This is a genomic window from Ralstonia sp. SET104 (genome assembly GCF_003851545.1).
Classification (GTDB): Bacteria; Pseudomonadota; Gammaproteobacteria; order Burkholderiales; family Burkholderiaceae; genus Ralstonia.
This window is the reverse complement of record NZ_BHVX01000003.1, coordinates 1-55757: the sequence shown is the minus strand read 5'-3', so window position 1 is coordinate 55757 and position 55757 is coordinate 1. Positions and strand designations below refer to the sequence as shown.

General features: G+C 62.5%; 57 protein-coding genes, 1 tRNA gene and 1 pseudogene. 46 read left to right on the top strand and 13 right to left on the bottom strand.

What is annotated here, in order from left to right; translation table 11 throughout:
- Nucleotides 1-209 precede the first annotated feature (209 nt).
- The 41 genes from pnp to ureG all read left to right on the top strand — a co-directional run bounded on the left by pnp (nt 210) and on the right by ureG (nt 38398).
- The gene (gene pnp, locus PSUB009319_RS04895) at nt 210-2378 is read left to right on the top strand and encodes a polyribonucleotide nucleotidyltransferase (RefSeq protein ID WP_124381129.1); all 2169 of its coding nucleotides are present in this window, start codon (nt 210-212) and stop codon (nt 2376-2378) included.
- A gap of 101 nt (nt 2379-2479) precedes the next feature.
- The gene (locus PSUB009319_RS04890; RefSeq protein ID WP_124381128.1) at nt 2480-3433 is read left to right on the top strand and encodes an HAD family hydrolase; all 954 of its coding nucleotides are present in this window, start codon (nt 2480-2482) and stop codon (nt 3431-3433) included.
- 21 nt (nt 3434-3454) lie between these two features.
- On the top strand, nt 3455-4459 hold the full coding sequence (locus PSUB009319_RS04885; RefSeq protein WP_124381127.1) for an NAD(P)H-quinone oxidoreductase: 1005 nt from the start codon (nt 3455-3457) through the stop codon (nt 4457-4459).
- 80 nt (nt 4460-4539) lie between these two features.
- Nucleotides 4540-5286 carry a triose-phosphate isomerase gene (tpiA, locus tag PSUB009319_RS04880; protein ID WP_124381126.1) on the top strand — a complete coding sequence of 249 codons (747 nt, stop codon included), beginning with the start codon at nt 4540-4542 and terminating at the stop codon, nt 5284-5286.
- A 62-nt stretch (nt 5287-5348) separates the two neighbouring features.
- Nucleotides 5349-5711 (top strand): preprotein translocase subunit SecG, encoded by a 363-nt coding sequence (gene secG, locus PSUB009319_RS04875; RefSeq protein WP_124381125.1) that lies wholly within the window; start codon nt 5349-5351, stop codon nt 5709-5711.
- Nucleotides 5712-5890: 179 nt separating this feature from the next.
- Nucleotides 5891-5975, top strand: a tRNA-Leu gene (locus tag PSUB009319_RS04870).
- Between the two features lie 163 nt (nt 5976-6138).
- A complete protein-coding gene (locus PSUB009319_RS04865) occupies nt 6139-6498 on the top strand; it encodes an NADH-quinone oxidoreductase subunit A (RefSeq protein ID WP_004630810.1) in 360 nt (119 codons plus the stop codon).
- Nucleotides 6499-6504: 6 nt separating this feature from the next.
- Complete coding sequence (locus tag PSUB009319_RS04860) at nt 6505-6987, top strand: NADH-quinone oxidoreductase subunit B family protein (protein ID WP_004630808.1); 483 nt, start codon at nt 6505-6507, stop codon at nt 6985-6987.
- A gap of 1 nt (nt 6988) precedes the next feature.
- Nucleotides 6989-7591 carry an NADH-quinone oxidoreductase subunit C gene (locus PSUB009319_RS04855; RefSeq protein ID WP_124381124.1) on the top strand — a complete coding sequence of 201 codons (603 nt, stop codon included), beginning with the start codon at nt 6989-6991 and terminating at the stop codon, nt 7589-7591.
- A 13-nt stretch (nt 7592-7604) separates the two neighbouring features.
- Nucleotides 7605-8858, top strand: coding sequence for an NADH-quinone oxidoreductase subunit D (locus PSUB009319_RS04850; protein WP_124381123.1), 1254 nt, complete (start codon nt 7605-7607; stop codon nt 8856-8858).
- 130 nt (nt 8859-8988) lie between these two features.
- Nucleotides 8989-9489 carry an NADH-quinone oxidoreductase subunit NuoE gene (nuoE, locus tag PSUB009319_RS04845; protein WP_124381122.1) on the top strand — a complete coding sequence of 167 codons (501 nt, stop codon included), beginning with the start codon at nt 8989-8991 and terminating at the stop codon, nt 9487-9489.
- Nucleotides 9490-10785, top strand: coding sequence for an NADH-quinone oxidoreductase subunit NuoF (gene nuoF, locus PSUB009319_RS04840; RefSeq protein WP_004630799.1), 1296 nt, complete (start codon nt 9490-9492; stop codon nt 10783-10785).
- 12 nt (nt 10786-10797) lie between these two features.
- The gene (nuoG, locus tag PSUB009319_RS04835; protein WP_124381121.1) at nt 10798-13149 is read left to right on the top strand and encodes an NADH-quinone oxidoreductase subunit NuoG; all 2352 of its coding nucleotides are present in this window, start codon (nt 10798-10800) and stop codon (nt 13147-13149) included.
- A gap of 8 nt (nt 13150-13157) precedes the next feature.
- Entirely contained in the window at nt 13158-14222 is a 1065-nt protein-coding gene (nuoH, locus tag PSUB009319_RS04830; RefSeq protein ID WP_124381120.1) for an NADH-quinone oxidoreductase subunit NuoH, read from the top strand.
- Nucleotides 14223-14242: 20 nt separating this feature from the next.
- On the top strand, nt 14243-14734 hold the full coding sequence (gene nuoI / locus PSUB009319_RS04825) for an NADH-quinone oxidoreductase subunit NuoI (RefSeq protein WP_003261939.1): 492 nt from the start codon (nt 14243-14245) through the stop codon (nt 14732-14734).
- An 84-nt stretch (nt 14735-14818) separates the two neighbouring features.
- Nucleotides 14819-14941 carry a hypothetical protein gene (locus PSUB009319_RS23455; RefSeq protein ID WP_374704184.1) on the top strand — a complete coding sequence of 41 codons (123 nt, stop codon included), beginning with the start codon at nt 14819-14821 and terminating at the stop codon, nt 14939-14941.
- A complete protein-coding gene (locus tag PSUB009319_RS04820) occupies nt 14887-15513 on the top strand; it encodes an NADH-quinone oxidoreductase subunit J (protein ID WP_374704183.1) in 627 nt (208 codons plus the stop codon). The genes PSUB009319_RS23455 and PSUB009319_RS04820 overlap by 55 nt, the downstream gene beginning before the upstream one ends.
- Before the next feature lie 17 nt (nt 15514-15530).
- Nucleotides 15531-15842 carry an NADH-quinone oxidoreductase subunit NuoK gene (gene nuoK / locus PSUB009319_RS04815; protein WP_063391415.1) on the top strand — a complete coding sequence of 104 codons (312 nt, stop codon included), beginning with the start codon at nt 15531-15533 and terminating at the stop codon, nt 15840-15842.
- A gap of 29 nt (nt 15843-15871) precedes the next feature.
- Entirely contained in the window at nt 15872-17932 is a 2061-nt protein-coding gene (gene nuoL, locus PSUB009319_RS04810; protein WP_124381118.1) for an NADH-quinone oxidoreductase subunit L, read from the top strand.
- Between the two features lie 12 nt (nt 17933-17944).
- On the top strand, nt 17945-19411 hold the full coding sequence (locus PSUB009319_RS04805) for an NADH-quinone oxidoreductase subunit M (RefSeq protein ID WP_124381117.1): 1467 nt from the start codon (nt 17945-17947) through the stop codon (nt 19409-19411).
- A gap of 16 nt (nt 19412-19427) precedes the next feature.
- Nucleotides 19428-20903, top strand: coding sequence for an NADH-quinone oxidoreductase subunit NuoN (gene nuoN, locus PSUB009319_RS04800; protein WP_124381116.1), 1476 nt, complete (start codon nt 19428-19430; stop codon nt 20901-20903).
- A gap of 13 nt (nt 20904-20916) precedes the next feature.
- Complete coding sequence (locus tag PSUB009319_RS04795) at nt 20917-21231, top strand: DUF2818 family protein (protein ID WP_124381115.1); 315 nt, start codon at nt 20917-20919, stop codon at nt 21229-21231.
- Nucleotides 21232-21275: 44 nt separating this feature from the next.
- Complete coding sequence (locus PSUB009319_RS04790) at nt 21276-21887, top strand: NUDIX domain-containing protein (RefSeq protein WP_124381114.1); 612 nt, start codon at nt 21276-21278, stop codon at nt 21885-21887.
- Nucleotides 21888-22023: 136 nt separating this feature from the next.
- Complete coding sequence (locus PSUB009319_RS04785; protein WP_124381113.1) at nt 22024-22488, top strand: DUF1178 family protein; 465 nt, start codon at nt 22024-22026, stop codon at nt 22486-22488.
- Between the two features lie 209 nt (nt 22489-22697).
- A complete protein-coding gene (locus PSUB009319_RS04780; RefSeq protein WP_124381112.1) occupies nt 22698-23894 on the top strand; it encodes an acyl-CoA dehydrogenase family protein in 1197 nt (398 codons plus the stop codon).
- Nucleotides 23895-23918: 24 nt separating this feature from the next.
- Entirely contained in the window at nt 23919-25049 is a 1131-nt protein-coding gene (locus PSUB009319_RS04775) for an acyl-CoA dehydrogenase family protein (RefSeq protein ID WP_124381111.1), read from the top strand.
- 56 nt (nt 25050-25105) lie between these two features.
- A complete protein-coding gene (locus PSUB009319_RS04770; protein WP_124381110.1) occupies nt 25106-25576 on the top strand; it encodes a MaoC family dehydratase in 471 nt (156 codons plus the stop codon).
- Nucleotides 25577-25612: 36 nt separating this feature from the next.
- Nucleotides 25613-26092, top strand: coding sequence for a MaoC family dehydratase (locus tag PSUB009319_RS04765; protein WP_124381109.1), 480 nt, complete (start codon nt 25613-25615; stop codon nt 26090-26092).
- A 254-nt stretch (nt 26093-26346) separates the two neighbouring features.
- Nucleotides 26347-27615, top strand: coding sequence for an urea ABC transporter substrate-binding protein (gene urtA, locus PSUB009319_RS04760; protein ID WP_124381108.1), 1269 nt, complete (start codon nt 26347-26349; stop codon nt 27613-27615).
- A gap of 104 nt (nt 27616-27719) precedes the next feature.
- A complete protein-coding gene (gene urtB, locus PSUB009319_RS04755; protein ID WP_124381107.1) occupies nt 27720-29339 on the top strand; it encodes an urea ABC transporter permease subunit UrtB in 1620 nt (539 codons plus the stop codon).
- A 3-nt stretch (nt 29340-29342) separates the two neighbouring features.
- Entirely contained in the window at nt 29343-30527 is a 1185-nt protein-coding gene (gene urtC / locus PSUB009319_RS04750; RefSeq protein ID WP_124381106.1) for an urea ABC transporter permease subunit UrtC, read from the top strand.
- On the top strand, nt 30524-31387 hold the full coding sequence (urtD, locus tag PSUB009319_RS04745) for an urea ABC transporter ATP-binding protein UrtD (RefSeq protein WP_124381105.1): 864 nt from the start codon (nt 30524-30526) through the stop codon (nt 31385-31387). Before urtC ends, urtD begins: the two co-directional genes overlap by 4 nt.
- 11 nt (nt 31388-31398) lie before the next feature.
- Nucleotides 31399-32091 carry an urea ABC transporter ATP-binding subunit UrtE gene (gene urtE / locus PSUB009319_RS04740; protein ID WP_124381104.1) on the top strand — a complete coding sequence of 231 codons (693 nt, stop codon included), beginning with the start codon at nt 31399-31401 and terminating at the stop codon, nt 32089-32091.
- Nucleotides 32092-32237: 146 nt separating this feature from the next.
- Nucleotides 32238-33125 (top strand): urease accessory protein UreD, encoded by an 888-nt coding sequence (locus tag PSUB009319_RS04735; RefSeq protein WP_124381103.1) that lies wholly within the window; start codon nt 32238-32240, stop codon nt 33123-33125.
- Between the two features lie 43 nt (nt 33126-33168).
- Nucleotides 33169-33471, top strand: a complete 303-nt coding sequence (locus tag PSUB009319_RS04730) for an urease subunit gamma (protein ID WP_124381102.1) — start codon at nt 33169-33171, stop codon at nt 33469-33471.
- Between the two features lie 34 nt (nt 33472-33505).
- Complete coding sequence (locus PSUB009319_RS04725) at nt 33506-34123, top strand: HupE/UreJ family protein (protein ID WP_124381101.1); 618 nt, start codon at nt 33506-33508, stop codon at nt 34121-34123.
- Between the two features lie 10 nt (nt 34124-34133).
- Entirely contained in the window at nt 34134-34451 is a 318-nt protein-coding gene (locus PSUB009319_RS04720; protein WP_124381100.1) for an urease subunit beta, read from the top strand.
- Nucleotides 34452-34473: 22 nt separating this feature from the next.
- Nucleotides 34474-36192: an urease subunit alpha gene (gene ureC / locus PSUB009319_RS04715; protein WP_124381099.1), complete on the top strand. Its 1719-nt coding sequence runs from the start codon at nt 34474-34476 to the stop codon at nt 36190-36192.
- Between the two features lie 280 nt (nt 36193-36472).
- The gene (gene ureE / locus PSUB009319_RS04710) at nt 36473-37087 is read left to right on the top strand and encodes an urease accessory protein UreE (protein ID WP_124381098.1); all 615 of its coding nucleotides are present in this window, start codon (nt 36473-36475) and stop codon (nt 37085-37087) included.
- Nucleotides 37080-37769, top strand: coding sequence for an urease accessory protein UreF (locus PSUB009319_RS04705; RefSeq protein WP_124381382.1), 690 nt, complete (start codon nt 37080-37082; stop codon nt 37767-37769). Before ureE ends, PSUB009319_RS04705 begins: the two co-directional genes overlap by 8 nt.
- Before the next feature lie 11 nt (nt 37770-37780).
- A complete protein-coding gene (gene ureG, locus PSUB009319_RS04700; protein WP_124381097.1) occupies nt 37781-38398 on the top strand; it encodes an urease accessory protein UreG in 618 nt (205 codons plus the stop codon).
- A gap of 125 nt (nt 38399-38523) precedes the next feature.
- Here ureG and PSUB009319_RS04695 read toward each other — a convergent pair whose 3' ends face one another.
- The 3 genes from PSUB009319_RS04695 to PSUB009319_RS04685 all read right to left on the bottom strand — a co-directional run bounded on the left by PSUB009319_RS04695 (nt 38524) and on the right by PSUB009319_RS04685 (nt 41163).
- On the bottom strand, nt 38524-39216 hold the full coding sequence (locus tag PSUB009319_RS04695; RefSeq protein WP_124381096.1) for a glutathione S-transferase N-terminal domain-containing protein: 693 nt from the start codon (nt 39214-39216) through the stop codon (nt 38524-38526).
- A gap of 175 nt (nt 39217-39391) precedes the next feature.
- A complete protein-coding gene (locus tag PSUB009319_RS04690) occupies nt 39392-40651 on the bottom strand; it encodes an acyl-CoA dehydrogenase family protein (protein ID WP_124381095.1) in 1260 nt (419 codons plus the stop codon).
- A 56-nt stretch (nt 40652-40707) separates the two neighbouring features.
- Nucleotides 40708-41163 carry a PaaI family thioesterase gene (locus tag PSUB009319_RS04685; protein ID WP_124381094.1) on the bottom strand — a complete coding sequence of 152 codons (456 nt, stop codon included), beginning with the start codon at nt 41161-41163 and terminating at the stop codon, nt 40708-40710.
- A gap of 93 nt (nt 41164-41256) precedes the next feature.
- Between PSUB009319_RS04685 and PSUB009319_RS04680 the strand changes: the two genes are divergently transcribed.
- Both PSUB009319_RS04680 and PSUB009319_RS23135 read left to right on the top strand, forming a co-directional pair.
- Nucleotides 41257-42204, top strand: coding sequence for a LysR family transcriptional regulator (locus PSUB009319_RS04680; RefSeq protein ID WP_124381093.1), 948 nt, complete (start codon nt 41257-41259; stop codon nt 42202-42204).
- A gap of 45 nt (nt 42205-42249) precedes the next feature.
- A pseudogene (locus tag PSUB009319_RS23135) lies at nt 42250-42423 on the top strand (glyoxalase); the annotation flags it as partial.
- 30 nt (nt 42424-42453) lie between these two features.
- On the opposite strand, the gene PSUB009319_RS04670 reads toward PSUB009319_RS23135, so the two are convergent.
- From PSUB009319_RS04670 to PSUB009319_RS04655, 4 genes are read right to left on the bottom strand one after another with little or no spacing between them, the layout of a single operon-like run.
- The gene (locus tag PSUB009319_RS04670) at nt 42454-43542 is read right to left on the bottom strand and encodes a phosphotransferase (protein ID WP_124381092.1); all 1089 of its coding nucleotides are present in this window, start codon (nt 43540-43542) and stop codon (nt 42454-42456) included.
- 37 nt (nt 43543-43579) lie between these two features.
- Complete coding sequence (locus tag PSUB009319_RS04665; RefSeq protein WP_124381091.1) at nt 43580-44314, bottom strand: histidine phosphatase family protein; 735 nt, start codon at nt 44312-44314, stop codon at nt 43580-43582.
- 12 nt (nt 44315-44326) lie between these two features.
- Nucleotides 44327-45106 (bottom strand): oxepin-CoA hydrolase, alternative type, encoded by a 780-nt coding sequence (locus tag PSUB009319_RS04660; protein ID WP_124381090.1) that lies wholly within the window; start codon nt 45104-45106, stop codon nt 44327-44329.
- A 26-nt stretch (nt 45107-45132) separates the two neighbouring features.
- A complete protein-coding gene (locus tag PSUB009319_RS04655; RefSeq protein ID WP_124381089.1) occupies nt 45133-46641 on the bottom strand; it encodes a 3-hydroxyacyl-CoA dehydrogenase in 1509 nt (502 codons plus the stop codon).
- 109 nt (nt 46642-46750) lie between these two features.
- On the opposite strand from PSUB009319_RS04655, the gene PSUB009319_RS04650 reads away from it, so the two are divergent.
- On the top strand, nt 46751-47404 hold the full coding sequence (locus tag PSUB009319_RS04650) for a glutathione S-transferase (RefSeq protein WP_124381088.1): 654 nt from the start codon (nt 46751-46753) through the stop codon (nt 47402-47404).
- A gap of 14 nt (nt 47405-47418) precedes the next feature.
- On the opposite strand, the gene PSUB009319_RS04645 is transcribed toward PSUB009319_RS04650, so the two are convergent.
- On the bottom strand, nt 47419-48603 hold the full coding sequence (locus PSUB009319_RS04645) for a pyridoxal phosphate-dependent aminotransferase (protein ID WP_124381087.1): 1185 nt from the start codon (nt 48601-48603) through the stop codon (nt 47419-47421).
- Nucleotides 48604-48615: 12 nt separating this feature from the next.
- Nucleotides 48616-49149 carry a putative toxin-antitoxin system toxin component, PIN family gene (locus tag PSUB009319_RS04640; protein WP_124381086.1) on the bottom strand — a complete coding sequence of 178 codons (534 nt, stop codon included), beginning with the start codon at nt 49147-49149 and terminating at the stop codon, nt 48616-48618.
- A gap of 37 nt (nt 49150-49186) precedes the next feature.
- On the opposite strand from PSUB009319_RS04640, the gene yaaA reads away from it, so the two are divergent.
- The gene (gene yaaA, locus PSUB009319_RS04635; RefSeq protein ID WP_124381085.1) at nt 49187-49960 is read left to right on the top strand and encodes a peroxide stress protein YaaA; all 774 of its coding nucleotides are present in this window, start codon (nt 49187-49189) and stop codon (nt 49958-49960) included.
- Nucleotides 49961-49998: 38 nt separating this feature from the next.
- The gene (locus PSUB009319_RS04630; RefSeq protein ID WP_124381084.1) at nt 49999-51144 is read left to right on the top strand and encodes a M14-type cytosolic carboxypeptidase; all 1146 of its coding nucleotides are present in this window, start codon (nt 49999-50001) and stop codon (nt 51142-51144) included.
- A 40-nt stretch (nt 51145-51184) separates the two neighbouring features.
- Here PSUB009319_RS04630 and PSUB009319_RS04625 read toward each other — a convergent pair whose 3' ends face one another.
- The 4 genes from PSUB009319_RS04625 to PSUB009319_RS04610 form a co-directional block, all read right to left on the bottom strand.
- Nucleotides 51185-52009, bottom strand: a complete 825-nt coding sequence (locus tag PSUB009319_RS04625; protein ID WP_124381083.1) for a BspC domain-containing protein — start codon at nt 52007-52009, stop codon at nt 51185-51187.
- Between the two features lie 158 nt (nt 52010-52167).
- Nucleotides 52168-53763, bottom strand: a complete 1596-nt coding sequence (locus PSUB009319_RS04620; protein ID WP_124381082.1) for an ABC transporter substrate-binding protein — start codon at nt 53761-53763, stop codon at nt 52168-52170.
- A gap of 176 nt (nt 53764-53939) precedes the next feature.
- Nucleotides 53940-55151 (bottom strand): DUF2863 family protein, encoded by a 1212-nt coding sequence (locus tag PSUB009319_RS04615; RefSeq protein ID WP_124381081.1) that lies wholly within the window; start codon nt 55149-55151, stop codon nt 53940-53942.
- Nucleotides 55152-55248: 97 nt separating this feature from the next.
- A complete protein-coding gene (locus PSUB009319_RS04610) occupies nt 55249-55530 on the bottom strand; it encodes a hypothetical protein (RefSeq protein ID WP_124381080.1) in 282 nt (93 codons plus the stop codon).
- Between the last annotated feature and the right edge of the window lie 227 nt (nt 55531-55757).

The following is a 55757-nucleotide window of genomic DNA, read 5'->3' as shown; positions in this document are numbered from 1 at the left end:
AACTTTAATCAATGCATCGGCTGCCAGGGACCGGGGGCGGCAGGAGGCAGAGCCTTGTGTCATTCCAGCGCGGTGTTGAGCATCAGCGCCGCGCTGGAATGGCATAAAACACACCTCTGCAACCGCACCGTCTTCCGGAACGTGTTTGTCGTGGCGCAATGACACCGAGTTTGAATCCTCGGCGCCACGAATACCGAACAGGAGAAAACATGTTCAACAAGATCGTCAAAGAATTCCAATGGGGCGGCCATAAGGTCCGCATGGAGACGGGTGAGATCGCCCGTCAGGCGAGCGGCGCTGTGCTGCTCGACATGGACGACACCGTCGTGCTCGCCACCGTGGTGGGCGCCAAGAACCCGAAGCCGGGCCAGGACTTCTTCCCGCTGACGGTTGATTACCTCGAGAAGACCTACGCCGCTGGCAAGATCCCGGGTGGCTTCTTCAAGCGTGAAGGCCGTCCGTCGGAAAACGAAACGCTGACCTCGCGCCTGATCGATCGTCCGCTGCGTCCGCTGTTCCCGGAAGGCTTCTACAACGAAGTTCAGGTCGTCATCCACGTGCTGTCGATCAACCCGGAAGTGCCGGCTGACATTCCGGCGCTGGTGGCTGCTTCGGCTGCGCTGGCTGTGTCGGGCCTGCCGTTCAACGGCCCGGTGGGCGCTGCCCGCGTCGGTTACAAGGATGGCCAGTACCTGCTGAACCCGAACCGCGCACAACTCGCGCATTCGGATCTGGATCTGGTTGTTGCCGGTACCGAGCGTGCCGTGCTGATGGTGGAATCCGAAGCGCAGCAGCTGTCGGAAGAAATCATGCTGGGCGCCGTGGTGTACGGCCATGAGCAGATGCAGATCGCCATCAACGCGATCCACGATCTGGTGCGCGAAGGCGGCAAGCCTGAGTGGGATTGGCAAGCTGCGCCGAAGAACGAAGTGCTGGTCGCCAAGGTGTCGGAACTGGGCCTGGCCGATCTGCAAGCCGCTTACCAATTGCGCCAGAAGTCGGCTCGCAGCCAGAAGCTGAAGGAAGTCTACAAGTCGGTGGCTGAGAAGCTGGCTGCGGCTGGCGTGGAAGCCGATGGCGTGGAAGTCGACAACATCCTGTTCGAACTCGAATCGAAGATCGTGCGCGGCCAGATCCTGAACGGCGAACCGCGTATCGACGGCCGCGACACCCGCACGGTGCGCCCGATCGAGATCCGTTCGTCGGTGCTGCCGCGCGCTCACGGCTCGGCGCTGTTCACGCGCGGTGAAACGCAAGCGCTGGTGGTGGCCACCTTGGGCACCAAGAGCGACGAGCAGATCATCGACGCGCTGCAAGGCGAGTACCGTGACCGCTTCATGCTCCACTACAACATGCCGCCGTTCGCCACGGGCGAAACCGGCCGCGTGGGCAGCCCGAAGCGCCGCGAAGTCGGCCACGGCCGTCTGGCCAAGCGCGCACTGATTCCGGTGCTGCCGAAAGACGACGAATTCGCATACACGATCCGTCTGGTGTCGGAGATCACCGAGTCGAACGGTTCGTCGTCGATGGCTTCGGTGTGCGGCGGCTCGCTGTCGCTGATGGACGCTGGCGTGCCCATCAAGGCGCACGTTGCGGGTGTGGCCATGGGCCTGATCCTGGAAGACAACAGGTTCGCCGTCCTGACCGACATCCTGGGTGATGAAGACCACCTGGGCGACATGGATTTCAAGGTTGCCGGTACCGATGCTGGTATCACCGCTCTGCAGATGGACATCAAGGTGCAGGGCATCACCAAGGAAATCATGCAGGTCGCACTGGCGCAAGCCAAGGAAGGCCGTTTGCACATCCTGGGCAAGATGCAGGCTGCCATGGGCGGCGCGCGCACCGAGCTGTCGGAGCACGCTCCGCGCATGATCACGGTCAAGATCAATCCGGAGAAGATCCGCGACGTGATCGGCAAGGGCGGCTCGACCATCCAGGCGTTGACCAAGGAAACCGGCTGCACGATCGACATCCAGGAAGACGGCACGATCACCATCGCGTCGACTTCGTCGGAAGGCATGGCGGAAGCCAAGCGTCGTATCGAAGGCATCACAGCCGAAGCTGAAGTGGGCAAGATCTACAACGGCACCGTGCTCAAGCTGCTGGACTTCGGCGCGATCGTGAACATTCTGCCGGGCAAGGACGGTCTGCTGCACATCTCGGAAATCGCCAACGAGCGCGTGAACCAGGTCTCCGACTATGTGAAGGAAGGTCAGGCTGTGCGCGTGAAATTGCTGAGCACCGACGAGAAGGGTCGCATGCGTCTGTCGATCAAGGCCGCCAAGGCTGAAGAAGGCGACGTGCCCGCGGCCGCACCGCAAGCGCCGGGCGCTGGCGATGCCGCTTCGCAGCAGCAGCAACAACAGCAGCAGTAAGCGAAAGTTTTTTCGCCACGAAAACGGCTGGACAATGTCCAGCCGTTTTTTTGTTTACACTGCGTCGCGAGTTCTTCTCGTTGCGCTTTCGCACCCCCATCATGAGTCGCCTGTTCGAGCAAAACCGCATCGCCGTCGTCTGGGATTTCGACAAGACGTTGATCCCGCGCTACATGCAAGTGCCACTGTTCGATCGCTTCAATATTGCCGAGCAGGGTTTCTGGGATGAGGTTGCAGCAGGCTCTCGTGAAATCGAATCGCGCGGCCAGAAGGTCAACCATGAGACCTTCTACCTCAATGTGCTGCTGCGCCAGGTGCGCGACGGCCGCATGGCTGGCCTCAACAACGCCACGCTGCGCGAACTCGGTGCCGAACTCGAATTCTTCCCGGGCGTGACTGATTTCTTCGAGCGCAGCAAGGCGTGGGTGCGCGACAACGGCGCTTACCAAGCCTTCGACATCAAGCTTGAACACTACATCGTCAGCACCGGCCTGACAGAGATGATCAAGGGTTCGCCCATCGCGCCGTACATCGACGGCGTGTGGGGTTGCGAATTCCTGGAGGCGCCCGACGCGAACGCGAATGGCCGCCAAGTTATTTCGGAAGTCATCTACGCCATCGATAACACTACCAAGACGCGTGCGCTGTTCGAGATCAACAAGGGCGTCAACAAGCACCCGGAAGCCGTCAGCGTGAACTCCTCGATTGCCGAGGATGAGCGTCGCGTGCCGTTCGCCAACATGATTTACGTGGCGGATGGGCCGAGCGATATTCCGGCATTCTCGGTAGCGCGCAAGGGCGGTGGCCGCACGTATGCGGTCTACAACCCCGAGAGCCCGCGCTCGTTCGAGCAGGCCGACAACCTGCGAGCCGATGACCGCGTCGACATGCTTGGCCCGGCCGACTACCGTGCCGGCTCGCCGACCGAGATGTGGCTCAAGTTGCATATCAGCAAGATCGCCGACGGCATCGTCCACGGCAAACAAGAAATCATGCGCGAAACCACGCGTGGCATTCCGCAGCACTTTGTTGAACCGAAGCGCTCTGCGTCTTAAACCCACACCTGTCCAATTCCCATGAAAGCGATTGAAATTACGCAGTACGGCGGCCCCGAAGTCCTGAAGCTCGGCGAGCGCCCGATGCCGGAGCCCAAGGCCGGCGAGGTGCTGATCCGTGTGCGCGCCGCCGGCGTGAACCGGCCCGATGTATTCCAGCGCACAGGTAACTATCCGGTGCCGCCGGGCGCGTCCGACATTCCGGGGTTGGAAGTGGCTGGCGAGATCGTCAGCGGTGATCTGATGCACGCTGATAATCGCTACGGCCTGAAGGCCGGTGACCGCGTTTGCGCGCTGGTGCAGGGCGGTGGCTATGCGGAGTTCTGTACGGCGCCGCTGGGCCAGGTATTGCCGGTTCCTGCGGGTTTGTCCGATGTCGAAGCCGCCGCATTGCCCGAGAACTATTTCACCGTATGGTCGAACGTGTTCGATCGCGGCTTGCTGGGGCGGGGCGCGAACGGCGCCGATGAAACGCTGCTCGTGCAGGGCGGCTCCAGCGGCATCGGCACGACGGCGATTCAGATCGCGTCTGCGTTAGGTCATCGCGTGTTCGCCACCGCAGGTAGCGCTGACAAGTGCAGCGCCTGTGTCGAACTGGGTGCCACGCGCGCCATCAACTACAAGACCGAGGATTTCGTTGAAATCGTCAAAGCGGAAACAGGGCGGGGCGCCGACGTGGTCCTCGACATGGTCGGCGGCAGCTATGTTGCACGCGAAATCGCCTGCACGGCCGACGACGGTCGTATCGTGCTGATCGCGCTGCTGGGCGGTGCCAAGGCTGAGGTGCCGCTGGGCGACATCCTGCGCCGGCGCATTACGTTGACCGGCTCAACGTTGCGCCCGCGTCCTGTTGTATTCAAGGCGGCCATCGCAGCAAATTTGTATGAAACCGTCTGGCCTTTGCTCGCGTCTGGGCGTATCAAGCCCGTCGTCCATGAGGTCATGCCGGCAGCGCAGGCGGCGCAGGCGCATGCCCTGATGGAATCCAGTGCCCATATCGGCAAGATCATGTTGGTTTGGGATTGACCCCAAGACGTCAAAATTGACCCTGTTTTTGTCGCCACGGTAGAATGCCGGGTTTATTTGACAGTCGACCGGGCAAAAACGTGAACGCAAGACCGAAGCTGGTGGTGGGCAACTGGAAACTGCATGGCAGTCTGAGCGCCAATGCCGCGCTGCTTGAGCAGATCAAGGCAGCGGGCAAAACCAACGCCACGCTGGCGGTGTGTGTGCCGTTCCCGTATCTGGCGCAATGCCAGTCGTTGCTGGCTGGTTCAGCAGTGGGCTGGGGTGCGCAGGATGTGTCGGCCGAAACGCGCGGCGCCTTCACCGGTGAAGTGGCAGCGTCGATGCTGTCGGAATTCGGCTGTGGTTACGCGATCGTCGGTCACTCCGAGCGCCGCACCTACCACGGCGAAACCGACGCGCAAGTGGCGACCAAGGCGCTGCGTGCTCTGGAGCACGGCATCACTCCGATTGTCTGTGTGGGCGAAACGCTCAACCAGCGCGAAGCCGGTGAGACGGAGCAGGTGGTCGGTCGTCAGCTGGATGCAGTGTTGGAGGCGCTGTCGGTCGAGCAGCTTGGTCGCATCGTCGTGGCCTACGAGCCCGTCTGGGCGATCGGCACTGGCAAGACCGCAACCAGCGAGCAAGCGCAGGCGGTGCACGCCTTCCTGCGCGCGCGCGTTGCAACCCGCGATGCCGGCGTGGCGCAGCGTCTGGCGATTTTGTACGGCGGCAGCGTCAAGCCGGACAATGCGGGCGAGTTGTTTGCGATGGCGGACATCGATGGCGGCCTGATTGGCGGCGCATCGCTGAAGGCAGAAGATTTCCTGGCGATCGGTCGCGCATAAACGACCGGTCGGGCCGCCGTGTGGAGCATGTGCGGCTGCAACATATTATTGAGAGAAACGAAATGGCAATTCTGAAGACTCTGTTGCTGGTGGCGCAAATCCTGAGTGCGCTCGGCGTAATCGGTCTGGTGCTGCTGCAGCACGGCAAGGGCGCGGATGTGGGGGCGGCATTTGGCTCCGGCGCGTCCGGCAGCTTGTTTGGTGCTACGGGCTCGGCCAACTTCCTGTCGCGTACGACGGCTGTGCTGGCCACGGTGTTCTTTGTTGCCACGCTGGCGCTGACGTTGATCGGCACCAACAAGGGTAGCGTGTCGGCAGGCGTGATGGGCTCCGTGGCGCCGGTGACTTCGACGGCATCGGCCCCGGCAGCTTCGGCTCCTGCGGCTGCTCCGGGCGCAGCTTCCGCGCCGGCTGTGCCGAAGTAATTTGCGGTAACGCTCGCAGCGTACCGTGGAGGTTTTTCGGCGCGCTGCGAGGCATAAGATTTTTGTTTGTGCATTGAACAAAAGCTTCGCTTTGCGGTAGAATGCAAGGCTTGAAACAATACGGAAAACGGCAAGGGCGTTAAGTCTCAACCGGCTTCCTGATAAAGTTTCTTCCCCCAGCCGACGTGGTGAAATTGGTAGACACGCTATCTTGAGGGGGTAGTGGCGAAAGCTGTGCGAGTTCGAGTCTCGCCGTCGGCACCAATTAAACTCGGGGTCTGTTCAACGGGATGTTCCGCGCAGGCCCCTCCGCAAGACGACGCGCAGTTGAAGCGTCGTAAGGCTGCGGACCCGGCGCCTTCGATGGGGCGACAAGGCGCCGCCTGCGGGCAGTGCTGTTGCAACCATTCAAAAAGGCGGGCGTCCCTTGAACCTCGAAGCCTATTTCCCCGTACTGTTGTTCATCGTCGTCGGTGTTGGCCTTGGCCTTGCTCTGATGACCATCGGCCGAGTCCTCGGTCCGAACAATCCCGATCCTGACAAGCTCTCGCCGTACGAGTGCGGCTTCGAAGCATTCGAAGACGCGCGCATGAAGTTCGACGTGCGCTATTACCTCATCGCCATCCTGTTCATCCTGTTCGATCTGGAGACCGCGTTCCTCTTCCCGTGGGGCGTGGCGCTGCGTGAGATCGGCTGGCCGGGATTCTTCGCGATGGGGGTGTTTCTTCTCGAGTTTCTCGTGGGCTTCGTCTACATCTGGAAAAAAGGCGCGCTCGATTGGGAGTGATGTGAAATGGCGATCGAAGGCGTACTCAACGAAGGCTTTGTCACGACAACCGCTGACAAGCTGATCAACTGGACCCGTACCGGGTCGCTGTGGCCGATGACGTTCGGCTTGGCCTGCTGTGCTGTGGAAATGATGCACGCTGGTGCATCGCGTTATGACCTGGACCGTTTCGGCGTGGTGTTCCGCCCGTCGCCGCGTCAGTCTGACGTGATGATCGTGGCCGGCACGCTGTGCAACAAGATGGCGCCCGCGCTGCGCAAGGTGTACGACCAGATGGCCGAGCCGCGCTGGGTCATCTCGATGGGGTCGTGCGCTAACGGCGGCGGGTACTACCACTACTCGTATTCCGTCGTGCGCGGCTGCGATCGTATTGTGCCCGTTGACGTGTACGTGCCGGGTTGCCCGCCGACCGCTGAAGCGCTGATCTACGGCATCATCCAGCTGCAGGCCAAGATCCGTCGCACCAACACAATCGCGCGCAAGGCCTGACATGACTGACAAGCTTGCCACCCTGAAAGCCGCGCTGGAAAAGGCGCTGGGCAACCGCATTCAAAGTCTGGCCGAATCGGTTGGCGAACTCACCCTCGTGGTGAAGGCCGCCGATTACCACGACGTCATGCGCACGCTGCGCGACGACGCATCGCTCAAATTTGAGCAACTGATGGATCTGTGCGGCGTCGACTATGCCGACTACGGTGACGGTGCCTGGAATGGCCCGCGTTTTGCCGCTGTGTCGCACCTGCTGTCGATCACGTACAACTGGCGCGTGCGCGTGCGTGTATTCGCACCGGACGATGATCTGCCGGTGGTGTCGTCTATTACGACGATCTGGAATTCGGCTGACTGGTTTGAGCGTGAAGCGTTCGACCTGTACGGCCTGGTGTTCGAAGGCCACCCGGATCTGCGCCGCATCCTGACCGACTATGGCTTCATTGGCCACCCGTTCCGCAAAGACTTCCCCGTGTCGGGCTACGTTGAAATGCGCTATGACCCGGTGCAGCGTCGCGTGGTTTACCAGCCGGTGACCATCGAGCCGCGCGAGATTACGCCGCGTGTGATCCGCGAGGATCAATACGGTGGCCTGAAGCACTGAAGGGCGCCCGATCATGGCAGATATCAAGAACTACACCCTGAACTTCGGCCCGCAACACCCGGCCGCCCACGGCGTGCTGCGCCTGGTGCTTGAGCTGGACGGCGAAGTCATTCAACGTGCTGACCCGCACATCGGTCTGTTGCACCGCGCGACCGAGAAGCTCGCCGAGCAGAAAACCTGGATTCAAAGCGTGCCGTACATGGACCGCCTCGACTACGTGTCGATGATGGTCAACGAACATGCCTACGTGATGGCCATCGAGCGCCTGCTGGGCCTCGAAGTGCCGCTGCGCGCGCAGTACATCCGCGTCATGTTCGACGAGATCACGCGGATCATGAACCATCTGATGTGGATCGGCTCGCACGCGCTGGACGTGGGCGCCATGGCGGTGTTCCTGTACGCGTTCCGGGAGCGTGAAGACCTGTTCGACATGTATGAAGCAGTGTCGGGTGCGCGCATGCATGCGGCTTACTACCGTCCGGGTGGCGTCTACCGCGACCTGCCTGACACGATGCCGCAATACAAGGCATCCAAGGTGCGCAACGAGAAGGCCCTGGCTGCCCTGAATGAAACGCGTTCGGGTTCGCTGCTCGACTTCATTGAAGACTTCACCAACCGTTTCCCCAAGTACGTTGACGAATACGAAACGCTCTTGACCGACAACCGGATCTGGAAGCAGCGTCTGGTGGGCATCGGCGTGGTGAGCCCGGAGCGCGCGCTCAATAAGGGTTTCTCGGGCGCTATGCTGCGTGGCTCGGGCATCGCCTGGGACGTGCGCAAGAAGCAACCGTATGAAGTTTACGACCGCGTTGACTTCGACATCCCGGTTGGTGTGAACGGTGATTGCTACGACCGTTATCTGGTGCGTGTGGAAGAGATGCGCCAGAGCAATCGCATCATCCGCCAATGTATCGACTGGCTGCGCAAGAACCAGGGTCCGGTGATCACCGACAACCACAAGGTGGCACCGCCGTCGCGCGTGGACATGAAGACCAACATGGAAGAGCTGATTCACCACTTCAAGCTCTTCACGGAAGGCATGCACGTGCCCGAAGGTGAGGCGTATGCGGCAGTCGAGCACCCGAAGGGGGAGTTTGGCATCTACGCAATCTCGGACGGCGCCAACAAGCCGTATCGCCTGAAGATCCGCGCGCCGGGCTTTGTGCATTTGGCTGCGCTCGATGAAATGGCCCGGGGCCACATGATCGCCGATGCTGTGACGATCATCGGTACGCAAGACATCGTGTTCGGCGAAATTGATCGTTAACGCGCAATCGCTGAATCACGCAGGAAATAACGGTTTGACGCGCAGGCAAGCGCGGCTGTGAAACGAGGACGCACGCCGGGGTCAGGTAGTTGGTAATACGGCCCCGCGTCCCGCACCAATCGCAACGAACATGCTATCAGCAGAAGCTCTCAAGGAAATCGACCGGGCGGTCGCTAAATATCCCGCCGACCAGAAGCAGTCCGCCGTGATGGCGGCGCTGGCGGTCGCGCAGAGCGAGAAAGGCTGGGTCTCGCCCGAAGTCATGCAGTTCGTGGCCGAGTACCTCGAAATGCCGCCGGTGTGGGTCGAGGAAGTGGCGACGTTCTACAACATGTACGACACCAAGCCGGTGGGCCGCTTCAAGCTGTCGGTGTGCACGAACTTGCCGTGCGCGCTGTCGGGCGGCGAGCGTGCGGCCGACTACCTGAAGAAGAAGCTGGGCATTGGTTTCAACGAGACCACTGCCGATGGCAACTTCACGCTGAAGGAAGGCGAGTGCATGGGCGCGTGCGGTGATGCGCCGGTCATGATCGTCAACAATACCCATATGTGCAGCTTCATGAGCAACGAGAAGCTCGACGCGCTGATTGCCGATCTCCAGGCGAAGGCGACCAACGGAGCAGGCAAGTAAATGACCTCTCTGCACGATCGACACATCCAGCCGTTGATTCTTGCCGGCCTGAACGGCGACAACTGGCACCTCGAAGACTACGTCAAGCGCGGTGGCTATCAACAGCTCAAGCGCATCCTTACCGAGAAGATCACGCCTGAGCAGGTCATTGCCGACGTGAAGGCCTCCGGCCTGCGTGGCCGGGGCGGTGCGGGCTTTCCTACCGGTCTGAAGTGGAGCTTCATGCCGCGCCAGTTCCCGGGCCAGAAGTACCTGGTCTGCAACACCGACGAAGGCGAGCCGGGTACGTTCAAGGATCGCGACATCATCCGCTATAACCCGCACGCGCTGATCGAAGGCATGGCCATCGGCGGCTACGCGATGGGCATCACCGTGGGCTACAACTACATCCACGGCGAGATCTGGAACGAATACAAGATTTTTGAGCAAGCGCTTGAAGAGGCGCGTGCTGCGGGCTTCCTGGGTGACAACATCCTCGGCTCCGGCTTCAACTTCCAGTTGCATGCACACCATGGCTATGGCGCGTACATCTGCGGGGAGGAAACGGCGCTGCTCGAGTCGCTGGAAGGCAAGAAGGGCCAGCCACGCTTCAAACCGCCTTTCCCGGCAAGCTTTGGCTTGTACGGCAAGCCGACCACGATCAATAACACCGAAACCTTCGCCGCAGTGCCGTTCCTGCTGGCCATCGGTCCGGATAACTACCTGAAGATGGGCAAGCCGAACAACGGCGGCTCGAAAATCTTCTCGGTGTCGGGCGACGTGGAGCGTCCGGGCAACTACGAAATTCCGCTGGGCACGCCGTTCTCCAAGCTGCTTGAGTTGGCCGGCGGCATGCGTGGTGGCAAAAAGCTCAAGGCGGTCATCCCGGGTGGTTCGTCGGCGCCGGTTGTGCCGGCTGACCTGATGATGGCCTCCGACATGGACTACGACTCGATCGCCAAGGCCGGCTCGATGCTGGGGTCGGGAGCCGTGATCGTGATGGACGAGACGCGCTGCATGGTGAAGTCGCTGCTGCGCCTGTCGTACTTCTATTTTGAAGAGTCGTGCGGCCAGTGCACGCCGTGCCGCGAAGGCACAGGCTGGCTGTACCGCGTGGTCGATCGAATCGAGCACGGCAAGGGCCGCCAGGAAGACCTGGATCTGCTCAACAACGTGGCCGAGAACATCATGGGTCGGACCATCTGCGCGCTCGGCGATGCCGCCGCGATGCCCGTCCGCGGCATGCTCAAGCACTACTGGGATGAGTTCGCGTATCACGTCGAACACAAGCAGTGCATGGTGCCCACCTACATTTAAGCGTGGCAGAACATGGTTGAAATCGAAATCGATGGCAAGAAGGTCGAGGTTGCCGAAGGCAGCCTGGTGATGGAGGCAGCTCGCCAGACGGGCACCTACATTCCTCATTTCTGCTATCACCGCAAACTGTCGGTCGCGGCCAACTGCCGGATGTGCCTGGTCGAGGTCGAGAAGGCGCCCAAGGCGCTGCCGGCCTGCGCCACGCCGGTCACTGCAGGCATGAAAGTCTTCACCAACTCCGAGAAGGCGGTGAAAGCGCAGAAGTCCGTGATGGAATTCCTGCTGATCAACCACCCGCTGGATTGCCCGATCTGCGATCAGGGCGGCGAGTGCCAACTGCAGGATCTGGCCGTGGGTTACGGCAAGTCCGAGTCGCGCTACCAGGAAGAGAAGCGCGTGGTGTTCCACAAGAATGTGGGCCCCCTGATCTCCATGGAAGAAATGACGCGCTGCATCCACTGCACGCGTTGTGTCCGCTTTGGCCAGGAAGTGGCCGGCGTGATGGAACTCGGCATGCTCAATCGCGGTGAGCATTCTGAAATCACGACATTCGTTGGTCAGACCGTTGACTCGGAGCTGTCGGGCAACATGATCGACCTGTGCCCGGTTGGCGCGCTGACGAGCAAGCCGTTCCGTTACTCGGCCCGTACGTGGGAACTGGCACGCCGCAAGTCTGTGTCGCCGCACGACGGCCTGGGCGCCAACGTGATTGTCCAGACCAAGAACCAGCGTGTGATGCGCGTTCTGCCGCTGGACAACGAAGCCATCAACGAATGTTGGCTGTCCGATAAGGACCGCTTCGCCTATGAGGGCGTGAACAGCGACGACCGTCTAACCCAACCGTTGCTCAAGCAAGGCGGTGAATGGAAGCCCGTCGATTGGACCACGGCACTTGAGTACGTTGCCAATGGCCTGAACGAAATCAAGCGTGACCACGGCGCCGAGCAGATCGGTGCGCTGGCCAGCCCGCATAGCACGCTGGAAGAATTGTTCTTGCTGCAAAAGCTGATGCGCGGTATTGGCAGCGACAATATCGACTTCCGCCTGCGTCAGTCCGATTTCTCGATCAAGCCGACGGGCGCTCCGTGGCTGGGTCTGCCGATTGCCGATGTGTCGCTGCTGCAGCGTACGCTGGTGGTGGGCACCTTCCTGCGCAAGGATCATCCGCTGCTGGCTGCGCGCCTGCGCCAAGCGGGCAAGAAGGGTGCGCAACTGAACGTGATTGGCGCCGGTGGTGAAGACCTGCTGATGCCGGCCACGCAACTGCTGGGTGCGCCGTCGCAATGGCTGTCGCTGCTGTCGCAAGTTGCAGTGGCTGTGGCCGCCGCCAACAACGTCGCCCGCCCAGGCGGCACTGATCGCGTTGAAGCCGGTGATATTGCCAAGCGCATTGCCGAAAGCCTGGCTTCGGGCGAACGCAAGGCTGTGTTCTTGGGCAATGCAGCGGTGGCGCATCCGCAATTCTCGCAACTCCATGCGCTGGCCCAGTGGGTCGCGCAGCAGACCGGCGCCACGCTGGGCTTCCTGACCGAAGCGGCTAATACCGTCGGTGGCTATATTGCCGGCGCACTGCCGCAGGCCAATGGTCTGGATGCTGCCGCGATGCTGGCGCAGCCGCGCCGTGCCTACGTGTTGCTGGGTGCTGAACCGGAATTCGATACCGCCAACCCGGCGCAAGCCCGCGCCGCGCTGGATCAAGCCGACACCGTGGTTGTGCTGGCACCATTTGCCTCGCGCGCTGCGCTGGAATACGCCGACGTGCTGTTGCCGACCGCACCGTTCACCGAAACCTCGGGCACCTTCGTCAACTGCGAAGGCCTGCCGCAGAGTTTCAATGGCGTTGTGCGCAGCCTGGGTGATTCGCGTCCGGCCTGGAAGGTCCTGCGCGTGCTGGGCAACCTGCTGAACGTGTTGGGCTTCGAGTACGACAACTCGGAAGTGGTGCGCGACGAAGTGCTGGCCAAGCCGGTCACTGGTCGCCTGTCGAATACGACGACGGCTCAGCCAGCAGCCCCGGCAGCCGCCGCTGCAGGCATCGAACGTCTGGCCGACGTGCCCATCTACCACGCTGACCCGATCGTGCGCCGTGCGGGCTCGCTGCAACTGACGGCGGCAGCACGCGCTGCCATGCACGCCGGTCTGCCAGCCGATCTGTATGCGCAATTGGGCCTCGCCAATGGCGATGCCGTGCGCGTGACGCAAGGGCAGAACAGTGTGGTGCTGCCAGCCGTGCTGGACAAATCGCTGGCTTCCGGCGTGATTCGCGTGCCGGCTGCTACCGAGGTATCGGCTCAACTGGGCGCGATGTTCGGTGTGGTGAGTGTTGAAAAGGTTGAATCGTCCGCGCTGGCGGCTACGGTGTAAGGGTCAACATGATCGAGTCGATTACTTCTTTCGGCACGGCGACTTTCGGCGGCTGGTGGCCGCTGATCTGGACGCTGGTGCGTGCGGTCTGCATCATCCTGCCGCTGCTGCTGTGCGTGGCTTACCTGATCCTGTGGGAGCGCAAGCTGATCGGCTGGATGCACGTGCGCCTGGGGCCGAACCGCGTGGGCCCGATGGGTCTGCTGCAGCCGATTGCCGATGTGCTCAAGCTCCTGCTCAAGGAGGTCATGGTGCCGAGTGCGGTCAGCCGTGGCATGTACATCATTGCGCCGCTGATGGTGCTGATGCCGGCCGTGGCCATTTGGGCGGTGGTACCGTTCCAGGCCGAGGCCGTGGTGTCGAACATCAACGCCGGTCTGCTGTATGTGATGGCGATCAGCTCGGTGGGCGTGTATGGCGTGATCCTGGCCGGTTGGGCCTCGAATTCCAAGTACGCGTTCCTGGGGGCGATGCGCGCCTCGGCACAGATGATTTCGTACGAAATCGCCATGGGCTTCGCGCTGGTAACGGTGCTGATGGTGACGGGCAGCCTGAACCTGTCGGATATCGTCAACTCGCAAAATCGTGGGTTCTTCGCGGGTCATGGCATCAACATCCTGTCGTGGAACTGGCTGCCGCTGCTGCCGATGTTCGGCGTCTACTTCATCTCGGGCGTGGCTGAAACGAACCGCCACCCGTTCGATGTGGTGGAAGGCGAGTCGGAAATCGTGGCCGGCCACATGATCGAATACTCGGGCATGGCGTTCGCGCTGTTCTTCCTGGCTGAGTACATCAACATGATCGTCATCTCGGCGCTGACGGCCACGCTGTTCCTGGGCGGCTGGGCTTCGCCGATCGACGCGCCGGTGCTCAACTGGATTCCGGGCTTCTTCTGGCTGCTGATCAAGGTTTTCCTGCTGCTGTCGGTCTTTATCTGGCTGCGGGCATCGTTCCCGCGTTATCGCTATGACCAGATCATGCGTCTGGGCTGGAAGATCTTCATTCCGCTCACTGTGGGCTGGCTTGTCGTCGTCGCCATCTGGTTGGTGTCGCCGTGGAACATCTGGAAGTAACGGGACAATAGGAAGGCACCATGTTGCTTGCCATCAAGGAATTCTTTAACAGCCTGCTCCTGAAGGAACTCTTCAAGGGGCTGGCCCTGACCGGGCGCTACCTGTTTGCGCGCAAGATCACCGTTCTCTTCCCGGAAGAGAAGACGCCGCTGTCGCCGCGCTTCCGCGGTCTGCACGCACTGCGTCGCTATCCGAATGGCGAAGAGCGTTGCATCGCTTGCAAGCTGTGCGAAGCCGTATGCCCAGCCCTGGCCATCACGATTGAGTCGGATCAGCGTGACGACGGTACCCGCCGCACCACGCGCTACGACATCGACCTGACCAAGTGCATTTTCTGCGGCTTCTGTGAAGAAGCGTGCCCGGTGGACGCCATCGTCGAGACGCACATCCTGGAATACCACGGTGAAAAGCGCGGCGACCTGTACTTCACCAAGGACATGCTGCTGGCCGTAGGTGACCGCTTCGAGCCGGAAATTGCGGCCAACAAGGCGGCCGACGCAAAGTACCGCTGATTCAAGACGCCCACCGAGCAGTTGGCGGGCGGTGCAGTTGACATCCCGGTTGGATAACGGCTCCTCGTGAGCCAACGAGCAGTGATGGCGTCAAGCCGTCGCAGCTTTGGACAAGCGCGTGCCGCAAAACGGCCCGTGTCAGGATCATGGAAATCACGACGATCATCTTCTACTGTTTCGCGCTCGTGCTGGTGCTCGCAGCGCTGAAGGTCATCACCGCGAAGAACCCGGTGCACGCGGCGCTGTTCCTTGTGCTCTCGTTTTTCACTGCGGCGGCGATCTGGATGCTGCTCAAGGCGGAATTCCTCGCCATTACGCTGGTGCTGGTCTACGTTGGGGCGGTGATGGTGCTGTTCCTGTTCGTGGTGATGATGATCGACATCGACATCGAACACCTGCGACGCGATTTCTGGACCTACGTGCCGATGGCTGCCTTTGTCGGTGTTGTCATCATCCTGGAAATGGCCGTGGTGCTGACCAAAACCTTCATGGATCGCGTGCAGCCCGTGCAGGAGTTGCCCAAGGGCTTCAATGGCCCCAACACCCAAGCGCTCGGCAAGTTGATCTACACCGATTACATCTACGCCTTTGAAGTGGCCGGCGCAGTGCTGCTGCTTGCGATCGTCGCGGCCGTGGCCCTGACCGCCCGTCGCCGTAAGGACACCAAGGGCCAGAACGTGTCCGAGCAGCTTCGCGTGCAGCGTAAGGACCGCGTGCGCCTGGTCTCGATGCCGGCAGAGAAGTCGGCTGGCGCAGCTTCGGCTGAATCCAAGAGCTGAGCCCCGGGAGAATCCATATGTCTTCGCTATCCCTCGCCCATTACCTCGTGCTCGGCGCGGTGCTGTTTGCCATCAGCATCGTCGGCATCTTCCTGAACCGCAAGAACATCATCGTGCTGCTGATGGCGATCGAACTGATGCTGCTCGCGGTCAACCTGAACTTCGTCGCGTTCTCCCACTATCTGGGTGACCTGGCGGGGCAGGTGTTCGTGTTTTTCATCCTGACGGTGGCCGCGGCGGAATCCGCGATCGGTCTCGCCATCCTGGTGGTGCTGTTCCGTAATCTGGACACCATCAACGTCGACGATCTGGACAGCCTGAAGGGCTGACCTCCGCATCCACCTATAAGAAGCGTTCCATGGCTACCACGCTCAATCCCAACCTGCTGCTGGCGATCCCGCTTGCGCCGCTGGCCGGCGCGGCGATCGCCGGGCTGTTCGGCACCAAGTTCTTTGGCGAGAAGATCGGCCGCACGGCGTCCCACAGCGTCACCATCCTCGGTGTTGCAATTGCCTTCATTCTGTCGGCGCTCACGCTGTCTGACGTCATCAACGGCGCTGGCTACAACGGCACCGTTTATGAATGGATGACGGTCGGCTCGCTGAAGATGGAAGTCGGCTTCCTCATCGATTCGCTCACCGCGATGATGATGTGTGTGGTGACCTTCGTCTCACTGATGGTGCACATCTACACCATCGGCTACATGGCGGAAGACGACGGCTACAACCGTTTTTTCGCATACATCTCGCTGTTCACCTTCTCGATGTTGATGCTCGTGATGAGCAACAACTTCCTGCAGTTGTTCTTCGGCTGGGAAGCGGTGGGTCTGGTGTCGTATCTGCTGATCGGCTTCTGGTTCAAGCGCCCGACGGCCATCTACGCCAACATGAAGGCGTTCCTGGTCAACCGCGTGGGCGACTTCGGCTTCGTGCTCGGCATTGGCCTGCTGCTGGCGTATAGCGGCAGCCTGAGCTACGCCGATGTGTTCGCTGCCCGCGACAACCTGGCCACCATCGGCTTCCCTGGCACCGACTGGCACATGCTGACGGTGGCCTGCATCTGCTTGTTCATCGGTGCGATGGGTAAGTCGGCGCAGTTTCCGCTGCATGTGTGGCTGCCGGACTCGATGGAAGGCCCGACCCCGATCTCTGCACTGATCCACGCAGCTACGATGGTGACCGCCGGGATCTTCATGGTGGCGCGCATGTCGCCGCTGTTCGAGCTGTCGGACACCGCGCTGTCGTTCGTGCTGATCATCGGCGCCATCACCGCGCTGTTCATGGGCTTCCTGGGCATCATCCAGACCGACATCAAGCGTGTGGTGGCGTACTCAACGCTATCGCAGCTCGGCTATATGACCGTTGCGCTGGGCGCGTCGGCTTACCAAGTGGCTGTGTTCCACCTGATGACACACGCGTTCTTCAAGGCGTTGCTGTTCCTCGGTGCCGGCTCGGTCATCATCGGCATGCACCACGACCAGGACATGCGCAACATGGGCGGCCTGCGCAAGTACATGCCGATCACGTGGCTGACGTCGCTGGTGGGTTCGCTGGCGCTGATTGGCACGCCGTTTTTCGCAGGTTTCTATTCAAAGGATTCGATCATCGAAGCGGTGCGCGAGTCGCACCTGCCGGGCGCGGGCTTCGCCTACTGGGCCGTGCTGGCCGGCGTGTTCGTGACCGCGTTCTACTCCTTCCGCATGTACTTCCTGGTGTTTCATGGTGAAGAGCGTTTCGGCAAGGAAGACGCGCATCACGAAGGCAATCATGTGGACGAGGAAGAAACCGCCGACCATCATCACGGCCTGGCGCCGGGTCAAAAGCCGCACGAGTCGCCGTGGGTGGTGACGGTGCCGCTGGTGCTGCTGGCGATTCCATCGGTCATCATCGGTGCGATGGCGATCCAGCCGATGCTGTTCGGCGAGTTCTTCAAGCACGGCGTGGTCTTCTCGGAAGTCATCTTCAATGCCGACAACCACGAGGCGATGAAGGTGCTGGCCGAAGATTTTCACGGCTGGGTCGAGATGGCGCTGCATGGCTTTACGTCGGCTCCGTTCATCCTGCTGCTGGCCGGTGTGGTGCTGTCGTGGTTCTTCTACCTGAAGCGCCCGGATATTCCGGCGGCAATCGCCAAACGGTTCTCCGGCCTCTACAAGCTGCTGGACAACAAGTACTACATGGACAAGATCAACGAGATCGTCTTCGCCAACGGTGCGGTCAAGTTTGGCCGCGGCCTGTGGAAGGGCGGTGATCAGGGTGTGATCGACGGTGTTGTCGTCAACGGCAGCGCGCGTCTGGTGGGCTGGTTCGCGAGTGTCGTGCGCCTGCTCCAGTCCGGCTTCATCTATGACTATGCGTTCGCGATGATCATCGGCACGGTTGGGCTGCTGACGTATTTCGTGTTCCTGGCAGGCAAATAAGGGATTACAAAAATGGTTCTGTCTTTTGCGATCTGGCTGCCGATCTTCTTCGGCGTGCTGGTGCTGGCCTCGGGCTCAGACCGCAATCCCGGTTATGTCCGCTGGATGTCGCTGATCGGTTCGCTGATCAGCTTTGTGATGACGCTGCCGCTGATCACACAGTTCGATAAGTCGACTGCTGCGATGCAGTTCGTCGAGAAGTCGCCCTGGATCGAGCGCTTTCACATCAGCTACTACCTGGGTGTCGACGGCATCTCGATGTGGTTCGTGGTGCTGACCGCGTTCATTACCGTCATCGTGGTGATCGCCGCGTGGGAAGTAATCACCGAGCGTGTGGCGCAGTACATGGCCGCGTTCCTGATCCTGTCCGGTCTGATGATCGGCGTGTTCGCGTCGCTCGATGGTCTGCTGTTCTACGTGTTCTTTGAAGCCACGCTGATCCCGATGTACATCATCATCGGCGTGTGGGGTGGCCCGAATCGCGTGTATGCCGCGTTCAAGTTTTTCCTGTACACGCTGCTGGGCTCGCTGCTGACGCTGGTTGCGCTGCTGTATCTGTACTTCCATAGCGGCACGTTCGAGATTCTGCAGTGGCATCAGATCAAGCTGTCGATGAACGAGCAGATCCTGATCTTCCTTGCGTTCTTCATGGCGTTTGCGGTGAAGGTTCCGATGTGGCCGGTACACACCTGGCTGCCGGACGCCCACGTGGAAGCCCCGACCGGCGGCTCCGTGGTGCTGGCCGCCATCATGCTGAAGCTGGGTGCGTACGGTTTCCTGCGGTTCTCGCTGCCGATCGCTCCGGATGCCAGCCACAGCCTGTCGGCGTTCATCATCGCGATCTCGCTGATCGCCGTGATCTACATCGGTCTGGTGGCACTGGTGCAGGCCGACATGAAGAAGCTCGTCGCGTATTCGTCGATCGCGCACATGGGCTTCGTCACGCTGGGCTTCTTCATCTTCAACGAGATCGGTATCGAGGGCGGTATCGTCCAGATGATCTCGCACGGCTTCATCTCGGGCGCGATGTTCCTCTGTATCGGGGTGTTGTATGACCGTGTGCACTCGCGCCAGATCGCCGATTACGGCGGTGTGGTCAACACGATGCCGAAGTTTGCAGCGCTGTCGGTGTTCTTTGCGATGGCCAACTGTGGTCTGCCGGCCACCTCGGGTTTCGTGGGTGAATTCATGGTGATCCTGGGTTCAGTCAAGTTCAACTTCTGGATCGGTCTGCTGGCCGCCACCGCCCTGATTCTTGGCGCTGCGTATTCGCTGTGGATGGTCAAGCGCGTGATTTTCGGTGACGTGACGCACAAACATGTGGCTGAGCTGAAGGACCTGAATTGCCGCGAGTTCTTCATGCTGGGCGTGCTGGCGATCGCCACCCTTTACATGGGCCTGTATCCGAAGCCCTTCACCGATGTCATGCATGCGTCCGTGGTCAACCTGCTGACCCACGTGGCGCAGTCGAAGCTGTAAGCAGCGAGAAGAAACTATGCAATCGTCCCCCTCCATTGCGGCTGTTGCCCCAATCATTTTTCTCGCGCTAGGCATTGGTGCCGTCAACTGGATTGATCTGGCGCGCGGCAGCAACCGCAGCAGTGTCGCCTATCCGGTGTCGCTGGTGATCACTCTGGTGCTGACCGTCTGGTTCGGGCTGAATGCAGCGTCCGGTGAAACGCACTACGTTTTCGGCAACATGGCCGTGATCGATCCGATGGCCAATGTGTTGTCGTCGTTCTGTTCTCTGGCGCTATTCGCCACGCTGGTCTATACGCGTCGCTACCTGGCTGACCGCGACATGTATGCAGGTGAGTTCTACATGTTCGCCTTGTTTACGCTGGGCGGCCAAGTGGTGATGATCACGGGCAACAACTTTCTGGTGCTGTATCTGGGCCTGGAACTGCTGTCGTTGGCCTCGTACACGCTGGTTGCATTGCGCCGCCGCTCGAACGTGTCGTCCGAATCGGCGATGAAGTATTTCATTCTGGGTGCCTTGGCATCGGGCCTGCTGTTGTACGGTATGTCGATGCTGTACGGTGCCACCGGCACGCTGGAACTGGGCAAGGTGTTCGACGCCATCAAGAATGGCGAAGTCAACAAGACGATCCTCGTGTTCGGCGTGGTGTTTATCGTTGCGGGTCTTGCGTTCAAGCTCGGCGTGGCGCCGTTCCATATGTGGGTGCCTGACGTCTATCAAGGTTCGCCGACTGCGGTGACGCTGCTGATTGCCGGCGCGCCGAAGGTGGCCGCATTTGCGATGACGCTGCGCATTCTGGTGGAAGGCCTGCTGCCGCTGGCATTTGACTGGCAGAACATGCTTATCGTACTGGCCGTTGTTTCGCTGGCGGTGGGCAACATCACCGGCGTGGTGCAGACCAATTTCAAGCGTCTGCTGGGCTATTCGACGGTCTCGCATATGGGCTTTCTGCTGTTGGGCATGGTGTCGGGTGTGAGTTCCGGCAAGCCGGACCTGACGGCTCAGGCCTACAGCGCATCAATGTTCTACGCCATCACCTATGTGCTCACTACAGTGGGCGCCTTCGGCATGATTCTGCTGCTGTCCCGCAAGGGCTATGAGGCAGAAGAGATTGCTGACCTGAAGGGCTTGTCGAAGAAGAGTCCGTGGTTTGCGCTGCTGATGCTGTTCATCATGATGTCGTTGGCAGGTTTGCCGCCCACCGTTGGTTTCTACGCCAAGCTGTCGGTGTTGGGCGCGGTGGTCGATGCGGGCATGCCGTGGCTGGCCATCGTGGCGGTACTGTTCTCGCTGGTGGGTGCGTTCTACTACCTGCGCGTTATCAAGGTCATATACTTCGACGCACCGGCCGACGAAGGCCCGGTGGAAGCCACTTTCGGACTGCGTTCCCTGCTGTCGATCAACGGCCTGCTGGTGCTGCTGCTGGGTATTTTCCCGGCCGGCCTGATGGCCATGTGCTACCAGGCGATCCGCCTGACGCTGGCTTCGTAATCTGCCAAGCGCTATGAGCACATCGACGGGCGGTCTGTTTGTCATCGTGTTGGCACTGATCTGTGCCAACCTCCCGTTCGTCAACCAACGCGTGCTGGCCCTGGTGCCGGTACGCTGGCCGCGCAAGCCGTTCTGGCTGCGCGGCACCGAACTGATCGCCATGTACGTTGTGGTAGGGCTGATCGGCTTCGGTATCGAATCGAGCCAAGGCAATGCTTTTCCGCAAGGCTGGCAGTTTTACGCGATTACCGCTTGTCTGATGCTCGTGTTCGCGTTTCCCGGCTTTACGTGGCAATACCTGGTTCGTCACCCCCGCGATTCCCGTTAATTCCCGCCGGGCAGGTTCTCGCTGTCTCGGCATGAGAGAGCGCCATGTCCGATCACACTCCGCTGAACGCCACCCCTGACACGACGCAGGACCCGGACGCTGGTCTGCGCGAGACTCAGGTCGCATCCGCATTGATGCACCAAGGCAAGTTCCTCACGCTCAAACAGGACATCGTTCGCCTGCCGGACGGCCGCAATGCCAGCCGCGAATATCTGATCCATCCGGGCGCGGTGATGATGATCCCGCTGTTTGACGATGGCACCGTTCTGATGGAGCGTCAGTTCCGCTATCCAGTCGGCAAGGTGATGATCGAATTCCCGGCCGGCAAGCTCGACCCGCAGGAGGGTGCGCTCACATGCGGTAAGCGCGAGTTGCAAGAGGAAACTGGCTACACTGCCGAGCGCTGGGACCACCTCACACGCATCCACCCGGTTATTTCGTATTCCACCGAGTTCATCGATATCTATCTCGCGCGCGATCTTAAGGAGGGCGAGGCAATGCTCGATGAAGGCGAATTTCTCGAGACCTTCGTCACGCCGGCGGCTCAGTTGATCGACTGGGTGCGCGAGGGCAGGATTTCCGATGTGAAGACCATCATCGGCACGTTCTGGCTCGAGAAGATTCTGTCGGGTGCATGGACGCCAGGTGCAGCCTGAGCCTCTTGTATTGTCGTTTGACCACGCTGTTTTCCTGCTGTCACTACCTTAGTGAACGATCGTGCGAAAAAATTAGCACGATCGTTCACAAATTTTCGAATCGGGGATACACTCATCCCCATGCGCTGGACCGATCATGAAAGTGCTGGACCTCCGCTGTGCCAATGACCACCGCTTCGAAGGCTGGTTCGGCTCCGATGCCGATTTGCAATCGCAGCAAGAACGCGGGCTGTTGACGTGCCCGGTTTGCGGTCACAACGAGGTTGAGCGCTTGCCGAGTGCGCCGCGCCTGAATCTGTCGTCCTCACGTGCGGAGACCGCCCAGAAGAGCGGTGCCGCCAAGGCAGCCGAAGGCGAGGGCGGAGCGCCCGCAGCAGCCCTGCAACAGCTTTACCTGAAAGCTGTACGCCACGTTCTGGCAAACACCGAGGACGTTGGCGAACGGTTTGCAGAAGAGGCGCGCCGCATGCACTACAACGAGGCGCCGGAGCGGGGCATTCGCGGGACAACGTCTCGGGAGCAAGCGCAGGAGCTGGCAGAGGAAGGCATCGACGTGATGCCGCTGCTGGTGCCCGACGCGCTCAAGCAGCCCGTGCACTAGCTGCCCCGATCCCAGAGCCCGCTGACGATCCGTAGCGAGCGACTCGAGGTTGGACTGAGAAGCGAAGCCGTACAGGTGTACGGCGAGCATCGCCAGGCCAAGATCGGGGCGCGCACCAGGATCGTGGGCAGGCTCGCAGGTCCGCGCCGGTCCGACAGAATGTGCTTCGCCGATTTGCCACGGCGGAGCGCCAACCACAGGAGACAGGCATGGATCTGAACTACTCGGCGGCCGATGATGCGTTCCGCCAGGAAGTCCGCGGCTGGCTGGAAGCCAATCTGCCCAAGGACATTCAAGACAAGGTGTTGAACCACCGCCGCCTGAACCGCGAAGATTTCGTTCGCTGGCACAAGGCGCTCGCGGGCAAGGGCTGGTCGGTACCGCACTGGCCGGTCGAGTGGGGCGGCACTGGTTGGTCCCCCATCCAAAAACATATCTGGGACGAAGAATGTGCGCAGATTGGCGCGCCCGGCGTGCTGCCGTTCGGCGTCAGCATGGTCGCACCCGTCATCATGAAGTACGGCAACGAAGCGCAGAAGCGCTACTTCCTGCCGCGCATCGTTGATTGCACCGACTGGTGGTGCCAGGGTTACTCCGAGCCGGGCTCTGGCTCCGACCTCGCCTCGGTCAAGACGCGCGCAGTGCGTGAGGGCGATCACTACATCGTCAACGGCCAGAAGACCTGGACCACGCTCGGCCAGCACGCCGACATGATCTTCTGCCTGGTCCGCACCGACCCGGACGCCAAGAAGCAGGAGGGCATCTCGTTCCTGCTGATCGACATGAAGACGCCGGGCATCACCGTGCGCCCGATCATCATGTTGGACGAAGAGCATGAAGTGAACGAGGTGTTCTTCGACAACGTGAAGGTGCCGGTCGAAAACCTCATCGGCGATGAGAACCGCGGCTGGACATACGCCAAGTACCTGCTCGGCCACGAGCGCACCGGCATTGCACGCGTGGGTAACTCCAAGCGCGAGCTGGCGTTCCTCAAGCGCGTTGCGCTGCAGCACCAGAAGAACGGCAAGCCGTTGCTGCAGGACCCGGTATTCGGCGCCAAGGTGGCATCGCTGGAGATCGAACTGCTGGCGCTGGAGATGACGGTACTGCGCGTGGTGTCGAGCGAGAACGCTGGCAAGGGCCCCGGTCCCGAGGCGTCGCTGCTCAAGATCAAGGGCACGCAGATCCAGCAGATGCTGACCGAGCTGATGGTCGAGGCCGTGGGCCCGTACGCCCAGCCGTTCGACCCGAGCTACCTGGAAGGCGAGACCCTGCAGGCGGTGACAGGCGACAACGATGCCGCGCCGCTCGCGCCGTACTACTTCAACTATCGCAAGACCTCGATTTACGGCGGGTCGAACGAGATCCAGCGCAACATCATCTCGCAGATGATCCTTGGCGTCTGACCAGAACGGATAACGGAGACAAACATGGATTTCTCGTTCACCGACGAACAGAAGCAACTGGCCGATGCAGTGCGCCGCTTCATCGACAAGGACTATGGCTTCGAGGCACGCAACAAGATCGTGTACTCGCCCGAGGGCGTGTCGCAAAGCGCATGGGACAGCATTGCCGAGCTGGGTCTGACCGCCTTGCCGGTGCCGGAAGCGCAGGGCGGCTTTGATGGCCGCGCGATGGACCTGCTGGTGGTGATGCAGCAACTGGGGCGCGGCCTGGTGGTGGAGCCGTATCAGGCGACCGTGCTGGGCGCGCAGGCGCTCAAGCTCGCGGGCGGCCAGGATGCGCTGCTGGAAGAAGTGGCCGGCGGCGCCGTGAAGCTGGCCATCGCCTTTGGCGAGCCGCAATCGCGCTATGAACTCTTCAACGTGACCACACGCGCTGCACAGCAAGGCAGCGGCTGGGTGCTCACCGGTGAGAAAGCTGTGGTGGTGCACGGCGCGCAGGCCGACAAGCTGATCGTCTCGGCACGCACGGGTGGCGAGGCGCGTGATGCATCCGGCTTGTCGCTGTTTGTGGTTGACCGCGACGCAGCGGGTCTGACGATCAAGGATTACCGCACGATCGACAACCTGCATGCCGCTGATATCCGTTTCGATAACGCCCCCGCCACCTTGCTTGGCACGGCTGGCGACGCATGGGAAATCATCGACGCCGTGGCCGACCTGGGTTGCGTGTTGCTGTGCGCCGAGGCCGTCGGCCTGATCGATGCGCTGAATGCCGCGACGCTGGAATACACCAAGACGCGTCAGCAGTTTGGTGTGCCGATCGCGCGTTTCCAGGCGTTGCAGCATCGCATGGTTGACATGTTCATTCATGGCGAGCAGGCGCGTTCGATTACGTATCTGGCCGCTGCGCACTTTGAGGATGGCGATGCCGAGGCACGCCGCCGCTACGTGTCGGCTGCCAAGGCACGTGTCGGCCAGGCTGCGCGTGATGTCGGCCAGGAAGCGGTGCAGTTGCACGGCGGCATGGGCGTGACGAACGAGCTGCCGGCCGCGCACATGTTCAAGCGGCTGACGATGATCAACACGACGCTGGGCGACGTGGATCATCACCTGGCACGCTTCGCGTCGCTGCCGGGTTTCCAGGACGCAGCGTAAAAGCAACCTTCGGCGCCCCGCACCTCTGCGGGGCGTTGTCTTTTGGAGCGAACGACATGGCAGAAGCAACGCTACCGTACGATTTTTACTTCGACGATTTCGAAGTCGGCCGCACGCTGCAGATGGGCACGTACACCGTGACCGAAGAAGAGATCCTGACCTTTGCGCGGCAATATGATCCGCAGCCTTTCCACATCGACGAGGAAGCGGCCAAGCAGAGCATCTATGGCGGCATTATTTCGAGCGGCTGGATGACCTGCTCGATCATGATGCGGCTGATGGTGACGGGCTTTCTGGGCAAGGCGGCCAGCATGGGCTCGCCGGGCGTGGACGAAATCCGCTGGATGAAGCCGGTGTATCCGGGCGACACGCTGTCGGTGTCAAGCACGTGCATGGAGATCAAGCCGTCGCAGTCGAAGCCGGATCGCGGCGTAGCGATCAACCGCTGGGAAGCGCATAACCAGCGCGGTGAGCTGGTCTGCACGGTGACGGGCATGGGCCTGTTCGGCCGGCGCCCGAAGACTTGATGCACGTCGTCGCACAATAACAAGGAGACAACCCATATGCGCATCATCGAATCGCTCGACGAGCTGAAAGGACTGGTCGGCCAGGAAGTTGCGGTGAGTGACTGGACCGAGATCACGCAGCAGCAGGTCAACCTGTTTGCCGAGGCCACGGGCGATCATCAGTGGATTCACGTGGATGTGGAGCGCGCCAAGCGTGAGTCGCCGTTCGGGGCGCCGGTGGCACACGGCTTTCTGACGCTGTCGCTGCTGCCGATGCTGATGGCGAACGCGATTGCGATGTCTGACGTGAAGATGGGCGTGAACTACGGGCTGAACAAGGTCCGCTTCACGGCGCCGGTGCCCGTAGGTAGTCGCGTGCGTGCACGCGTGACGCTGCTGGAGATGGAAGTGCTGCCGCCGCTGCCGAATGCCCCCGCATTGGCCGGCGCTCAACTGACCTGGGCCGTCACCATTGAACGCGAAGGGCAGGAGCGCCCGGTCTGCGTGGCGGAATCGATCTCGCGGCGCTATTCCTGAGCCTCGTTTCTCGTATGACCCAAGGGCCGGCGCAATGCCGGCCTTTCTTTTTGCGCTTGCACTTCGGTTGTTTTGTGCTTGTTTGGGCGTGCCCCACGCGTGCGCATCGTGGCAGAGAAATGCGCGTAGTTGGCGCGCTTTCAGCACCGTTTTGGCGCGGATTTCCCTTCGAGCGAGCGAAAAACGATGGCACGGTAGTTGCAATTTTGACCTCGGGAGTCGTTCTCGCCATCAACAAAACCGAAGGAGCCGCAATGAAGCGTCGTGCGCTGTTGAAGCTGTCAGCCGTGGGTGCTGCAGCATTGTTGTCCGTGTCGAATTTTGCGTTTGCTCAGGCAAAAGAGCCGATCAAGGTTGGCATCCTGCACTCGCTGTCGGGCACGATGGCCATCTCCGAGACGTCGCTCAAAGACGTGGCGCTGATGACGATCGACGAGATCAACAAGAGCGGCGGCGTGCTGGGCCGCAAGCTGCAGCCGGTGGTGGTGGATCCGGCATCGAATTGGCCGCTGTTTGCCGAAAAGGCGCGCGGGCTGCTGACGCAGGACAAGGTCGCCGTCACGTTCGGCTGCTGGACATCGGTGTCGCGCAAGTCGGTGCTGCCGGTGTATGAGGAGCTGAACGGCCTGCTGTTCTACCCGGTGCAGTACGAAGGCGAAGAGATGTCGAAGAACGTCTTCTACACGGGTGCGGCGCCCAACCAGCAAGCCATTCCGGCCGTGGAATATCTGATGAGCAAGGAAGGCGGGGCTGCCAAGCGCTTCTTCCTGCTGGGCACCGACTACGTGTACCCGCGCACGACCAACAAGATCCTGCGCGCGTTCCTGCACAGCAAGGGCGTGAAGGACAGCGACATCGAAGAGGTCTACACGCCGTTCGGCCACTCCGATTACCAGACCATCGTTGCCAATATCAAGAAGTTCTCGCAGGGCGGCAAGACGGCTGTGATTTCCACCATCAACGGCGATTCGAACGTGCCGTTCTACAAGGAACTCGGCAACGCCGGTCTGAAAGCCAAGGACGTGCCGGTGGTGGCGTTCTCGGTGGGTGAGGAAGAACTGCGCGGCATTGATACGAAACCGCTGGCTGGCCAGCTCGCGGCATGGAATTACTTCATGTCGGTCAAGAACCCGGTGAACGACGATTTCAGGAAGAAGTGGGCCGCCTGGGTGAAGGCCAACAACCTGCCCGGCGGCGACAAGCGCGTGACCAACGACCCGATGGAGGCGACTTACGTCGGCATCATGATGTGGAAGCAGGCCGTCGAGAAGGCCGGTACCACCGACGTGGACAAGGTGCGCCAAGCGATGTACGGCCAGCAGTTCAAGGCACCGTCGGGCTTCACGCTGGTGATGAATAACAACCATCACCTGAGCAAGCCGGTGATGATTGGCGAGGTGCGTGGCGATGGCCAGTTCAACATCGTGTGGAAGACGCCGACGGTGATTCGCGCCAAGCCGTGGAGCCCGTATATCCCTGGCAACGAGGGCAAGCCTGACATGGTCGCAAGCGCGGCCAAGTGATGTGATGGTGGACCGGCCACGCGCCCTGCGTGGCCGACCCTTTGAACGATGCTGCACGACGTGGCGTGCCGGTTTTGGTGCCGGCCGCCACGCATCGGATTGCCATGATGCGCTTGTCCCGCTTTCTTGCTGCACTGCTGTGCGCGTTTTGTCTGGCTGCGATGCCCGCTGTATCAGCATGGGCAGCCGCACAACCTTTGACGCAGGCTGATCTCAAGCCGTTGGCCGAAGACGATTTCGACGCCAAGGTAAAGGCGCTCAATGCACTGGCTGCCGCGCCTGCTGAACAGGCTGGCCCCATCCTCCAGGCGCTGCAGAACGATGCGCTGTTCTTCGCGCCCGCCGCTGGCATGGTGCGCCAGGATGGCGCGCGCTATCTGGATGCGATCTCCGGCCAGCCCGTTACCGTCCGCGCAGATGATCTGCAATCGCTCACGCTGAACAATGCGCTGCGTGCGCAAGTCGACAGTGCGGCGAGCGGCTTCGTGTTGCAGTCGCCGGATCGTGCTGCACGCGCACAAGCCGTCGATACGCTGCTGGCGCATCCGGAGACGGCCTCGCGCCCGATTGTCGACGCTGCGCGCAAGCATGAGACCGATCCTGCATTGCGCACCAAGCTGCATCTGCTGTGGGCCAATCTTGCGCTCGACGATGGCACCCATGCGGAGAAGCTCGAAGCGCTGAAGTTGCTTGCGGGCGATACCAACCCGCAGACACGCCAACGCATCGCGCCGCTGCTCGCCAAGGACAGCGGTGCGAGTGATGACCTGCGCGCAGCCGCACAACAAGCCATCGACAGCCTGTCCGCGCAGGAGCGCAAGGCGGAGCTGGTCGGTAACCTGTTCGCGGGCCTGAGCCTGGGCTCTGTGCTGTTGCTCGCCGCGCTGGGGCTGGCGATCACCTACGGCCTGATCGGCGTCATCAACATGGCGCACGGTGAATTCCTGATGATCGGCGCATATGCCACCTACGTGGTGCAGACGATTTTTCGCAACGACTTTCCGAATGCGTTCGACTGGTATCTGCCTGCCGCACTGCCTGTGGCATTTCTGGCAGCGGCTGTTGTCGGTTTTACGCTGGAGCGTTTGGTACTGCGCCATCTCTATGGCCGCCCGCTGGAAACGCTGCTCGCCACCTTCGGGGTCAGCCTGCTGCTGATGCAGGCCGTGCGCTCGATCTTCGGCGCGCAGAACGTTGAGGTGGCCAACCCGAGCTGGATGAGCGGCGGCATTGCGCTGTATCCGGGGTTGATCCTGCCGTACAACCGGCTCGTGATTCTGCTGTTTGCACTGGCCGTGGTAGCGATTGCGTGGGCGGTGCTCAACCGCACGCGCTTGGGCTTGTTCGTGCGTGCCACCACGCAGAACCGTACGATGGCGGCCTGCGTGGGCGTGCGCACCTGGAAGGTCGACAGCTACGCGTTTGCCTTCGGTGCCGGTATTGCCGGGCTGGGCGGTTGCGCGCTCTCGCAGATCGGCAATGTCGGGCCCGATCTTGGCCAGAGCTACATCATCGATTCGTTCATGGCCGTGGTGCTGGGCGGGGTGGGGCAACTGGCGGGCACCATCATCGGTGCATTTGGGCTGGGGCTCATCAACAAGTTCATCGAGCCGTTCTATGGCGCGGTGCTGGCGAAGATCATCGTGCTGGTGCTGATCGTGCTGTTCATCCAGAAGCGTCCGCAGGGGCTGTTTGCCCTCAAGGGCCGCAGCGCTGAGGCCTGACCCATGAACACGGCCACGTTCTCTCTCGATATTCCGGCGCGCATGCCGCTGCTGTCGCGGCGCGGGTGGTCTGCGCTGGTGCTGGTGTCGCTTATCGTCTGCATTGGCGCGCCGGTGTGCGCGCTGCTGGTGCCGGAGGGCAGCCCGCTGCATCTGTCGGCCTATGCGCTCACGCTCGTCGGCAAGATCATGTGCTACGCGCTGGCAGCATTGGCGCTCGACTTGGTGTGGGGTTACTGCGGGATCCTCAGCCTTGGTCATGGCGTGTTCTTCGCGCTGGGCGGCTATGCCATGGGCATGTACCTCATGCGCTCCATCGGCCGTGAAGGCGTGTACAAGAGCGACCTGCCGGATTTCATGGTGTTCCTTGACTGGAAGGAACTGCCCTGGTTCTGGCACGGCACCGGGCATTTCGCCTGGGCGATGCTGCTGGTGATGCTTGTGCCGGGCGTGCTGGCGTGGCTGTTCGGCTTCTTCGCCTTCCGCTCGCGCGTGAAGGGCGTGTACCTGTCGATCATCACGCAAGCGATGACGTACGCGGCCATGCTGCTGTTCTTCCGCAACGAAACAGGCTTTGGCGGCAACAACGGCTTTACGGATTTCAAGCGCATCCTTGGCTTCCCGATCTCCGCATTGCCGACACGCGCGGTGCTGTTCGTCGCCACGTTTATCACGCTGGTGCTGGCGTTCATTGCCTGCCGCGCAATCGTCACCTCAAAGTTCGGGCGCGTGGTCACGGCCATCCGCGATGCCGAAGCGCGCGTGATGTTTTCAGGCTACAACCCGCTCGGCTACAAGCTGTTCGTGTGGACGTTCTCGGCCGTGCTGTGCGGCATTGCGGGCGCACTGTATGTGCCGCAGGTCGGCATCATCAACCCGGGCGAGATGTCGCCGGGCAATTCGATCGAGATGGCCGTGTGGGTGGCCGTGGGCGGGCGCGGCACGTTGATCGGCCCGATCATCGGCGCGTTCCTCGTCAACGGTGCCAAGACGCTGCTGACGGCATGGGTGCCGGAGTACTGGCTGTTCGTGCTCGGCGCGATCTTCGTGCTGGTAACGCTGTATCTGCCGAATGGCGTGCTGGGTGTGTTGGGCAAGCTGCGCATGCAGAAGCGCACGCCGGCCCAGAGCAACGCGCGTGAAGCCGCAACAGCCACCGCTACACCCTCCGCCGGAGACCGCGCATGAGCACCATCACCGAGCTCCCCGACCGTGCGCAGGAGGGCAACTTCAGCGGCACCGCTACCGGCATGGGCCACGTGGTCGAGCCGGACACGATTGACGTCTCGCACGGCGCCATCCTGTATCTCGAAGACGTGACAGTGCGCTTTGGCGGCTTTCGCGCGCTGAATGCGCTCACGCTCTCCATTGACCACGGGGAGTTGCGTTGCATCATCGGCCCCAACGGCGCGGGCAAGACCACGATGATGGACGTGATTACCGGCAAGACCGGCCCGCGCAATGCAGACGTCACGGGCCGCGTCTTCCTTGGGCAGAGCATCGACCTGCTGCGCCTGACCGAGCCGCGTATTGCGCAGATCGGCATTGGCCGCAAGTTTCAGAAGCCCACTGTGTTCGAGCAGCACACTGTGTGGGAGAACCTGGAACTGGCAATGAAGGCCGACAAGCGCTGGTGGGTGTCGTTGGGTGCGCGCTTGCTGAGCGCTGGCCGCCAGCGCATCGAAGAAACGCTCGGCCGCATCCATCTGGAGGCCGAGGCGTATCGGCCCGCCGGACTGCTCTCGCACGGCCAGAAACAGCGGCTGGAAATTGGCATGCTGCTGATGCAGCAGCCGCAACTGTTGCTGCTCGACGAGCCTGTTGCCGGCATGACCGATGAAGAGACGATGCAGCTCGCTGCGTTGCTCAACGGCCTGTGCGGCACATGCTCGATCATGGTGGTGGAGCACGACATGGAGTTTGTTGCCGCGCTGGCGGGGGAGACGGGCCGTGTGACGGTGCTGGCTGAGGGCAGCGTCCTGGCCGAGGGCACGCTCGAAGCCGTCAAGCGTGACGAGCGCGTGATCGAATCGTATTTGGGGCGCTAAGGACATACGCGATGCTGCAGATCCAGCAACTGAACCAGTTCTACGGCGGCAGTCACATCCTGCGCAATGTCAGCTTTGAGGTGCCGCAGGCCAGGCTGACGACGCTGCTCGGCCGCAACGGCGTGGGCAAGACGACGCTGCTCAAATGCCTGATGGGTGTGGTGCCCGCTGCCAGCGGCGTGATCGATTGGGAAGGGCGCGCCATTCAAAAATTACCGGCCTACGAGCGTGTCTCGCAGGGGCTCGCCTATGTGCCGCAGGGCCGGGAGATTTTTCCGCGCCTGACGGTGGAAGAGAACTTGCTGATCGGCGCCGCAGCCAAGCGTGCGCCGTCCGGGGTGCCGGATTCCATCTACGCGCTGTTCCCCGTGCTCAAGGAGATGAAGGGCCGGCGCGGCGGCGACCTGTCCGGCGGCCAGCAGCAGCAACTGGCCATCGGCCGCGCGCTGATGAGCCAGCCGCGCTTGCTGATCCTGGACGAGCCGACCGAGGGCATCCAGCCGTCGATCATTCAGGAGATTGGCCGCACGCTGCGCCGGCTGGTAGACGAGTTCGGCATGTCGATACTGCTGGTTGAGCAGTACTACGACTTTGCCCGCAGCATTGCCGACCGCTACGTTGTCATAAGCCGCGGTGAGGTCATTGCCAATGGCGACGGCGCCAACATGGAAGCCGACGGTGTACGGGATCTCGTTGCTGTTTGACGCACAGATGTCTGGCGAAAAAAGTCGAGTGCGAAACCGTTGGCATCTGGCTATGATGGAAAACCTTTCCGTTTGCTTAGGTTTGGTTCTCATATGAAACGTGCGCCAGCGCGGCTCAGATGAGTATCGACCCGTTTGCATGACCGATGCGCCATCCCGATTTCCCTGTCCCGCCGCAGGCCACCGCATTTGCATCCTGGGAGGCCTCACTGCGCCTGGCGTTTGCGCGGCGCGGTGAGCGCACCGTGCTGGCCGCTTGCCGGCACCAGGGGCCGCTACGGGTGCAGAAGGCGCTGTATCCGGAAGGCGAGGGTGTGTGCCACGCAGTGATGCTGCACCCGCCCGCAGGCATTGCCGGCGGCGATGTGCTCGATATCGATATCGAGCTGGGCGCCAACGCACATGCGGTGCTCACCACGCCCGGCGCCACCAAGTGGTACAAGTCGCTCGGCCGCACGGCCGCGCAGCGTGTTGCCATTCGCGCGGGCGAGGGCGCGCGGCTCGACTGGCTGCCGCAAGAGAACATCGTCTTCAACCAGGCGCGCCCGGTCATCACCCTGACGCTGGACCTGGCGCCCGGTGCCACCGCCATCGGTTGGGACACCACCATGCTTGGCCGCCATGCAGCGGGCGAATCGTGGGCCGACGGCCATATCGCCATGCGCACCGAACTGCGCTGCAAGGGCCAGCCGCTGTGGATCGAATCCGCCGCATTTGATGCGCAATCGCCTATGTTGAGCGCGACAACGGGCATGGCCGGTTTCCACGTTATCGGCACGCTGTGGGCCGTGGGCGAAGGCGCGACCGAGGCCTTGGCCGAGGCGATGGCCGAACACCTGCCATACAACGCCGACCTGCGCGCGGGCGTCACGTGTCTGACGCAAGACGCGCCCGGCCTGCCGAACGTGCTGCTACTGCGCGTGCTCGCACGCCGGCCCGAAGATGCACGCGCATTGCTGTCGCAGACATGGCTGGCGCTGCGTGAACCGATGCACGGCGTAGTGGGCCGTCCGCTGCGTTTGTGGGCGACGTGACCTCGCGCCACCCGACCTAGACCCTCACCAAAGAGAGCCCCTCGTGGAACTGACCCCGCGCGAAAAAGACAAGCTACTGATCTTCACCGCTGCCTTGCTGGCCGAGCGCCGCAAGGGCCGTGGCCTCAAGCTCAACTACCCGGAAGCCGTCGCCTTTATCAGCGCCGCCATCATGGAAGGCGCACGCGACGGCAGGACGGTGGCCGACCTGATGCACTACGGCACGACGCTGCTCACCCGCAATGACGTGATGGATGGCGTGGCCGAGATGATTCCCGACATCCAGGTCGAGGCGACGTTTCCGGACGGCACCAAGCTGGTGACTGTCCACCATCCGATTGTCTGAAGTCTGCATGCCACGCACCACAACGAGTTCTGTCATGACGCCTACCCTGTCTCGCTTCATTCGGCCCGCTGCGGCCATTGCACTTACGTTTGGCGCGTCCATCGCCTTTGCCCACCCGGGCCCTGCGGGACATACCGCCGGGGGCAGCCTGCTCGCCGGTTTCCTGCATCCGCTGACGGGCGCTGATCACCTGCTGGCAATGGTGGCCGTTGGCGTGTGGAGCGCATTGGCTTCGCGCTCGGTGCGCGATGCGCTGTGGGCGCCGGTCGCGTTTGTTGCGCTGATGGCGATGGGCGCATGGCTCGGTGCAGGCGGCATGGCATTGCCGATGACCGAGCCGATGATCGCCGCATCGCTGCTGGTGTTCGGCCTGCTGATTGCCACCAGCACGCAGATGCCGACGTGGGCCGGTGCGCTGCTGTGCGGCGCGTTCGCGCTGTTCCACGGCTTTGCGCACGGCACGGAATTCCCGGCAGCGGCGCAGGCGATGTTCCCGACCTTCGTCGGCGGCTTTGCCGCGGCGACGGCGCTGCTGCATACCGCAGGGATTGCCGTGGGGTTCGCGCTCAAGCCGCGTCTGGCGTGGCTGGCGCGTCTATCGGGTGTAGGCGTGGCGCTCTACGGCGCTGGCCTGCTGGTGGCGGCTGTCTAAGGGGCGCGACATGATCCCCGGAGAACTCCTGCCGCAAGACGGCGATCTCGAACTCAACGCAGGCCGGCCCACGCTGACGGTGACGGTGGCCAACACCGGCGACCGCCCGGTGCAGATCGGTTCGCACTACCACTTCTATGAAGTCAACGATGCGCTGCACTTTGACCGCGAAGCGACGCGCGGCTACCGGCTCAACATCGCAGCCGGCACGGCCGTGCGTTTCGAGCCGGGGCAGGAGCGCACAGTTGAGTTGGTTGCACTGGCCGGCGACCGCGTGGTCTACGGCTTTGCTGGCCGCGTGATGGGACCACTGCAGGGCAAGCTGTGAAGTTGACGCAGAAGGAACGGACATGACACTCAAGATCAACCGCCGTGCTTACGCAGAAATGTTCGGCCCCACCACGGGCGATCGCATCCGCCTGGCCGACACTGAGCTGATCGTCGAAGTCGAACGCGATTACACGATCTACGGCGAGGAGGTGAAATTTGGCGGGGGCAAGGTCATCCGCGACGGCATGGGCCAGAGCCAGCGCGAATCAAAAGACTGCGCCGACACCGTCATCACCAACGCGCTGATCATCGACCACTGGGGCATCGTCAAGGCGGACATCGGCTTGAAGCACGGCCGTATCGCCGCGATCGGCAAGGCGGGCAACCCGGACATCCAGCCCGGCGTGACCATCGTCATTGGCCCGGGCACCGAGATCATCGCGGGCGAGGGCATGATCGTCACGGCCGGTGGTGTCGACACGCACATTCACTTCATCTGCCCGCAGCAGATTGACGAAGCGCTCAACAGCGGCGTGACGACGATGATCGGCGGCGGCACGGGCCCTGCCACCGGCACCTACGCCACCACCTGCACGCCGGGGCCGTGGTACATGCAGCGCATGCTGCAGGCGGCGGATGCATACCCCATGAACATCGGTTTTCTGGGCAAGGGCAACGCCAGCCTGCCGAACGCGCTGCGCGAGCAGATCGACGCGGGCGCCATCGGCCTGAAGCTGCATGAAGACTGGGGCTCCACGCCTGCCGCCATCGATTGCTGTCTGGGCGTGGCCGACGACACCGACACGCAGGTCGCCATCCACACCGATACGCTGAACGAATCCGGTTTTGTCGAGGCGACCATCGCCGCATTCAAGGGCCGCACGATCCACACGTACCACACCGAAGGCGCGGGCGGCGGGCACGCGCCCGACATCATCCGCGTGTGCGGTGAATCAAACGTGCTGCCGTCGTCGACCAACCCGACGCGGCCGTTCACCGTCAACACGCTGGACGAGCACCTCGACATGCTCATGGTGTGCCACCACCTTGATGCATCAATTGCCGAAGACATCGCCTTTGCCGAGAGCCGCATCCGCCGCGAGACGATTGCCGCTGAAGACATCCTGCACGACCTGGGCGCGTTCTCCATGATCTCCAGCGATTCGCAGGCGATGGGCCGCGTGGGCGAAGTCGTGCTGCGCACCTGGCAGACCGCGCACAAGATGAAGGTGCAGCGCGGCAAGCTGGCGGGCGACCCGAACGATGCACGTGGCGGACACGACAACTTTCGCGTCAAGCGCTACGTGGCGAAGTACACGATCAACCCGGCGCTCACGCATGGCATTGCGCATGAAGTCGGCTCTGTCGAGGTTGGCAAGTGGGCAGACCTGGTGCTGTGGAAGCCGGCGTTCTTTGGGGTGAAGCCGAGCCTGATCCTGAAGGGGGGCATGATCGCCTCGGCCGCGATGGGCGATGCCAATGCGTCGATTCCCACGCCGCAGCCTGTTCACTACCGACCGATGTTCGGATCGGCCGGCGGGGCGCTGGGGCGCACGTCGCTGACCTTCCTGTCGCAATCGGCAGCCCAAGCGGGCGTTGCAGAAAGCTATGGCTTGTCCAAGACCACCGCCGTGGTCAAGGGCACCCGCAGCGTCACCAAGGCGCACATGATTCATAACGACTGGCAGCCGGATATCAGCGTGGATCCGGAGACGTATCAGGTGGTGGCTGACGGCATGGTGCTGACGTGTGAGCCGGCTGAGGTGTTGCCGATGGCGCAGCGGTATTTCTTGTTTTAGGTTTTGCCGGGGTTTGGGCTTTGTGGTTCATCCCCGGCAGCGGCTGAAACCAGCGATGGACCAACAAGGTCAGGTTCGCAACCCGAAGTTCGGAGTCCGGAACGCCACGTTTGGAGTCCGGAACGCCACGTTTGGAGTCCAGAACTCGATGTTTGTGGTTCAGAACAGCGCCCTGTAGGGTTCAGAACCTGACACTCAAAGTCCTGAACCCCACGGTTCAAGTTCAGCAGTTGAAGTACGTGAAGTACGTGAAGTACGAATAGGTTCATAGGTCCCGGCGATGCTTTCGATCAACAAACACCTCCCCACACCGCATGGCCTGGCCTCCGTGCTGGTCAAACGCGCCCCCAAGCTGGTGCTGCCTTTCCTGGAGCGCAGCCGCAGCCGCTTGCGTGCCATGCTCGATGATGGCCGCGAGGTGGCCGTCGTGCTGCCGCGCGGTACCGTCATGCGTGGCGGTGATGTGCTCGTCGCTGAAGACGGCACGCTAGTGGAGGTACAGGCTGCGCCCGAGCAGGTGCTGCGCGTGACCAGCGACAACCGCCTCGCCCTGATGCGCGCCGCGTATCACCTCGGCAATCGCCACACGCCCGTGCAGGTGAGCGCCGATGCGCTGCAGCTCGAAGCCGATCCGGTGCTCGAAGACATGCTGGTGCGTCTGGGCGTGACCATTGCACATGTAGACGCGCCGTTCGAGCCCGAGGCCGGTGCTTACGGCGGCGGCCATCGTCATGGCCACGACGCGACGTTCAAAGTGGACTACGCCGTAGCGCAGGCGCTGTACACCGAGCATCACGGGCACGACCACAGTCACTCGCACGACCACGGACACGACCACGGACACGGACATGTACAGGGCCCCGGCTGCGGCCATCACCACCATCACCATGACTAGCGTGGCCCAACTGACCGCTTTGCTGCACCTGGCATCCCCGGCATTGCCGGTGGGTGCGTTCAGCTATTCGCAGGGGCTGGAGACGGCGGTGGAAGTGCGGGACGTGTTGGATGAGGTGTCCGCCGCGAAGTGGATTGCCGAAGGCCTCGACGTGCTCGCCGCGTGCGAGGCGCCGCTGTGGCTGCTGCAATTCGCCGACTGGCAGGCTGGCCGCTTCGATGCGGTGGCCGAGCGCGATGCGTGGTTCCTTGCCACGCGCGAAACGCGCGAGCTGCGGTTGGAGACTTCGCAGATGGGCTGGTCGCTCAATCGCCTGATCCAGCAGATGGGGTGGGGCGACGATGCATGGCGTGCGGCGCTGTCGGCACGCGCCTCGGTAACGTTTCCGACGGCATTTGCGGCGGCCGCTGCTGCACTGAACGTTGACCCGCACGATGGCCTGACGGCGTACTGCTTTGCGTGGGTGGAAAACCAGATGGCCGCCGCAGTGAAGGCAGTACCACTGGGGCAAGCAGCAGGGCAGCGCATTCTCTTTGGCCTGCATCCGGCGGTGGCGCGTGCGGTGGATGAAGCGTCGCGGCGCGCGGCGTGTCATCCGCCCGAGCTGTCGACGTTTTCACCGGGGCTGGGTGTGCTGTCGGCCCGGCACGAGACGCAATACTCAAGACTCTTTAGATCCTGAATCCGATCATCATGCGTACCAAGAAACTTCCTGCCCTGCGCGTTGGCGTGGGGGGCCCGGTGGGCTCCGGCAAGACCACGTTGCTGGAGATGCTCTGCAAGGCCATGCGCGAGCGCTACGACCTCGTGGCGATTACCAACGACATCTACACCAAGGAAGATCAGCGCTTGCTGACCATCTCCGGTGCGCTGCCGGCCGAACGCATCATGGGGGTGGAGACCGGTGGCTGCCCGCACACCGCCATCCGTGAAGATGCGTCGATCAACCTGGAAGCGGTGGACCGCATGCTGAACAAGTTTCCGGATGCCGATGTCGTCTTCATCGAGTCAGGCGGCGACAACCTTGCGGCGACGTTCAGCCCGGAGCTGTCGGACCTGACGATCTACGTGATCGACGTGGCGGGCGGCGAGAAGATTCCGCGCAAGGGTGGGCCAGGCATCACCAAATCGGATCTGCTCATCATCAACAAGACCGACTTGGCGCCGTACGTGGGCGCATCGCTGGACGTGATGGAAAGCGACACGCGCAAGATGCGCGGCGACCGGCCATTTGTGATGTGCAACCTGAAGGCGCAGGGCGGGCTGGATGAAGTGGTGAGGTTTATTGAAAGGCAGGGGCTGCTGGTTTGATGTTGGCGGTCCGCCTCGGTTTCGGCCCATTGCCGGACGAAACCGAGGATGGATCAGCCAAAAGGGCTGCCCTAAAAAAAGCAGCCCTCAGAAAAGCAGCCCTTCTCGCCGCGCTTGGCGCTCAATCAGCGCCGCTGATATTGCGTTGCGCCGAACAGGATCTCCTTCGCCTTGTCGTCTTGCAGCGGCTGGCGATCCTTGGCCAGCACCTTCACCGCGCGCTGCACGGCGGGGCGTTCTTCAATGGCTTCAAACCAGCGCTGCAGCTTGGGGTAATCCGACAGCTCAATCCCTTGGTTCTTCCAGCTGCGCAGCCACGGCCACGTGGCGATGTCGGCAATGGAGTAATCCGGGCCGCCAAGAAACTTCGATTCCGTCAGGCGCTTGTCGATCACGCCATACAGCCGCTTGGCCTCGTTGGTGTAACGGTTGACCGCATAGTCAATCTTCTCCGGCGCATAGATGCGGAAGTGGTGCGCCTGGCCGAGCATCGGGCCAACGCCGCCCATCTGGAACATCAGCCACTGCAGCACTTCGTACTTGCCGCGCACGTCTTCGGGGATGAACTTGCCGGTCTTGCCGGCGAGGTAGAGCAGGATCGCGCCCGACTCGAACAGCGAGATGGGTTTGCCGTCGGGGCCATCTTGATCGACGATCGCCGGGATCTTGTTGTTCGGGCTGATCTTGAGGAAGTCGGGCTTGAACTGGTCTCCTGCGCCGATGTTGATGCCGTGAACGCGGTAAGGCAGGTCGCATTCCTCCAGCATGATGTGCACTTTGTGCCCGTTGGGCGTGGCCCAGCTATAGACGTCGATCATCGCGTTGGCTCCTTGACTTCTGGCGGGGGAAGAGACGCGCAGGCCACCAGCAGCCTGCAAAAGTGTTCCATTCCAGCACAGAACCGGAAAACGCGCAGACGGGTGGGCACAGGCAAAAAAATCCCCGCTCAAGGCGGGGTTAAGGAGTGAACGGTACGGCTGGAGTTGTCTGTCGTTATGCGCCGCGCGTGACCGGCATGTCGACCACGTCCTTCAGGTGCAGATGCTTGGCCAGTTCCAGCTTGGCGATGGCCGCGCGGTGCACTTCGTCCGGGCCGTCGGCCAGGCGCAGCGTGCGCTGGTGCGCGTAGGCCGAGGCCAGCGGGAAATCGCCAGACACGCCGCCGCCGCCGTGCGCCTGGATCGCCCAATCGACGATCTGGCAGGCGATGTTCGGGGCCACGACCTTGATCATTGCGATCTCGGCCTTGGCGACCTTGTTGCCGACGGTGTCCATCATGTACGCGGCCTTGAGCGTGAGCAGGCGGGCCTGCTCGATCATGCAGCGCGCTTCGGCAATGCGCTCGTGCCACACGCTGTGCTGGGCGATGGCCTTGCCGAACGCGATGCGCGACGACAGGCGCTTGCACATCAGCTCCAGCGCGCGTTCTGCCACGCCGATGCTGCGCATGCAGTGGTGAATACGGCCCGGGCCCAGGCGGCCCTGAGCGATCTCGAAGCCGCGGCCTTCACCCAGCAGGATGTTGCCTGCTGGCACGCGCACGTTCTTCAGGTCGACTTCCATATGGCCGTGCGGGGCGTCGTCATAGCCGAACACCGACAGCGGACGCATGACGGTAATGCCCGGCGCGTTGGCCGGCACCACGATCATCGACTGCTGCTCATGGCGGCCTGCGTCCGGGTTGGTCTTGCCCATGACGATGTAGACGGCGCAGCGCGGGTCGCCTGCGCCGGAGGACCACCACTTGCGGCCGTTGATGACGTACTCATCGCCCTGGCGTTCGATGCGGCATTCGATGTTGGTGGCGTCTGACGAGGCGACGGCCGGCTCGGTCATCAGGAAGGCGGAGCGGATCTCACCGCGCAGCAGGGGTTCGAGCCAGCGGTCTTTCAGTTCTTCCGACGCGTAGCGTTCCAGCGTCTCCATGTTGCCGGTGTCGGGCGCCGAGCAGTTGAACACTTCCGGCGCCCAGGGCACGCGACCCATGATCTCGCACAGCGGCGCGTATTCCAGGTTCGACAGACCCTCCGGCGCGCGCGGCGAGCGCGGCAGGAACAGGTTCCATAGCCCGGCCTTGCGCGCCAGCGGCTTGAGTTCTTCGATGACCTTGGTCGGAATCCAGGCATTGCCCGCGCGGCGGTTCGCTTCGACTTCTTCGTGGAAGCGATGCTCGTTCGGGTAGATGTGCTGGTCGAAGAATTCAAGCAGGCGGGCCTGCATTTCCTTGACCTTGGGCGTGTAGTCGAAATTCATGGTGTCTCCTCAGTACATCGAACAAGCGTCTCGAACGGGTAATCCATCAACTCAGTTCAGGCAGTCTCGGCGATTCGCCCGCCAAGCACGGCAAACACTGCACTTGCGCGCGCGATCAACCGGTCGCCACGGTGGAACAGGGCTTGCGCAAAGGCCAGTTTGCTGCCGGTGCGCAATCCGTGCGGGGTGATCTCGATCCAGTCGCCTTCTCCGGCAGAGGCGATGAAATCCACAGTGAGGCTGGCAGTGGACATGGCCAGTACGCCTTCGTTGCTGTCGCCACTGGCAGGCTCTGCCAGGCAATAGCCCAGCGCTGCATCGGCCAGCGAAGCCACCACGCCGCCGTGCAAGATGCCGCGCCGGTTCAGGTGGTGAGGCCCCACGTGAAAACCCATCACCATCGACGCGCCCATCCCATGTGCATACACCGGCCCCAGCATCGTCAGGAAGGGGCTCGGCTTGTTCAGCAATACGAAGCCTGCGGGTACGGAGAGATCGGTGGCTGTGGTCATGGCGCGTGGCGCAACTCACAAGTGGTGTCGGCAGAATAAGCCTTCGCCTACAATAAGAGAAATGAATTTCGTGGATTGCGGTACATCAATATCATGCATATATCCCGGGTCGACCTGAACCTGTTTGTCGTCTTCGATGCCATCTATACAGAAGGCGGGATCACAGCGGCCGCACGGACGCTCAACCTGACGCAGCCGGCCGTCAGCCATGCGCTGGGGCGGCTGCGCGAGTTGTTTGACGACCCGCTGTTCGAGCGGCGCGGGCAGGGCATGGTGCCGACGCCGCTGGCGCGCACGCTCATCGCGGAGGTGCGCACGGCGCTGCAAGGCTTCGAGCGCACCTTGCGTGAGGGCACGCGCTTCGACCCTGCCGCGAGTGAGCGCCGCTTCACGCTGTCGATGCGCGATGCATTGGAAGCAACGCTGCTGCCGCCGCTCATGGCGGCCATCGCCAAGGAAGCGCCGCGCATCGACGTAACCACCGTGCGCGGAGACCGCCGCCAACTCGAAGCCGAACTGCTGGCGGGCACCATCGACGCGGCGGCGGACATTCTGCTGCCGGCGTCGCCGGCGATCCGGCATGCGCCACTGCTGACCGATCCGATGGTGGTGCTGGCGCGCCCCGGCCACCCCATCGCGCACGAACCGCTGACACTGGAGCGCTACCTCGCGTGCGAGCACGTGCATGTGTCGTCCCGGCGTCGGGGCGCGGGGCTGGAGGACGTGGAACTGCGTCGCCTCGGACACGAGCGGCGCGTGCGGCTACGCTGCCAACACTACCCGGCGGCCTGCCGCGTGGTGAGCTGCACCGATCTGCTCGCGACGCTACCGATCCGGTACGCGCGCATCGCCAACGAGCCGTATGGCAACGTGCTGCTGCCACTGCCGTTCAGGGTGTCGCCGCTGGAGCTGTACCTGTACTGGCACACCAACAGTGACCAGGATGCCGCCAGCCGCTGGCTGCGCGATCACGTATTCGCCGCCATGGCAGAGGTGGCCCTGGACGACGCTGTTGCAGCATTTGCCGACGGGAATGGATAGCGCGCGCTGAACTGTGCAAAACGCGCAGCGAGAAAATCCGCCAGCAAAGCTGCGGCCGATGTGCTGGCTGCCGTGGGTGATAGCGGTATCCCGCATCAGGTAAGAAAACACCCCGCGCGGCCTGCCGCACAGATCTTCGTGCAGTTGCCGGGCGGGGTGGTGCTGGAGCTGGAGCTGGAAGCGCCGCTGTCCTGTCCGCTGGAGGCGGCGTGCGAGTACGAGTCAGCCGCTACTGAGCGGGGCGCAACGTCACGCGCCGGCCTGCTGGGCGTACTTCCAGCCGAGTTCAGCCATCGGGCGGGCGCGCTTGCCCGCTTCCAGCGCTTGCGCTGAAGACGCCGTGCCGTCCACCACGCGCTTCATGATCCCCTGCAGGATGCCGGCAATGCGGAACATGTTGTAGGCGAGGTAGAAGTTCCAGTCGCCGGTGATGCGGCGGCCGGTGCGCTCTTCATACTGGCGGATGTACTCGGCTTCCGACGGAATGCCCAGCGCTGCGAAGTCCAGCCCTGCCACGCCGCGGAACTGCCCCGGCTCGATGTGCCAGCTCATGCAGTGATAGCTGAAGTCGGCCAGCGGGTGGCCCAGCGTGGAAAGCTCCCAATCCAGGATGGCCAGTACGCGCGGCTCGGTCGGGTGGAAGATCAGGTTGTCGAGCCGGTAGTCGCCGTGGACGATGCTGGTGATCTCTTCTGCTTCCTGCGGCACGTGCTTGGGCAGCCATTCGATCAGGTTGTCCATGGCCGGAATCGACTCCGTTTCCGACAGCTTGTATTGCTTGCTCCAGCGCTCGATCTGGCGTGCGAAGTAGTTGCCGGGCTTGCCGTAGTCGGCCAGGCCGATGGCGGCATAGTCCACCGTGTGCAGCGTCGAGATGACACGGTTCATCTCGTCGTAGATCGCGGTGCGCTCGGCCGGCTCCATGCCGGGCAATGCCTGGTCCCACAGCACGCGGCCCTGCACGAACTCCATGATGTAGAAGGCGCGGCCGATGACGGCTTCGTCTTCGCACAGTGCAACCATTTTTGCGACGGGCACATCGGTCTTGGCGAGTGCATCCATCACGCGGTACTCGCGCTCGATGGCGTGCGCGGAGGGCAGCAGCTTCGCCTTCGGCCCGGGCTTGGCGCGCATCACGTAAGTCTGCGTTGGCGTGATCAGCTTGAAGGTCGGGTTCGACTGGCCGCCCTTGAATTGCTCAACGGTGAGCGGGCCGGCAAAGCCGTCGATGTGCGTGCGCATCCACGCTTGCAGCGCATTGACGTCGAATTTCTGTTGCTCCGCCACTGGGCGCGTCCCTTCAAAGGCCGAGAAATCCTGCTGCTCCGTCTGTGCCATGGGTGTGTCTCCGAATCTTGTTGTGTGTTTGGAAAAGTCAGGCAGCCGGCTGGCGATGTTGAAGGTATTGCTGCAGCAGCACCTCCATTGTCGTCAGCCGCGAGCCGAAATGCGTAGGCGAGGGCGCCGAGAAATTGCTCATGCGCAGCACCCAGTCGGTCGGGGCGTCACCCACGTCGAGCACGTTGATGCAGCCGGCGGTCTGCGCGAGGTTGCCGAAGAACACGCGCTCGCCGCCAGTGATGGCGTGCGAGAGAATCGCGCGGTTGGTGCCGCCGTGCAGCACCAGCAGTACGGTGTCCCAGTTGGGCTGCGCGCGCAGTTGGACGATGGCCGGGATCACGCGGTCGAGAAACTCGCCGATGCTCTCGCCGTTCAGGAAGCGCCGGTCTTCCGGCACCGTGCCTTCAAACGCGCCGATAAAGGCCTGCGCTACTTTGTGCTCGGGAATTTCTGCCAGCTTGCCGCCACGGATCTCCTGCAGTTCGGGCCATTGGTCGAGCGTAATGCCGCGTTCCTGCATAGCGGGCATTTCGGCCAGCACGCGTTGAGCGGTCTCCACCGTGCGTGGCAGCCCGCTGACGATCACCCGATCGAAGACGACGTTTTCTGCCGCAAAGATCTGGCCGGCCGCGGTTGCCTGCCTGCGGCCTTCTTCGTTGAGCGGCACCGTTTCGGGCACCACGGGTCGGCCGGTTTCATCGAAGTACGTCACGGCGCCATGACGCATCAGATAAACGCGCCGGCGCTTGGGTGTCGGGAAGGGAACCATGCGAACGTGTGATTAGCGGTATTGGGGTTTGCGCTTTTGCAGGAAGGCGGAGATGCCTTCGTTGCCATCAGCGTGATGCAGCGCTTCGACAAAGCTGTGCTGCTCGGCCTTGAGGTGATCGTGCAGTGAAGCGTCTTCTGCGTTGGCGATCAGGCCCTTGATGCGGCCCACCGCATGCGGCGATTGCGCGGCGAGTTTTTCTGCCAACGCCAGCGCGTGGTCCAATGCCTCGCCGGGTTTGACGACCTCGTTGATCAGACCGAAATGCGCCAGCCGTTCTGCCCCGACGGGCTTGCCTAGCATGATGATTTCGCTCGCCAGCGGGCGTGGCAGGAAGCGCGCGATGTGCCACGAGCCGCCGCCGTCCGGCGTCAATGCCACGTTCACATACGCCATCACGAACTTCGCATCCGACGCGGCAATCGCAAAGTCGCACGCCAGCACCAGCGAGAAGCCCGCACCTGCCGCGGGGCCTTCCACTGCCGCAATCACCGGCTTGGGAAACGTGCGGATCGTTTCGATCCAATGGTTGAGCGCGTCGATGCCGTCTTCCTGCACGCTCTTCGGTTTGCTGCGATTTTCCAGCAGGCGGTTCAGGTTGCCGCCCGCGCAGAACGCGTTGCCGGCACCGGTGAAGATGATGGCGCGGATCTCGTTGTCGTTGGCGGCACGGTCCAGAGCTTCCATCGACGAGGTGTACATCACTGGATCCAGCGCGTTGCGTGCGTCGGGGTTGGACAGCGTGAGCACCAGCGTGGAGCCGATGCGTTTCGAGAGCAGTTGTGCAGTCATGGCGGCCTCGTGTGGGTGGGCGGCAATCAGGCGTCGAGCGTCAATAGCGACATGCCCAGACGGGCACGACGCAGCAGCCACGGGCTCGGACGATAACGCGGGTCGCCGTAGAGCGTGTAGAGGTTTTGCAGCACTTCGAGCACGGCGTTGGCGCCCAGCGTATCGCCCAGCGCCAGCGGCCCCTGCGGATAGCCCAAGCCCAGCGTGACGGCGAGGTCAATGTCGGTTGGTGTGGCGATGCGTTGTTGCGCGATGTCGCACGCAATGTTGACGATGCACGCGACGATGCGCTGCGCAACGAAGCCGCCCGAATCGCGGATCACCGTCACCGGCACGCCGTCAGAAGCGAGTAAGCCATGTGCGGCATCGCGGTAGGCCGGGTCGGTGGCGGGCGTGGTCATCAGCGTGCGGCGCTTGGTGGCGGCAAACGGGTAGAGCGTGTCGAGCGCCACGGTGCGGCGCGCATCCAGCCCCTCAGCCGCAACGCACGCAGTGGCATCCAAGCCGCGTGGCGTCACGATGATCAGCGCGTTGGCTGGCGGTTTGGAGCCCGCTTCCGGCGTGATACCCAGATCGAGCAACAGACGTTGCGCGGCGGCGTGGCCGGCTTCATGCGCGCGGCTGATCCACACAGATGATGGGCGCGCGGTCGGCACGGATGGTTCGGCGCGGACCTCCTTCTGCCCATCGGGGTAGCGGTAGAACCCTTCGCCCGTCTTGCGGCCGAGAATGCCGCCGGCAAAGCGCACCGCCGTGATCTGTGAAGGGCGATAGCGCGGCTCGTCATAGAACTGGCGATAGACCGATTCCATGACCGGGTGCGAGACATCCAGCCCCGTCAGGTCCATCAGCTCGAACGGGCCCATGCGAAAGCCCGCTTGCTCGCGCATGATGGCGTCCACATCGGCAAACGCGGCCACGCTTTCCTGGGCGACGCGCAAGCCTTCGGTGTTCATGCCGCGCCCGGCGTGGTTGACGATGAAGCCCGGCATGTCGATGCAGCGCACGGCGGTGTGGCCCATGCGCTTGGCGAGTGCGGCCAGGGCATCGCCGGTGGCAGGCGCGCTGCGCAGGCCGTCGATCACCTCGACCACCTTCATCAGCGGCACCGGGTTAAAGAAGTGGAAGCCCGCCACCCGCTCTGGGTGCTTGCATGCTGCTGCGATGGAAGTGATCGAGAGCGACGAGGTATTCGACGCCAGGATCGCATCCGCGCCGACGATGTCCTCAAGCTGACGGAAGAGCTCGCGCTTGACGTCCAGCTTCTCAACGATGGCTTCGATCACGAGATCGCAGTCGGCCAGGTCGGTGAGGGCGCTGGCCGGAATCAACCGAGCGATTGTGGCGTTGGCGTCATCCGCCGTGAGCTTGCCTTTGGCGGCCAGCTTGGTCAGCGTGTCGCCCAGTGCCGCGCGCGCCGCTTCCACGGCTTGCGCGTTGGCGTCAAACAGCTTGACCCGCAAACCGGCCTGGGCCGAGATTTGCGCAATGCCACGCCCCATGGCGCCGGTACCCACTATCCCGATAGTCTGCATATGAATTCCACTGCGATGGAAAAAAGTCTGGCTAAAATAGCACGAGCGTGCGATTTCTGGCATCCGCACCGACCATAACGGACGGCCAAATTACCAAGGAGACGGGTTCATGCTGACGCTATACGGTTTTTCTGCGAGCAACTACTACAACAAGGTCAAGCTCGCGCTGATGGAGAAGGGGATTGCATTCGAGGAATCGCTGCGCTGGCCCGACCAGACCGACGGCGAGGTTTCGCCGTTGCACAAGGTGCCATATCTGGTGGGTGAGGACGGCGGGATGTGCGAATCGCAGGTCATCATCGATTACCTGGAGGCGCGCTACCCGCAGCATCCGCTGATTCCGGCTGATCCGTTTCAGGCCGCGAAGGTGCGCGAAGTGGTGACGTTCCTGGAGCTGCACTTGGAACTGGTCGCGCGTCAGCTGTTTCCCGAGGCGTTCTTTGGCGGAAAGATCAGCGACAACCTGAAGGCGAAAACGCGCGAGCAACTGCAGAAGAACGTTCCGGCTGCGGCCAAGTTGTTCAAGTTCTCGCCTTACGTGGCGGGCGATACGTTCACCATTGCGGATTGCGCGGCCATCGTGCACTTCCCGCTGGTCAGTTCGGCCACCAAGATCATCTACGGTGAAGACCTGCTGGCGCAGGTCGAGGGCGTCAAGCCTTACCTGGCCAAGATGGCCGAGAACCCCAACGTGCAGAAGATGCGCGCGGACAGCAAGGCGAACCTGGAGCAGATGCTGGCGCACTACGCCAGCAAGCGTTGATCGGCTGCTCCGCTTTACACCTTCGACAAACGCTCCAGCGCAAGTTGGAGCGTTTCGTCTTTCTTGGCGAAGCAAAAGCGCACCACCCCCGATTCGTGCGGCTGCGAATAGAACGCTGACACGGGGATCGCCGCCACGCCGATCTCGCTCGTCAGCCACTTGGCGAACTCGGCCTCGGGCAGATCGGAGACGGCGCTGTAGTCCACACACTGGAAGTACGTGCCCTGGCACGGCAGCAGTTTGAAGCGGGTCTTCTCCAGCCCCGCGCGGAACAGGTCGCGCTTGTGCTGGTAGAACGCAGGCAGGTCCAGATACGGGCGCGGATCGGCCATGTAGTTTGCCAGCCCATGCTGCATCGGCGTGTTGACCGTGAACACGTTGAACTGGTGCACCTTGCGGAACTCCGTCGTCAGTGCTGCAGGTGCGGCCACATAGCCGACCTTCCAGCCCGTCACGTGATACGTCTTGCCGAAGCTCGACACCACGAAGGCGCGGCGTGCCAGTTCCGGGATGCGCGCAACCGATGCGTGCGGTACGCCGTCGTACACCATGTGCTCGTACACCTCGTCGGAGAGCAGCAGCACGTTAGTGGGCGCGAGGATCTCGGCCAGCTTCTGCATGTCGCTCGCATGCCAGACCGTGCCGGTCGGGTTGTGCGGTGTGTTGAGCATGATCAGGCGCGTGCGCGGCGTGATGGCGGCGGCCAGCGTGTCGAACGGGATGCGGAAGTCCGGCGCGTTCAGCGTGATCGGCACGACTTTGCCGCCGGCCAGCTCGATTGACGGAATGTAGCTGTCGTACGTCGGCTCGAAGACGATCACTTCGTCGCCCGGATGCACGCAGCACAGCACAGCCGTCAGCAGCGCCTGCGTGGCCCCGGCGGTGATGGTGATTTCGCGGTCGGCGTCGTATGTATGGCCGTACAGATTGGCAACCTTCGCCGCGATGGCATGGCGCAGAGCGGGCACGCCCGTCATCGGCGGGTATTGGTTCAGGCCCGCGCGCATCGCATCGGACACCGCATCGACGATGCGCGGGTCGCAGTCGAAATCCGGAAAACCCTGGCCCAGGTTGACGGCCTGCTTTTCCACGGCCAGCGCCGACATTACGGTGAAGATGGTGGTGCCGACGTTGGGCAGCCGCGAGGGCGGCGCAGCGATGGGCGCGAGCGATTCAGCGGAGAAAGCAGCAGTGGTCATGACAAGACGGCTTCAAGCCTGATGTTGGATTGCAGCAAGGGAAGCGATCTCCAACTGGACCTGTGCAACAAACTGCTTGGGTGGCAGCACCGCCACGTCGCAATACTTGGCCATGCGGCGCTTGAGCTTGAGCACGGCGCGGTCCTTGGAGACGAGATACGCAACGCCGGCGGCATCGGCCAGCGCGAGGAATTTCTGGTCGTCGCGGTCCTTGCAGCGCGGGACGAACGTTTCACCTTGCGTGCGGGCCGCCGGTGTTGTTTCCGCCGGGTCGGCCACCGAGCGGGTCACGCGATCGACCCAGGCAAGGGCAGCTTGCACATCGACGGCGTAGCGGGCGAATTGCGGATAGTCGAGCACGCGGCGCAGTTCTTCGCGGCATGCAGGGCTGATGATGGCGTCCAGCCGGCCGGCTTCCAGCGCCGCGCGAATCGGGCGCGCAACGGCGTCGTCAAAGATGAGGATGTCGACCCAGATGTTGGAATCCAGCACCACGCGCGGGACCGGCGCCTGGGTGGAGTGGGCGAGGGCGGCAGCGTCTGCCATTCGATACAATTCCAGACTTGTGAACCGCGATTCTGACATGATCATCGTCCTCTCGCCGGCCAAGTCGCTCGACTACGACACACCGCCGCGCACCAAGACCCACACGCTGCCCGATTTCATCGCGCGCTCTGCAGAACTTATTGAAGTGCTTCGCAAGCTGTCGCCGGCCCAGATCGGCACGCTGATGAAGATTTCCGATCCATTAGCGGTGCTCAACGCCACCCGCTACGGGGACTGGTCTGCCGAATTCACCGCCGACAACAGCAAGCAGGCCGCGCTGGCCTTTGATGGTGATGTCTACGGCGGACTCGATGCCAATTCGCTGTCGGCCGAGGATCTGCAATTCGCGCAAAAGCATCTGCGCATTCTGTCGGGCCTGTACGGCGTGCTGCGGCCGCTTGACTGGATGCAGCCGTATCGCCTGGAAATGGGCACGCGCCTGGCCAATCCGCACGGCAAGGATCTCTACGCCTTCTGGGGCGATGATGTGACGCTTGCGCTCAACAAGCTCTTCAATCAGGCGGATGACCCCATGCTCGTTAACCTCGCATCGGAAGAGTATTTCAAGGTGGTGCGGCCCAAGGTGCTCAAGGCGCGCATCGTCACGCCGGTCTTCGAGGATTGGAAGAACGGTCAGTACAAGATCATCTCGTTCTACGCTAAACGCGCGCGCGGGTTGATGGCGCGTTACGCGATCGAGCATCGCATCGCCGATCCGCGCAAGCTCAAGGCGTTCGATGTTGACGGTTACGCGTTTGCCGCCGCCGATTCCGATGACGAGCGCTGGGTCTTCCGCCGCAAGTCCACCTGAATTCCGCTGTCTCCATGTACCGACAGGAAGGACACGATATGACTGCCACTCAACTGCACATTTCCAGCTCGTTTGACAGCGGCGCCATCGAGATCATCGATGCTGCACGCGCCGATGCCATCCGCCTGCGCATTCGCCGCGATTCGCACGCCGACTTCATGCAGTGGTTCCACTTCCGCCTGCAGGGCGCGCAGGGCCAAGCCTGCAAGCTGGCCCTGGAAAACGCGGGCGAATGCACCTACGCCGCAGGCTGGAAGGATTACCACGCCGTCGCCTCGTATGACCGCGAGCACTGGTTCCGCGTGCCGACGCGCTATGACGGCAAGACGATGACCATCGAGCTGACGCCCGAGCACGACAGCATCTGGTTTGCGTATTTCGAGCCGTATTCGGATGAGCGGCATCTCTCGTTGGTGGCCGCCGCGCAAACCAGGCCTGGTGTGCGCACGCAGCGGCTCGGCAGCACGGTGCAGGGCCGCGACATGACGCGCATCATTGTCGGCGAGCCCGGCCCGGGCAAGAAGAACGTGTGGATCATCGCGCGCCAGCATCCGGGCGAGACGATGGCCGAGTGGTTTGTGGAAGGCTTGCTCGCGCGCCTGACCCGTCAGGGTGTCTGGGGCGGCGATCCCGTTGGCCGCGTACTCGCCGAGCGTGCTGTCTTTCACATCGTGCCGAACATGAACCCAGACGGCTCGTCGCTCGGCAACCTGCGCACCAACGCTGCGGGCGCCAACCTGAACCGTGAGTGGATGGAGCCCGACGCCCAGCGCAGCCCCGAAGTGCTGTGCGTGCGTCAGGCCATCGAGCAGACCGGTGTCGACCTGTTCTTCGACATCCACGGCGACGAGGCGCTGCCGTATGTGTTCGTGGCGGGCAGTGAGATGCTGCCGGGCTTCACCGATGCGCAGCGTGCTGATCAGGACCGTTTTGTCGCAGCCTTCCTGCGCGCATCATCCGATTTCCAGACGCGATACGGCTACGAGGCCAGCAAGTACAACGAAGACGCGCTCAAGCTCGCCTCGAAGTACATCGGCCACACGTATGGTTGCTTGTCATTGACGCTGGAAATGCCGTTCAAGGACAACGCCGACCTGCCCGACGCACGCGTGGGGTGGGACGGCGCCCGCAGCGCCGCATTGGGTGCGGCCATGCTGCAGGCGATCCTGGAGTATCTCGGCTGAAGACAAGCGCTGCGCCGCCTGTGTGGGCGGCGCGCTGCGCTTAGTTGGAGGATGACTTCTTCGTCGTCTTCTTGGCGGTGGATTTGCTGGCCGTTGTCGACTTTGCTTTCGCCGTGCCGCTGCTCTTGGCGGCCTTGCCCGCGGACTTTGTCGAGGCCTTGCCCTTGGCGGTGCTCTTGCCGCGCACAGCGGAGGTCGTGCAGCGATGGCCGCGGCGGCAATGCGTGCGCGCTGTCGACGACGGCGCTGCGGCCGGCGCAGCGAACGGCTGGCCATTGGCGTCGAGCAGCTCGTACGCCAGCATCATGCCTTCGTCATAGCCGCAGCGCACGCGCACCGGCTCCCATTGGTCGTTGCCCGTGCCGCGCTTGTGCACAGCGGCATTGAAGCTGATCACGCTCGATACCTTGATCGCGCCTTGCTTGCTCGACGAGAAGCGCGAGTCCCACGGCTCGACTTTGGCCTGGTCGTTGGACAGCGCGCCGGTCGGCAGGCGGAACTGATCGAAATTGGTCGAGCGCGGAATGATCCAGCTTGCATGCGCGGCACAGTCGGCCACGTCGGGGCGGGCACCTTCCGATTGAATCAGGCGGTCACGGGTCTGCGCACGGTACTCGGACAAGCTCATCTTGTCCTTGGACGGCAGGTTGACCGTGGTGGTGCCGCTGCTATCGGTCGAGCCGAAGACGATGGGCGGCGTGGTCGGAACGGGCTGGATGGCCGGCTTGGTTTGCGCGGAGTTGGTCGGCGTGGCGTTGGTGGCCTGGGCCGACAGGGCCGACGTATTGGTCGGTTCAGTCTGCAGGTTGGAGCAGGCGGCCAGCAAAGCGAAGACGCCGAGACAGAGTAGTTTGGGTCGCAACATCACGAGTATTACAGGGTGTCGGCGTGGAAATCGCCATGATAGAGGAAAGCCCGCGCTGAAAGTTCCTGCTAGTTACCCCAATGCGCCCCCGATGCGGCACATCTGGTGATTTTGCTGTAACAGCGCGTTACGGCATGGTGTTCGTTATGCAGTGATCCTCATTGCTTGGTGAACAACCAGGCGAGTGACCATTCGTCGGTACGCGCCTCGTAGCGGATGCCCTTGCGCATTGCCCACGTGGCGAGCTGATGGTGCGACGGGATGATCGCGTAGTCCTGCTGCGCAAAACGCGCGGCGTTCTTGGCAGCCAGCTCGTGTGCCTGTTCGCTCGAGACGGTCGACAGCGACGTCTGCACCAGCTTGTCCAGTTCCGGATTGCTGTAGCGGCCCCAGTTCCAGGAGCCATAGCCGGTTTGCGCGTTGGGTGTGCCAAGAATGCTGCGCAGCGCCACATCTGCCGCCACCGAGCCCCAGCCGAGCATCATGAACGAGAACTCGCCCTGACGCGCGCGCGAGAAATATGCCGCCACCGGCAACGTTTCCACCTTGGTCTGGATGCCGATGCGCGTGAGCAGTTGCGCGGTGGTCTGCGCGACCTGCGCGTCGTTCAGGTAACGGTTGTTGGTGGCATGCAGCGTGAGCCCAAAGCCGTTCGGATAGCCGGCCTCGGCAAGCAGTTTCTTGGCGCGATCGGGGTCGTACGCGATCGGCTTGCCGCCTGGGTGCCCAAAGATCTGCGGCGACACGATGCTCGATGCCACCACGCCCTGGCCCTCGAGCACGCGGCTGACGATGGCATCGCGGTTGATGGCCAGCGCAACCGCTTCACGCACGCGATGATCCTTGAGCGGGTTCTTGGCCAGCGGCTTGCCGGCCTTGTCTGTCACAAACGGTGACACATCGCGGCTCTGGTCCATCTGCCAGAAAATTGTGCGCCACGACACCTGCTGTTCAAGGTGGAACTTGGGGTCCTGCTTGATGCGCGGCACATCGGCGGCGGGCACGGCCTCGACGACATCCACATCGCCCGAGAGCAGGGCGGCTGTACGTGCGGCATTGTCAGTGATGATCTTGAAGGTGACTTTGTCCCACTGCGAGGCGTGCGACGGGCGGCCCCAGTAGTTCGGGTTCTTCTTCAGCACGATTTCCTGCCCGCGCGTGAAGTGGTCGAATAGGAACGGGCCCGTGCCAATCATCGCGCGGCCTGCATCAAAGTCCGCCTGCGTTGCATTGGCCACCTTCTTCGGGATGATGGGCAGGCTGTTCAGGTCGTTCGGGATGCTCGCGTAGTTCGGGATCGACACCTTGAGCCGCACTGTGAGCGGATCGACGATCTGCACGTCGGTAATCGACTTGGTGTAGCTCGTGAACGGGCCGGGGCTGTTGGTCAAGCGGGCAGGCCGCTCGATCGAGGCCTTTACGTCTTCGCCGGTGAACGGTGTGCCGTCGCTCCACTTCACGTTGGGGCGGAGCTTGATCTCCCACGTGTTGGCGTCGATGGCTTTCCACGAGGTAGCCAGGCCCGGCGTGTAGCGGCCGTTTTTGTCGAGAAAGACCAGCGACTCAAAGATGTGCAGCGCCATCGCATTGTTGGGGCCGGCGTTGTTCCATTGCGGGTCCATCGACGTGACGTCAGCGGACAGGCCGATGCGAAGGTCGTCGGCCAGCGCGGCCAGTGGCGCCGCGGCCGCCGCCGCCAGCGCGCATGCGGCGAGGTTGCGGATCAAGGCGCGAAGCAGGGGGCGGGTTGTCATCGGGAGGCTCCTGGGGTTCGGGCGGTGATGCTCTGTGGCGAGAGGGTGTCATTGTGCCGCAGCCGGGTTTGCCGCGCGTGTCGCAAATCGACAATCGATATGAACACGCGTTGTAGGCGGTTCTGGCGCAACAAAAAAAGCCACCCGAAGGTGGCTTTGGTGCTGTGCGGCACGAGTCAGTGGAACAGCGGCTGCTGTGTCGGCGCGTCTTCGGGCATCTCTGCGTGAACGATGTCGGCAGAGCGATCGGCATAGAGCGGGGCGCCGCAGTCTTCGCAGTACTCCGGCTCGAAGAGTTGGCCGTGGCGGAAGATGTCCTCAATGCCACAGGCGCGCAGTTCGTCGCAGATCTGTTCCAGCGGGCTGCCGGGCTCGCCCTCGGCGGTGACATCCGTGGCGCCACCGTCGCGGCCATATACGGGCCAGACGATGCCGTAGATGAGGTCTTTTTCGCCGCGCACCGTGAAGGCTACGCGGTATTCCTCGATCTGCTCTTCGCCGAATGCGCCGATGATGGCGCCGAAGCGGTTGGCCGGCATGTCCAGCGCGCCCTGCAGATAGTTGACGGCAGCACGCACCGTCAGCGGGCGGATCTGCTTGTCGGACTCGCGGCAGGACAGAAAGAAGGCATCCGGCAGCAGCAGGTCGAACTCGCAGCCGGGCATCAGCGTTGAGATGGTCGGCGTGACCTGCTCGCGCCATTGCTCCAGGCAGGCAGAGCGCTCGGCGTGGTGCTCCTTGGCGTCTTGCTGCCAGCGGAACAGCGGCTGGCCGTGCTGCGCCACGACGACGGCCACCAGGTAGCGCGGATCAGCCAGGATGGGTGCTGTTTCCGGCATGTCGCGCAATTCGACCTTGGCCTGTTGGCCGGACAGCGCATAGGCGGCCAGCTTGTGTGTGAGCGCGAAGGTATCGGAATGCGTGCGTGGCAGCTGATCGATGCTGTACAGGTAAGGCGCCAGCGCCACGCGGGCGTTGGAGGCCATCACGTGCGCCTGCAGGTGTACCTGCAGCGTTTGCGCCATCTCTGGCTTGATCGCACCCGACGGGATCATGTAGCGGGTATGCGCCAGGATCGGCGCTGCGATCAGCAGCGCGTCATATTCGATGCCACCCGAGCTAAGGATGGCCGATTCGGCCAGTGTTTCGGCCTGTTCGGCCAGCACGTCGGAGGCTTCCTCGTTGTGCTTGAAAAGATGGTCTAGCGCGGCGTCGAGCGCGGTCTGGCTGCCGTTCTTGAGCAGCCGGGAAAGACGTTCGGACAGCCTTTGTTCCCAATAGACGTCTTCGATGCGGCTGCCCGATGCATCGAGCGCCAGCGCATCGGCCACCAGCCGTTCTGCATCGGGGGAAAGACGTTGGGGAGCCTTGGAGCGAAATCCTGCCATGCTGTGCCGTACCGGTCGTTGGAACAATGAAGGGGCATTATTTTACCCTTGTACGCCGCTGCGCGACGCCCGCTGCGAAATCCTTAGGGCGAAAATGTCAAGGCTTGGCCACGGGCGCCGATGCTTCGGCTGCCACGCTGCTCGCGGCGACGGGTGCAGAAGCCGCCGTGGGTTTTGATGCAGTCGGTGTGCTGGCCGGTGCGGCGTGCGTCTCGGCAGCCGGTGCGGACGCGGCCAACGGCGGAGGAGGCGGCACGGGAGCCGCTGCTACGGCGGGCGCTGCGGGGGCCGGGGGCTGGGCGTCGGTCTGCGGTGCCTTGACCAGAATGTAAAACACGGCAGCCGCCACGACGATGAAGGCAAGTACCACTTGGGCCATGGGTGCGGGACTCCAGCAATGAAACCATCAGGCGATGGCGGACGTCGATCTCGCCACTAGAAACGGGGGCGAACACATCACGCGGCCTATTCGGCACACTGTACCAAAGCCTGCCCGCCGATTGGGGCATCGTCACCTTGTTTGATTCGGCAGGCAATAAAAAAGGTTCTTCGAACAATTCCGTGGGCCTGAATTGCCACATTCCGTATGCTGACGCCGACTAGGAC

Bases quoted from the DNA above. Each gene is read 5' to 3' on its own strand.
- PSUB009319_RS04630 (WP_124381084.1), top strand. From the start codon at position 49,999: ATGACTGCCACTCAACTGCACATTTCCAGCTCGTTTGACAGCGGCGCC.
- PSUB009319_RS04855 (WP_124381124.1), top strand. From the start codon at position 6,989: ATGACTGACAAGCTTGCCACCCTGAAAGCCGCGCTGGAAAAGGCGCTG.
- secG (WP_124381125.1), top strand. From the start codon at position 5,349: ATGGCAATTCTGAAGACTCTGTTGCTGGTGGCGCAAATCCTGAGTGCG.
- PSUB009319_RS04665 (WP_124381091.1), bottom strand. From the start codon at position 44,314: ATGGTTCCCTTCCCGACACCCAAGCGCCGGCGCGTTTATCTGATGCGT.
- PSUB009319_RS04640 (WP_124381086.1), bottom strand. From the start codon at position 49,149: ATGGCAGACGCTGCCGCCCTCGCCCACTCCACCCAGGCGCCGGTCCCG.
- PSUB009319_RS04860 (WP_004630808.1), top strand. From the start codon at position 6,505: ATGGCGATCGAAGGCGTACTCAACGAAGGCTTTGTCACGACAACCGCT.
- ureC (WP_124381099.1), top strand. From the start codon at position 34,474: ATGACACTCAAGATCAACCGCCGTGCTTACGCAGAAATGTTCGGCCCC.
- yaaA (WP_124381085.1), top strand. From the start codon at position 49,187: ATGATCATCGTCCTCTCGCCGGCCAAGTCGCTCGACTACGACACACCG.
- PSUB009319_RS04690 (WP_124381095.1), bottom strand. From the start codon at position 40,651: ATGAATTTCGACTACACGCCCAAGGTCAAGGAAATGCAGGCCCGCCTG.
- ureG (WP_124381097.1), top strand. From the start codon at position 37,781: ATGCGTACCAAGAAACTTCCTGCCCTGCGCGTTGGCGTGGGGGGCCCG.
- nuoL (WP_124381118.1), top strand. From the start codon at position 15,872: ATGGCTACCACGCTCAATCCCAACCTGCTGCTGGCGATCCCGCTTGCG.
- PSUB009319_RS04790 (WP_124381114.1), top strand. From the start codon at position 21,276: ATGTCCGATCACACTCCGCTGAACGCCACCCCTGACACGACGCAGGAC.
- urtE (WP_124381104.1), top strand. From the start codon at position 31,399: ATGCTGCAGATCCAGCAACTGAACCAGTTCTACGGCGGCAGTCACATC.
- PSUB009319_RS04705 (WP_124381382.1), top strand. From the start codon at position 37,080: ATGACTAGCGTGGCCCAACTGACCGCTTTGCTGCACCTGGCATCCCCG.
- PSUB009319_RS04695 (WP_124381096.1), bottom strand. From the start codon at position 39,216: ATGATCGACGTCTATAGCTGGGCCACGCCCAACGGGCACAAAGTGCAC.
- PSUB009319_RS04650 (WP_124381088.1), top strand. From the start codon at position 46,751: ATGCTGACGCTATACGGTTTTTCTGCGAGCAACTACTACAACAAGGTC.
- PSUB009319_RS04890 (WP_124381128.1), top strand. From the start codon at position 2,480: ATGAGTCGCCTGTTCGAGCAAAACCGCATCGCCGTCGTCTGGGATTTC.
- nuoK (WP_063391415.1), top strand. From the start codon at position 15,531: ATGTCTTCGCTATCCCTCGCCCATTACCTCGTGCTCGGCGCGGTGCTG.
- PSUB009319_RS04620 (WP_124381082.1), bottom strand. From the start codon at position 53,763: ATGACAACCCGCCCCCTGCTTCGCGCCTTGATCCGCAACCTCGCCGCA.
- PSUB009319_RS04770 (WP_124381110.1), top strand. From the start codon at position 25,106: ATGGCAGAAGCAACGCTACCGTACGATTTTTACTTCGACGATTTCGAA.
- nuoG (WP_124381121.1), top strand. From the start codon at position 10,798: ATGGTTGAAATCGAAATCGATGGCAAGAAGGTCGAGGTTGCCGAAGGC.
- nuoN (WP_124381116.1), top strand. From the start codon at position 19,428: ATGCAATCGTCCCCCTCCATTGCGGCTGTTGCCCCAATCATTTTTCTC.
- PSUB009319_RS04615 (WP_124381081.1), bottom strand. From the start codon at position 55,151: ATGGCAGGATTTCGCTCCAAGGCTCCCCAACGTCTTTCCCCCGATGCA.
- PSUB009319_RS04680 (WP_124381093.1), top strand. From the start codon at position 41,257: ATGCATATATCCCGGGTCGACCTGAACCTGTTTGTCGTCTTCGATGCC.
- pnp (WP_124381129.1), top strand. From the start codon at position 210: ATGTTCAACAAGATCGTCAAAGAATTCCAATGGGGCGGCCATAAGGTC.
- PSUB009319_RS04720 (WP_124381100.1), top strand. From the start codon at position 34,134: ATGATCCCCGGAGAACTCCTGCCGCAAGACGGCGATCTCGAACTCAAC.
- PSUB009319_RS04850 (WP_124381123.1), top strand. From the start codon at position 7,605: ATGGCAGATATCAAGAACTACACCCTGAACTTCGGCCCGCAACACCCG.
- PSUB009319_RS04660 (WP_124381090.1), bottom strand. From the start codon at position 45,106: ATGACTGCACAACTGCTCTCGAAACGCATCGGCTCCACGCTGGTGCTC.
- PSUB009319_RS04645 (WP_124381087.1), bottom strand. From the start codon at position 48,603: ATGACCACTGCTGCTTTCTCCGCTGAATCGCTCGCGCCCATCGCTGCG.
- PSUB009319_RS04735 (WP_124381103.1), top strand. From the start codon at position 32,238: ATGCGCCATCCCGATTTCCCTGTCCCGCCGCAGGCCACCGCATTTGCA.
- urtB (WP_124381107.1), top strand. From the start codon at position 27,720: ATGATGCGCTTGTCCCGCTTTCTTGCTGCACTGCTGTGCGCGTTTTGT.
- PSUB009319_RS04610 (WP_124381080.1), bottom strand. From the start codon at position 55,530: ATGGCCCAAGTGGTACTTGCCTTCATCGTCGTGGCGGCTGCCGTGTTT.
- PSUB009319_RS04780 (WP_124381112.1), top strand. From the start codon at position 22,698: ATGGATCTGAACTACTCGGCGGCCGATGATGCGTTCCGCCAGGAAGTC.
- PSUB009319_RS04765 (WP_124381109.1), top strand. From the start codon at position 25,613: ATGCGCATCATCGAATCGCTCGACGAGCTGAAAGGACTGGTCGGCCAG.
- nuoH (WP_124381120.1), top strand. From the start codon at position 13,158: ATGATCGAGTCGATTACTTCTTTCGGCACGGCGACTTTCGGCGGCTGG.
- PSUB009319_RS04805 (WP_124381117.1), top strand. From the start codon at position 17,945: ATGGTTCTGTCTTTTGCGATCTGGCTGCCGATCTTCTTCGGCGTGCTG.
- PSUB009319_RS04655 (WP_124381089.1), bottom strand. From the start codon at position 46,641: ATGCAGACTATCGGGATAGTGGGTACCGGCGCCATGGGGCGTGGCATT.
- PSUB009319_RS04795 (WP_124381115.1), top strand. From the start codon at position 20,917: ATGAGCACATCGACGGGCGGTCTGTTTGTCATCGTGTTGGCACTGATC.
- PSUB009319_RS04685 (WP_124381094.1), bottom strand. From the start codon at position 41,163: ATGACCACAGCCACCGATCTCTCCGTACCCGCAGGCTTCGTATTGCTG.
- PSUB009319_RS04785 (WP_124381113.1), top strand. From the start codon at position 22,024: ATGAAAGTGCTGGACCTCCGCTGTGCCAATGACCACCGCTTCGAAGGC.
- PSUB009319_RS04725 (WP_124381101.1), top strand. From the start codon at position 33,506: ATGACGCCTACCCTGTCTCGCTTCATTCGGCCCGCTGCGGCCATTGCA.
- urtA (WP_124381108.1), top strand. From the start codon at position 26,347: ATGAAGCGTCGTGCGCTGTTGAAGCTGTCAGCCGTGGGTGCTGCAGCA.
- PSUB009319_RS04625 (WP_124381083.1), bottom strand. From the start codon at position 52,009: ATGTTGCGACCCAAACTACTCTGTCTCGGCGTCTTCGCTTTGCTGGCC.
- nuoE (WP_124381122.1), top strand. From the start codon at position 8,989: ATGCTATCAGCAGAAGCTCTCAAGGAAATCGACCGGGCGGTCGCTAAA.
- PSUB009319_RS23455 (WP_374704184.1), top strand. From the start codon at position 14,819: ATGGCGTCAAGCCGTCGCAGCTTTGGACAAGCGCGTGCCGCAAAACGG.
- PSUB009319_RS04885 (WP_124381127.1), top strand. From the start codon at position 3,455: ATGAAAGCGATTGAAATTACGCAGTACGGCGGCCCCGAAGTCCTGAAG.
- ureE (WP_124381098.1), top strand. From the start codon at position 36,473: ATGCTTTCGATCAACAAACACCTCCCCACACCGCATGGCCTGGCCTCC.
- PSUB009319_RS04670 (WP_124381092.1), bottom strand. From the start codon at position 43,542: ATGGCACAGACGGAGCAGCAGGATTTCTCGGCCTTTGAAGGGACGCGC.
- PSUB009319_RS04775 (WP_124381111.1), top strand. From the start codon at position 23,919: ATGGATTTCTCGTTCACCGACGAACAGAAGCAACTGGCCGATGCAGTG.
- urtD (WP_124381105.1), top strand. From the start codon at position 30,524: ATGAGCACCATCACCGAGCTCCCCGACCGTGCGCAGGAGGGCAACTTC.
- urtC (WP_124381106.1), top strand. From the start codon at position 29,343: ATGAACACGGCCACGTTCTCTCTCGATATTCCGGCGCGCATGCCGCTG.
- nuoF (WP_004630799.1), top strand. From the start codon at position 9,490: ATGACCTCTCTGCACGATCGACACATCCAGCCGTTGATTCTTGCCGGC.
- nuoI (WP_003261939.1), top strand. From the start codon at position 14,243: ATGTTGCTTGCCATCAAGGAATTCTTTAACAGCCTGCTCCTGAAGGAA.